The organism is Jiangella alkaliphila (assembly GCF_900105925.1).
GTDB classification, from domain to species: domain Bacteria; phylum Actinomycetota; class Actinomycetes; order Jiangellales; family Jiangellaceae; genus Jiangella; species Jiangella alkaliphila.
In genome coordinates this window covers 6536952-6591668 of sequence record NZ_LT629791.1, presented here as the reverse complement: position 1 = coordinate 6591668, position 54717 = coordinate 6536952, and the positions used below count along the sequence as shown (strand labels likewise).

59 protein-coding genes (2 of these 59 running past the window's edge) are annotated in these 54717 nt (G+C 72.3%); 28 read left to right on the top strand and 31 right to left on the bottom strand.

Features of this window, described 5'->3' with window-relative positions; translation table 11 throughout:
• From BLV05_RS30430 to BLV05_RS30405, 6 genes are all read right to left on the bottom strand, one after another.
• On the bottom strand, positions 1-1468 hold the 5' portion of the coding sequence (locus BLV05_RS30430) for an ABC transporter permease (protein ID WP_046768855.1). 350 nt of this gene lie to the left of the window's left edge; only the first 1468 of its 1818 coding nucleotides appear in the window; its start codon is at positions 1466-1468; its stop codon lies beyond the left edge, outside the window.
• 5 nt (positions 1469-1473) lie between these two features.
• Positions 1474-2145 carry an ABC transporter ATP-binding protein gene (locus BLV05_RS30425; protein ID WP_082155242.1) on the bottom strand — a complete coding sequence of 224 codons (672 nt, stop codon included), beginning with the start codon at positions 2143-2145 and terminating at the stop codon, positions 1474-1476.
• Between the two features lie 59 nt (positions 2146-2204).
• Positions 2205-2735: a PadR family transcriptional regulator gene (locus BLV05_RS30420; RefSeq protein ID WP_046768856.1), complete on the bottom strand. Its 531-nt coding sequence runs from the start codon at positions 2733-2735 to the stop codon at positions 2205-2207.
• Positions 2736-2879: 144 nt separating this feature from the next.
• On the bottom strand, positions 2880-4451 hold the full coding sequence (locus tag BLV05_RS30415) for a vWA domain-containing protein (RefSeq protein ID WP_082155236.1): 1572 nt from the start codon (positions 4449-4451) through the stop codon (positions 2880-2882).
• Between the two features lie 388 nt (positions 4452-4839).
• Entirely contained in the window at positions 4840-5124 is a 285-nt protein-coding gene (locus BLV05_RS30410; RefSeq protein ID WP_046768857.1) for a hypothetical protein, read from the bottom strand.
• Positions 5121-5348, bottom strand: a complete 228-nt coding sequence (locus BLV05_RS30405) for a ribbon-helix-helix protein, CopG family (protein WP_052762474.1) — start codon at positions 5346-5348, stop codon at positions 5121-5123. The genes BLV05_RS30410 and BLV05_RS30405 overlap by 4 nt, the downstream gene beginning before the upstream one ends.
• 206 nt (positions 5349-5554) lie before the next feature.
• Between BLV05_RS30405 and BLV05_RS30400 the strand changes: the two genes are divergently transcribed.
• Positions 5555-6166, top strand: a complete 612-nt coding sequence (locus BLV05_RS30400) for a hypothetical protein (protein WP_152690756.1) — start codon at positions 5555-5557, stop codon at positions 6164-6166.
• A gap of 122 nt (positions 6167-6288) precedes the next feature.
• Positions 6289-7128: a hypothetical protein gene (locus tag BLV05_RS30395; RefSeq protein ID WP_152690757.1), complete on the top strand. Its 840-nt coding sequence runs from the start codon at positions 6289-6291 to the stop codon at positions 7126-7128.
• A 140-nt stretch (positions 7129-7268) separates the two neighbouring features.
• Here BLV05_RS30395 and BLV05_RS30390 read toward each other — a convergent pair whose 3' ends face one another.
• Both BLV05_RS30390 and BLV05_RS30385 read right to left on the bottom strand, forming a co-directional pair.
• The gene (locus BLV05_RS30390; RefSeq protein WP_082155237.1) at positions 7269-8075 is read right to left on the bottom strand and encodes a DUF4097 family beta strand repeat-containing protein; all 807 of its coding nucleotides are present in this window, start codon (positions 8073-8075) and stop codon (positions 7269-7271) included.
• A gap of 128 nt (positions 8076-8203) precedes the next feature.
• Positions 8204-9385 (bottom strand): PQQ-dependent sugar dehydrogenase, encoded by a 1182-nt coding sequence (locus BLV05_RS30385; RefSeq protein WP_046768859.1) that lies wholly within the window; start codon positions 9383-9385, stop codon positions 8204-8206.
• 41 nt (positions 9386-9426) lie between these two features.
• Between BLV05_RS30385 and BLV05_RS30380 the strand changes: the two genes are divergently transcribed.
• Complete coding sequence (locus BLV05_RS30380) at positions 9427-10392, top strand: 2-hydroxyacid dehydrogenase (RefSeq protein ID WP_082155238.1); 966 nt, start codon at positions 9427-9429, stop codon at positions 10390-10392.
• Here the strand turns inward: BLV05_RS30380 and BLV05_RS30375 are convergent.
• The gene (locus tag BLV05_RS30375; RefSeq protein WP_046768860.1) at positions 10389-11312 is read right to left on the bottom strand and encodes a DMT family transporter; all 924 of its coding nucleotides are present in this window, start codon (positions 11310-11312) and stop codon (positions 10389-10391) included. The two genes, BLV05_RS30380 and BLV05_RS30375, sit on opposite strands and share 4 nt — an antisense overlap.
• 82 nt (positions 11313-11394) lie before the next feature.
• On the opposite strand from BLV05_RS30375, the gene BLV05_RS30370 reads away from it, so the two are divergent.
• Positions 11395-11988 (top strand): TetR/AcrR family transcriptional regulator, encoded by a 594-nt coding sequence (locus tag BLV05_RS30370; RefSeq protein ID WP_082155239.1) that lies wholly within the window; start codon positions 11395-11397, stop codon positions 11986-11988.
• Positions 11989-12035: 47 nt separating this feature from the next.
• Positions 12036-13127 (top strand): WD40/YVTN/BNR-like repeat-containing protein, encoded by a 1092-nt coding sequence (locus tag BLV05_RS30365; protein ID WP_046768907.1) that lies wholly within the window; start codon positions 12036-12038, stop codon positions 13125-13127.
• On the opposite strand, the gene BLV05_RS30360 is transcribed toward BLV05_RS30365, so the two are convergent.
• Positions 13124-14050 (bottom strand): VOC family protein, encoded by a 927-nt coding sequence (locus BLV05_RS30360; protein ID WP_083421443.1) that lies wholly within the window; start codon positions 14048-14050, stop codon positions 13124-13126. The two genes, BLV05_RS30365 and BLV05_RS30360, sit on opposite strands and share 4 nt — an antisense overlap.
• A 169-nt stretch (positions 14051-14219) precedes the next feature.
• Between BLV05_RS30360 and BLV05_RS30355 the strand changes: the two genes are divergently transcribed.
• Positions 14220-14597 carry a cupin domain-containing protein gene (locus tag BLV05_RS30355; protein WP_052762964.1) on the top strand — a complete coding sequence of 126 codons (378 nt, stop codon included), beginning with the start codon at positions 14220-14222 and terminating at the stop codon, positions 14595-14597.
• A gap of 48 nt (positions 14598-14645) precedes the next feature.
• Here the strand turns inward: BLV05_RS30355 and BLV05_RS30350 are convergent, their stop codons facing one another.
• The 5 genes from BLV05_RS30350 to BLV05_RS30330 form a co-directional block, all read right to left on the bottom strand.
• Entirely contained in the window at positions 14646-16265 is a 1620-nt protein-coding gene (locus BLV05_RS30350) for a flavin monoamine oxidase family protein (RefSeq protein ID WP_046771667.1), read from the bottom strand.
• 95 nt (positions 16266-16360) lie between these two features.
• Positions 16361-17395 (bottom strand): hypothetical protein, encoded by a 1035-nt coding sequence (locus BLV05_RS30345; protein WP_046771668.1) that lies wholly within the window; start codon positions 17393-17395, stop codon positions 16361-16363.
• A gap of 51 nt (positions 17396-17446) precedes the next feature.
• Complete coding sequence (locus BLV05_RS30340) at positions 17447-18157, bottom strand: SDR family oxidoreductase (RefSeq protein ID WP_046771727.1); 711 nt, start codon at positions 18155-18157, stop codon at positions 17447-17449.
• Positions 18154-18618 (bottom strand): nuclear transport factor 2 family protein, encoded by a 465-nt coding sequence (locus BLV05_RS30335; RefSeq protein WP_082155663.1) that lies wholly within the window; start codon positions 18616-18618, stop codon positions 18154-18156. Before BLV05_RS30335 ends, BLV05_RS30340 begins: the two co-directional genes overlap by 4 nt.
• Positions 18615-19505: a helix-turn-helix transcriptional regulator gene (locus BLV05_RS30330; RefSeq protein WP_052762965.1), complete on the bottom strand. Its 891-nt coding sequence runs from the start codon at positions 19503-19505 to the stop codon at positions 18615-18617. Before BLV05_RS30330 ends, BLV05_RS30335 begins: the two co-directional genes overlap by 4 nt.
• Positions 19506-19667: 162 nt before the next feature.
• On the opposite strand from BLV05_RS30330, the gene ilvD reads away from it, so the two are divergent.
• A complete protein-coding gene (gene ilvD / locus BLV05_RS30325) occupies positions 19668-21359 on the top strand; it encodes a dihydroxy-acid dehydratase (RefSeq protein ID WP_046771669.1) in 1692 nt (563 codons plus the stop codon).
• Here ilvD and BLV05_RS30320 read toward each other — a convergent pair.
• Complete coding sequence (locus tag BLV05_RS30320; RefSeq protein ID WP_172860728.1) at positions 21356-22030, bottom strand: TetR/AcrR family transcriptional regulator; 675 nt, start codon at positions 22028-22030, stop codon at positions 21356-21358. The genes ilvD and BLV05_RS30320 overlap by 4 nt on opposite strands.
• Before the next feature lie 84 nt (positions 22031-22114).
• Between BLV05_RS30320 and BLV05_RS30315 the strand changes: the two genes are divergently transcribed.
• From BLV05_RS30315 to BLV05_RS30305, 3 genes are read left to right on the top strand one after another with little or no spacing between them, the layout of a single operon-like run.
• Complete coding sequence (locus tag BLV05_RS30315) at positions 22115-22795, top strand: NAD(P)-dependent oxidoreductase (protein WP_046771670.1); 681 nt, start codon at positions 22115-22117, stop codon at positions 22793-22795.
• A 33-nt stretch (positions 22796-22828) separates the two neighbouring features.
• Positions 22829-23092 (top strand): type II toxin-antitoxin system Phd/YefM family antitoxin, encoded by a 264-nt coding sequence (locus BLV05_RS30310; protein ID WP_046771671.1) that lies wholly within the window; start codon positions 22829-22831, stop codon positions 23090-23092.
• A gap of 2 nt (positions 23093-23094) precedes the next feature.
• Entirely contained in the window at positions 23095-23493 is a 399-nt protein-coding gene (locus tag BLV05_RS30305; protein WP_046771672.1) for a PIN domain-containing protein, read from the top strand.
• A gap of 36 nt (positions 23494-23529) precedes the next feature.
• Here the strand turns inward: BLV05_RS30305 and BLV05_RS30300 are convergent, their stop codons facing one another.
• Genes BLV05_RS30300 through BLV05_RS30270 form a run of 7 tightly spaced genes read right to left on the bottom strand, consistent with a single transcriptional unit; the run spans position 23530 to position 30657 of the window.
• Complete coding sequence (locus BLV05_RS30300; RefSeq protein WP_197683413.1) at positions 23530-24408, bottom strand: NAD(P)-dependent oxidoreductase; 879 nt, start codon at positions 24406-24408, stop codon at positions 23530-23532.
• Positions 24405-25100, bottom strand: a complete 696-nt coding sequence (locus BLV05_RS30295; protein ID WP_046771673.1) for an SDR family NAD(P)-dependent oxidoreductase — start codon at positions 25098-25100, stop codon at positions 24405-24407. The genes BLV05_RS30300 and BLV05_RS30295 overlap by 4 nt, the downstream gene beginning before the upstream one ends.
• Complete coding sequence (locus tag BLV05_RS30290; RefSeq protein ID WP_046771674.1) at positions 25097-25999, bottom strand: cupin domain-containing protein; 903 nt, start codon at positions 25997-25999, stop codon at positions 25097-25099. Before BLV05_RS30290 ends, BLV05_RS30295 begins: the two co-directional genes overlap by 4 nt.
• Positions 25996-27357 (bottom strand): amidohydrolase family protein, encoded by a 1362-nt coding sequence (locus BLV05_RS30285; protein WP_046771675.1) that lies wholly within the window; start codon positions 27355-27357, stop codon positions 25996-25998. The genes BLV05_RS30290 and BLV05_RS30285 overlap by 4 nt, the downstream gene beginning before the upstream one ends.
• A 32-nt stretch (positions 27358-27389) precedes the next feature.
• Positions 27390-28370 (bottom strand): alpha-ketoacid dehydrogenase subunit beta, encoded by a 981-nt coding sequence (locus BLV05_RS30280; protein ID WP_046771676.1) that lies wholly within the window; start codon positions 28368-28370, stop codon positions 27390-27392.
• Positions 28358-29347 (bottom strand): thiamine pyrophosphate-dependent dehydrogenase E1 component subunit alpha, encoded by a 990-nt coding sequence (locus tag BLV05_RS30275; protein WP_046771677.1) that lies wholly within the window; start codon positions 29345-29347, stop codon positions 28358-28360. Before BLV05_RS30275 ends, BLV05_RS30280 begins: the two co-directional genes overlap by 13 nt.
• Positions 29344-30657, bottom strand: coding sequence for a M24 family metallopeptidase (locus BLV05_RS30270; RefSeq protein WP_046771678.1), 1314 nt, complete (start codon positions 30655-30657; stop codon positions 29344-29346). The genes BLV05_RS30275 and BLV05_RS30270 overlap by 4 nt, the downstream gene beginning before the upstream one ends.
• A 101-nt stretch (positions 30658-30758) precedes the next feature.
• Here BLV05_RS30270 and BLV05_RS30265 point away from each other — a divergent pair, with 101 nt between their 5' ends.
• Positions 30759-31415: a cupin domain-containing protein gene (locus tag BLV05_RS30265; RefSeq protein WP_152690996.1), complete on the top strand. Its 657-nt coding sequence runs from the start codon at positions 30759-30761 to the stop codon at positions 31413-31415.
• Positions 31416-31484: 69 nt separating this feature from the next.
• Positions 31485-32042, top strand: a complete 558-nt coding sequence (locus BLV05_RS30260) for a pyridoxamine 5'-phosphate oxidase family protein (protein ID WP_046771679.1) — start codon at positions 31485-31487, stop codon at positions 32040-32042.
• Between the two features lie 66 nt (positions 32043-32108).
• On the opposite strand, the gene BLV05_RS30255 is transcribed toward BLV05_RS30260, so the two are convergent.
• Together BLV05_RS30255 and BLV05_RS30250 are read right to left on the bottom strand one after the other, a co-directional pair.
• A complete protein-coding gene (locus BLV05_RS30255) occupies positions 32109-32582 on the bottom strand; it encodes an Asp23/Gls24 family envelope stress response protein (protein WP_046771680.1) in 474 nt (157 codons plus the stop codon).
• A complete protein-coding gene (locus BLV05_RS30250) occupies positions 32573-33136 on the bottom strand; it encodes an RNA polymerase sigma factor (protein WP_046771681.1) in 564 nt (187 codons plus the stop codon). The genes BLV05_RS30255 and BLV05_RS30250 overlap by 10 nt, the downstream gene beginning before the upstream one ends.
• A 111-nt stretch (positions 33137-33247) precedes the next feature.
• Between BLV05_RS30250 and BLV05_RS30245 the strand changes: the two genes are divergently transcribed.
• The 9 genes from BLV05_RS30245 to BLV05_RS30205 all read left to right on the top strand — a co-directional run bounded on the left by BLV05_RS30245 (position 33248) and on the right by BLV05_RS30205 (position 40269).
• Positions 33248-33781 carry an Asp23/Gls24 family envelope stress response protein gene (locus BLV05_RS30245; protein ID WP_046771682.1) on the top strand — a complete coding sequence of 178 codons (534 nt, stop codon included), beginning with the start codon at positions 33248-33250 and terminating at the stop codon, positions 33779-33781.
• A 5-nt stretch (positions 33782-33786) separates the two neighbouring features.
• Positions 33787-34107 (top strand): Asp23/Gls24 family envelope stress response protein, encoded by a 321-nt coding sequence (locus BLV05_RS30240; RefSeq protein WP_046771734.1) that lies wholly within the window; start codon positions 33787-33789, stop codon positions 34105-34107.
• Positions 34104-34283, top strand: a complete 180-nt coding sequence (locus tag BLV05_RS30235; RefSeq protein ID WP_046771683.1) for a hypothetical protein — start codon at positions 34104-34106, stop codon at positions 34281-34283. Before BLV05_RS30240 ends, BLV05_RS30235 begins: the two co-directional genes overlap by 4 nt.
• A gap of 1 nt (position 34284) precedes the next feature.
• On the top strand, positions 34285-35181 hold the full coding sequence (locus tag BLV05_RS30230; protein WP_052762966.1) for a DUF6286 domain-containing protein: 897 nt from the start codon (positions 34285-34287) through the stop codon (positions 35179-35181).
• Positions 35178-35753 carry a hypothetical protein gene (locus BLV05_RS30225; protein WP_046771684.1) on the top strand — a complete coding sequence of 192 codons (576 nt, stop codon included), beginning with the start codon at positions 35178-35180 and terminating at the stop codon, positions 35751-35753. Before BLV05_RS30230 ends, BLV05_RS30225 begins: the two co-directional genes overlap by 4 nt.
• A gap of 215 nt (positions 35754-35968) precedes the next feature.
• A complete protein-coding gene (locus BLV05_RS30220) occupies positions 35969-37741 on the top strand; it encodes an acetolactate synthase large subunit (protein WP_046771685.1) in 1773 nt (590 codons plus the stop codon).
• A 36-nt stretch (positions 37742-37777) separates the two neighbouring features.
• A complete protein-coding gene (ilvN, locus tag BLV05_RS30215; protein WP_046771686.1) occupies positions 37778-38302 on the top strand; it encodes an acetolactate synthase small subunit in 525 nt (174 codons plus the stop codon).
• A gap of 195 nt (positions 38303-38497) precedes the next feature.
• Entirely contained in the window at positions 38498-39526 is a 1029-nt protein-coding gene (ilvC, locus tag BLV05_RS30210; protein ID WP_046771687.1) for a ketol-acid reductoisomerase, read from the top strand.
• Positions 39527-39630: 104 nt separating this feature from the next.
• Positions 39631-40269, top strand: coding sequence for a LysE family translocator (locus BLV05_RS30205; RefSeq protein WP_046771688.1), 639 nt, complete (start codon positions 39631-39633; stop codon positions 40267-40269).
• Here the strand turns inward: BLV05_RS30205 and BLV05_RS30200 are convergent.
• From BLV05_RS30200 to BLV05_RS30190, 3 genes are read right to left on the bottom strand one after another with little or no spacing between them, the layout of a single operon-like run.
• Positions 40250-41029, bottom strand: coding sequence for a MerR family transcriptional regulator (locus BLV05_RS30200; protein WP_046771689.1), 780 nt, complete (start codon positions 41027-41029; stop codon positions 40250-40252). The two genes, BLV05_RS30205 and BLV05_RS30200, sit on opposite strands and share 20 nt — an antisense overlap.
• Before the next feature lie 14 nt (positions 41030-41043).
• Positions 41044-41805 carry an ABC transporter permease gene (locus tag BLV05_RS30195; RefSeq protein ID WP_046771690.1) on the bottom strand — a complete coding sequence of 254 codons (762 nt, stop codon included), beginning with the start codon at positions 41803-41805 and terminating at the stop codon, positions 41044-41046.
• Entirely contained in the window at positions 41802-42572 is a 771-nt protein-coding gene (locus BLV05_RS30190; protein ID WP_046771691.1) for an ABC transporter ATP-binding protein, read from the bottom strand. The genes BLV05_RS30195 and BLV05_RS30190 overlap by 4 nt, the downstream gene beginning before the upstream one ends.
• A gap of 77 nt (positions 42573-42649) precedes the next feature.
• On the opposite strand from BLV05_RS30190, the gene BLV05_RS30185 reads away from it, so the two are divergent.
• Together BLV05_RS30185 and BLV05_RS30180 are read left to right on the top strand one after the other, a co-directional pair.
• Positions 42650-43480, top strand: a complete 831-nt coding sequence (locus BLV05_RS30185; RefSeq protein ID WP_046771692.1) for a helix-turn-helix domain-containing protein — start codon at positions 42650-42652, stop codon at positions 43478-43480.
• Between the two features lie 47 nt (positions 43481-43527).
• Positions 43528-43941, top strand: coding sequence for a VOC family protein (locus BLV05_RS30180; RefSeq protein WP_046771693.1), 414 nt, complete (start codon positions 43528-43530; stop codon positions 43939-43941).
• A gap of 5 nt (positions 43942-43946) precedes the next feature.
• Here the strand turns inward: BLV05_RS30180 and BLV05_RS30175 are convergent, their stop codons facing one another.
• The 3 genes from BLV05_RS30175 to BLV05_RS30165 all read right to left on the bottom strand — a co-directional run bounded on the left by BLV05_RS30175 (position 43947) and on the right by BLV05_RS30165 (position 47434).
• Positions 43947-44465: a hypothetical protein gene (locus BLV05_RS30175; protein ID WP_152690997.1), complete on the bottom strand. Its 519-nt coding sequence runs from the start codon at positions 44463-44465 to the stop codon at positions 43947-43949.
• A gap of 24 nt (positions 44466-44489) precedes the next feature.
• Positions 44490-46361: an anthranilate synthase family protein gene (locus tag BLV05_RS30170; RefSeq protein WP_046771695.1), complete on the bottom strand. Its 1872-nt coding sequence runs from the start codon at positions 46359-46361 to the stop codon at positions 44490-44492.
• 176 nt (positions 46362-46537) lie between these two features.
• Entirely contained in the window at positions 46538-47434 is an 897-nt protein-coding gene (locus tag BLV05_RS30165) for a slipin family protein (protein ID WP_046771736.1), read from the bottom strand.
• Between the two features lie 363 nt (positions 47435-47797).
• Here BLV05_RS30165 and BLV05_RS30160 point away from each other — a divergent pair, with 363 nt between their 5' ends.
• The 5 genes from BLV05_RS30160 to BLV05_RS30140 all read left to right on the top strand — a co-directional run.
• On the top strand, positions 47798-48412 hold the full coding sequence (locus BLV05_RS30160; RefSeq protein ID WP_052762967.1) for a TetR/AcrR family transcriptional regulator: 615 nt from the start codon (positions 47798-47800) through the stop codon (positions 48410-48412).
• Positions 48413-48477: 65 nt separating this feature from the next.
• Positions 48478-50211 (top strand): ABC transporter ATP-binding protein, encoded by a 1734-nt coding sequence (locus BLV05_RS30155; protein ID WP_046771696.1) that lies wholly within the window; start codon positions 48478-48480, stop codon positions 50209-50211.
• Positions 50208-52208, top strand: coding sequence for an ABC transporter ATP-binding protein (locus BLV05_RS30150; RefSeq protein ID WP_046771697.1), 2001 nt, complete (start codon positions 50208-50210; stop codon positions 52206-52208). Before BLV05_RS30155 ends, BLV05_RS30150 begins: the two co-directional genes overlap by 4 nt.
• A gap of 17 nt (positions 52209-52225) precedes the next feature.
• Entirely contained in the window at positions 52226-53062 is an 837-nt protein-coding gene (ppk2, locus tag BLV05_RS30145; protein WP_046771698.1) for a polyphosphate kinase 2, read from the top strand.
• 228 nt (positions 53063-53290) lie between these two features.
• A protein-coding gene (locus tag BLV05_RS30140) for an outer membrane protein assembly factor BamB family protein (protein ID WP_152690998.1) crosses the window boundary here: on the top strand, positions 53291-54717 show its 5' portion. Its footprint extends 793 nt past the window's final position; only the first 1427 of its 2220 coding nucleotides appear in the window; it begins with the start codon at positions 53291-53293; its stop codon lies off the right edge, out of view.

Here is a 54717-nt window from a genome sequence, read left to right as displayed (position 1 = left end):
GCGTGACCGTGATGATCAGCAGGACCTCGCCCAGCCGCTGCGTCTCGGTGTCGGCGTCCAGGATCGGCTGCGCGCCGAGCTGCGCGTTCGCCGCCATCGCGGCGACCAGCCCGCTGACGGTGACGGTGATGCTGGCGATGCTCAGCGCGACCCGCCGCGGCCGCCGTCCGGCCACCCGCAGCGCGATGAGCAGGGCGACCGGCAGGCGGGAGGAGACCGCGATCAGCCAGCCGACGCGGCGGGGCGGCCGCGCGGCGTCGTTCAGGGCGGCGACGGTGCTGGTGCGGGCGGCGCGGATCGCGGGGACGAGCGTGGCGGTCACCGCGACACCCAGCGCGACCGCCGTCACGACGGCGACCGTTCCCGGCGTGAGCGCCGGCTCGCCGGCCGCGCCGACGAGGCCCGGGGCCCGCTCCGTGAACAACGGCGCCGTCAGCCGTCCGGCCAGCAATCCAGTCGCGGAGGCGACGAGCGCGACCGCGACATACGCGGCGAGCAGGACGGCCGCCACCAGGCCGGGCGTCGCGCCCGCCGCCTTCAGCAGCCCGACCCGTTGCGTCTGGTCGGCCATGCGCCCGCCGACGAGGACCGCGACGCTGGCGACCGCCAGGACACCCAGCAGCCAGCCGCCGGTCGTCAGCAGCCGCTGTGTGTTCCGCTCCAGATGCGTGACCTGCTCGAACGTGTGCTGCCACGACTCCAGGCGCGGCACCCCCGGCGCGTCCTGGTTGTGCGCGTCGGCGAACGCCTGTGCACCGTCCGGGTCCGCGAGCTTCAGGTTTGTGACGTAGGACAGCGGGCCCGACGCGAGCGCCTCAACGTCGGCAATGGTGAGCCAGACCGTGCCGGGGTCCTGCACGGCTCCGGCCGCGAACCGCATGCCCTCGGGCGCCTCGCCCAGCATGCAGTGGACCAGGCAGCTCGTCCACGGGTAGGGCACCAGGGCGGTGGTGACGGCGATGCCCGCGACCTCGAACGCACGACCGTCCAGGGTGACCGTGTCGCCCACCTGGAGGCCGATGGCCTCGGCGAACGCCGCCTCGACCACGACGCCGCCGTCGCGCACCCAGCCGCCCTCCGTCACCGCCGGCCGATCGACGGTGGCCGGCTCGGTGTCGCGGCCGATGGCCTGCACGTCCACCGTCCGCGCCTCGGTGTCCATAGTGGCGCCGGCGACCGGGTACGGACCGCTGTGGTCGACGACGCCGTCGGCCCCGGCGAGTGCCTCGAGGGTCGCGGGGTCGGCCGTGCCGGCCTCGGGGTCGGGCATGATCACGGCGGTCACGTCGGGCCCGGCGGTGGTCTCGCGGGTGCTCTGGAACGGGTCGCTGGCCACGCCGTGGATCGCCAGCCCGAGCGTCAGCGTCGTCGTGGCGGCGGCGATGGCGATCAGCAGCAGCGCCGCCTCCGCCGGACGCCGTCGCAGGTCGCGAGCGGCGAGGCGGATGATGAGAAGGAGCCGGCCCATCGCCGTCAGCTCTCGAATCCGGCGAGCGCGCCGAGCTGGCCCGTGGTGCCGCCGGTCAGCCGCGTCTCGTCGACGAACACGCCGTCGCGCATCGAGATGAGCCGGTCCGCCGTCGCGGCGATGCGCTCGTCGTGCGTGACGATGACCAGCGTCTGGCCCGCTTGATGCAGCTCCTCGAACAGCCGCAGCACGTCGAGGGTCGCGGCGCTGTCGAGGTTGCCGGTGGGCTCGTCGGCGAGGACGAGGACCGGCTCGTTGCCCAGCGCCCGGGCGACCGCGACCCGTTGCCGCTGGCCGCCGGAGAGCGTCGTCGGCAGGGCCCGGGCCTTCGCCGCGAGCCCGACCCGGTCGAGCAGCTCGGTGGCGCGGGCTCGGGCGGCGCGCGGGGAGCTGCCCGCGAGCAGGGCCGGCAGCTCGACGTTCTCGAGGACGGTCAGCTCGTCCATCAGGTGGAAGGCCTGGAACACGAAGCCGACGTCGGTGCGGCGCAGCCGGGCCAGCGCCCGTTCGCTGAGCTGGTCGACGCGGCGGCCGGCGAGGTGGATCTCGCCGCCGCTCGCGCGGTCCAGCCCGCCGACCAGGTGCAGCAGCGTCGACTTCCCGCAGCCGCTCGGTCCCATGACGGCGACGGTTTCGCCCCGCTCGACGTCCAGGTCGACGCCGTCGACGGCGCGCATCAGGCTCTCGCCCGCGCCGTAGGTCTTGGTCAGCCCGCGAGTGCTGAGGATGGTGCTGCTCACGAATCGCTCCTTCGGGTCGTCCAGCTGCGTTCGCAGGCCTCCAGCCAGCGCAGATCGGCCTGCAGCCGGAGCACGATGCCCTCCAGCAGCAAGGCCGCGTCGGACCCGTCCGGCTCGGCCATGGCGGCCCGCTGAGCCTCGCGCAGACGGCGCAGCAGTTCGCGCCGCTGCGTGTCGACGATGCTCAGCGGATCGGCCAGCCCGGCGGCCGCGGCGGCGACCAGCTTGAGGTGGAACTCGGCGAGATCGGGCTTGGGCCAGCTCACTTCGGTCAGCCACTCGGCGACGCGCTGCTGGCCCTTCGGGGTGAGTGCATAGGTCTTGCGGTCGGCGGAGTCCTTGTCCGTGGTCGCCGGCCGCTCGGTGTCGACGAGGCCGGCCTTCTCCAGCCGCGTCAGGACGACGTACACCTGGCCGGCGTTCATCGCCTCGCCGACCGGGCCGAGCGCCTGCCGGAGCCGGGCGCGCAGCTGGTAGCCGTGCGACGGCTCCTTGGCCAGCAGCGCCAGGACCACTTCCTGCTGCATCGGACCTCCCATATAACCGTTAGTCCCCGACTATAACCGTTATCCCTCGGCGGTCAAGGGGGTTGCGCAGGGCTTTGCAATGAGCACCGATACGCACCACCGCGGACGGTGGTGCGTATCGGTGCTCATTGCAAGCGGCCCGGGTCAGAACGGCCAGCCCGCCGAGCGGCCGTTCTCCAGCAGGCCGATCATCGTGAACGTGGCGTCGTTGAGACCGCCGAACTCGTGCCGGTTCGCCCGGCCCGCCGCCAGCACCGTCGGCCGGTATCCGCCGAGGTTGAACCCGTAGACGGGGACCTGCGCCGGGACGCCGGCCACCGGATCGCCGTAGCCCGCGACCGGGAACGTCTGCATGTCGGTCACGATCACCACGCGGTCGTGCCGGCGGTACGTCGCGCGCAGCGACTCGGCGATGCGCGTGCCGTGACCGGCCTCGCCGACCCGTTCGACCAGCCGCCCGACCTGCGTCAGCAGCGACGCGGCCGGCTCGACCCGGTGCCGGAACACGCGGTCGGCGAACCCGTACAGGTCGACGTCGTTGCCGCGCTTGGCCAGCGCGACTCCGAACACCGTCGCAGCCTCGATCGCCGAGATCGTCGACCGGGCCGAGACGCCCTGGCGCATCGACGCCGAGGTGTCGACGAGCACGAGCGTGCGGCCCGCGAGCGCCGGCACGTTCGCCGTCGCAGCCTCGATGGCCCGGTCCAGCGCGTAGGCCCACCGCAGCGACGGCGCGTTGCGGTACGCGGCGACGAACCGGAACGGGAACTGGCGCGAGCGGCGCACCTCGTCGGGGTCGGCCAGCTTGGCCGCCACCCGCTCGGCGACGGCGTCGCTCACCCCGGCCTGGTCGAAGTTGCGCAGGTTGCGCAGCAGCGCCATGTAGCCCATCGACGGGATGACCGCCTCCCACGCCGTCCGGTCCAGCGGCCCGCCGAGCCAGCCTGCCAGCGCCTCCCACGTCACGCCCGCGGTCGCGAGCGTGGCGGGGTCCAGGTGCTGACGTCGCTGGTCGAGCGGGATCGCCTGGAGCCCGGTGTGCGCACGGACGACGGGCAGCCGCTCGGTGCGCGCGGCGTCGGCCGGGCGGCCGTGGCGGCGGTCGAGCAGCCAGCGGAACAGCGCCGACTGCGCCTCGTCGCGCGGCCGGACGTGGCACAGCTCGATCACGTCGGCCATGCGCCAGGCCCGCGATGCTCCGTCGTACTTGAGCGCGGCCCGCTCGGTGTACAGCCGGCGCGCGGCGTCGGCGACGCCCCGCTTGATCGGCTGCGGCAGCGCCCGCCCGTATCGCGACGTGTAGTACGCGAGCACCTCGGCCGGCTCGTCCGCCCGCCGCAACGCTCCGTCGACGACCCGGCGTCCGAACGGCCCGCCGGCGCGCACGTACTCCACCGCCGCGACGACGGGCGCCGACCGCAGGTTCGCGGTGTCGCGCAGCCACGGGACGAGGCGGGCGACCCAGTCGGCGTCCTCCTGTGTCGCATCGTGCACGAGGGTGCGGAAGCGCTCGTCGCGCGTGCCGGCGTCCTCGTAGAAGGTGTCCTCGCCGGCGAGGTTCGTGACGGCGAGCAGGAACAGCTCGCTCTTCACGTCACGGACGTAGGCGGGTGCGCCCTCGTGCGTGCGGGTGCGCGTGTTTCGCAACGCCCGGATGGGGCTGGTGAGCAGGGCGGTGACACCGGTTGCCTTGCTGATGCGGTCGAACTTGCTCATGTGAATGCCCTCCCTCCGGGCGTGGTGTGTTGTGGGGTCGCTGCCGAGAACTCGAGTGAGCAGGGGTCGTTGGCCATGACGGCCGCTTCTACCTGAAAGAAGTAACCCGGCTCGTCGCATCGGCGAACGTGGGGCCAGGGCGAGAACAGGTGCGGCGAAGGCGATTGCCGCTCTGCCGGATTGAGCTACAGTCCGCAGACCGCCGGGATTCGAACCCGGAACATGCGATTCCGAAGTAGCCCTCGCCTGCGCATCGCCCTGGCGTTCAGGGGCAGCCGCATCGCCGGGCGCTGACGGCCCGGTTTCCACGTGAGATTCGCGATGCGCTGCATGACGACAATGCTGCCGGTGTCGCCGTCGGCCCCGCAACGGATTATTCGCGCGCCGATCAGTCGTCGTGCAGCAGGAAGGTCAGATGACGCCGGGCGTCGGCGAGCTGCCGTCCCGTCAGCGTCGCGACATGCTGGGTGAGCCAGTGCCGCGGATGCATGGCCAGCCGGTCCGCGAACACCGTCCCCGCGTCCGTGGTGACGGCGAACGGCTCGAACTGCTCCGGCGGCGGCCCGACGACGGCTGTGATGACCTGGTTCAGCTGGCTGGTGTTGTAGATCGCGTTGCTCAGCACGATCCGCAGCGACCCGTCCTCGAGCCGCCAGATCTCGCCCGGGTTCACGACGGGTTGCGCTGCCAGGCGAGCAGGTCACGCAGCTGCTGGTCGCTCTCGGTATGCCTGTGGTTGCCCGGTCGGCCGGCCCGCTCGAGGAGCCTTCGGTAGTGCTCGCGGCGCAGCGCCCGCTCGACGAACTCCGAGCGGTTCAGTCCCGCCAGCCGCGCATCAGCATCGATGTCGGCCAGGGTGGACGGATCGAGGGTGACGGTCATCTTCTCCTTGGCCATACGGCCATCTTATCCATCGTCATACGGTCCGCGCCAGGGTGGCTGTCACGTTTGGGCTCTGGAACCTACCTATAGATGACAGGACGGCTTGCGCGGAGTGCGGTGCGCTGCGTGCGGTGGTCGCCGTAAGATCATCGGCTCGGTCCAGGCTGAGGCCACGAGGAGTGCAGGGGATGTTCGGGAGACAACGTTTTGCGGTGCTATCGGTGGCCGTCGCGGCCGCCGTGGTGCTGCTCGCCGCCTGCGGCGGCGGTGATGGGTCGGAACCCGAGCCCGCGCCGAGCGGCGGGACGACCACGCAGCCCTCCATCACCGCGCCGCCCACGCTCACCCCCGAAGAGCAAGCTGAGGCCGACATCCAGGCCACCTTCGAAGACCTCATCGCCGATCGCGATGCGTTCTACTCCAACGCTGGCGACTACGTCTTGGCGGACGTGGCAACCAACTCGCCCGCCACCGAGTGGAATGTGACTGGTCAGGCTGAACTCGAGATGTCCAACTGGACGGTTCTCTGGCGCCAAGGCGGGCTTGAGCAGACTAGTTCGATATTGGTCGCGGCGCACGAGATTTCCTCAATCGAGGTTGCCGAAGCTGAGGGTCAGGCGGACCTGGCCGTCTCTGTTGCCTGCCTAGATATGACCTCGCTTGGATATGTGGCGGTCGACGCTGCCTCAGCGGATCTGACCTATGAGCCAGACCAGTACCAATCGTGGGAGATGACGTGGATCTTCTTCCCCACTGCATCGCCGGAGGCGGGCGTTGACGACGGCGGCTGGTATGTCCGGACAGTTGAGGTGAGTCGGAACGCTCCATGCTGAGCCTGTGTCTCGCGGCAGCCCTAGCGTCAATCGCCAACCATGGGTTGCTATCGACGCTGCCCGGCGCCGACGCTGCGAACGGCGACTGCCCGCCAGGCACAGTCTTTGACGGCTCCGGTTGCGTGAATGAGGAGCCGCCAGATGAAGAGGATGAAGGCGTTCTCACTGGCTGTACCCAGCAGAACCCGTTCGTTTACCCAGCACCGTGTTCTAAGGACGGGTATGCGTATGTCGCCGCGCTCGATTCCTACATACGTGCTCTTGAAGCCCATGAGAACGAGTTGCATCGACCGCCGGACGGACCGTTGAGCCATCTTGGGTATTGGACCGGCGATCCATCAGAGGGCTGGATCTATGAGTGGCGAAAGTTGGCCGGCGTCGCGGGCGGGATTCACTGGGGCGACTACGGCTACATGTGGCTGGCGGAGGCACCGGGTGAACAGCAGCCGGCTGTCGTGGACCCGGAGGCGGTTGCGCAGCAGGTTCTCGAAGGTATGACGTTCGAGCCGCTCGAATTGGGGCTCGCGCCGCGCCCGTTGGAACAGGCCCCCTCGAGCATCGGGCTGGTCGGCGCGCCGGTGTGGATGTGGGTGACGAACGCTGGGCCGACGACCTGGGGGCCAGCCGACGAGTCGGTCACGGTCGGCGGCGTCACGGTGACCGTGACGGCTGAGGTCGAGGACGTGACCTGGGAGATGGGCGACGGCAGCGCGGTCACGTGCGACACTCCCGGCGACGCCTACGAGGCAGGGCTCGGCGTTCGGCCGTCGCCGAGTTGTGGGCACACCTATGCCCAGACCAGCGCCGACGAGCCTGGCACCGCCTACGCCGTCACGGCGACCGCGAACTGGACCGCAAGCTGGACGGCGTCGACCGGCGCGAGCGGCACGCTGGAACCACCGCGACCGGCCACGACCGGGCACGTGCGGATCGGCGAGCGCCAGGTCATCGAGACCGGGTGACCGCGCGGATGGTTGAGGGAATCGTGCAGGCATGGCGACCCAAATCCTTCAACCATCGGACCGCCGGCTACCGAGTGATTGGCAGTTTGGTGGGGCCAGGGCACCACTGAACTGCCAACCACGGGGACGACGGCAGCTGATCAGCGCGAACCGACGACCTCGACGGAGCCGGCGCTGGAGAAGGCGCGGACCTCATGGCGCGCCCCCGGCCGAGAGTCGACGGTGACGCGCTCGCGGCCGACGGCGGAATCGGTCTCGACGTCGTAGGAGACGTCGTCGGGGAGGGACACCCGCACCGAGCCGGCGCTGGACTCCGCGTCCAGCGACCGTGGCGGCGACACCGCCTCGATCTCCACGTCGCCCGCGCTCGACGTCACCTTGGCGACGTCGGCGTCGAGACCGGTCACCCGGACGGAGCCGGCGTCGGAGTGGGCGGTCAGGGGGCCGGTCTGGTCGGACACCTCGATCGAGCCCGCGTCGGAATCCAGCGACGTCTCGCCGGACAGGCCCGACACCACGAGGGTCCCGGCGGACGCGTCGGCCGAGACCACGGCGGACGAGGGCACGGTGATCGTCACGTCCGACTCGCACCAGATGCCCGGGAACACCCCCGAGTCGCACCCGCCGGTCACCCGCAGCACGCCGCCGGCCACAGAGTGCTCGATCCCGCCGTCGCGGCTCCACCCCGACTTCACCGAGAAGTCCAGCCGTGTCTCACCCGACGGCGACCCGACGATCTCGACGCGGCCGGAGGAGACGTCGATCTCGACCCGGTCGACCCGCTCCGAAACGCTGACCGAGTCCTGTGAATGCGTGATCCACGACACCGCGGTCAGGCCGGCGAACGCCGCCGCCGCGATCGCGGCGAACGACAACCCCCGCCGCACCGGCCGACGATCAAGCTCCGCGCCCGGCCCAGCAACCGCCGGCTTCGTCTCGTTGGCCATGGTCCCAACGCTAGAACCGAATCGATCTCCGGAGGCTCCGACTCGGTGACGATCGTTCCCTGATTCCGGGACCGGGGACCACCCTGACCCCGAACGTCCGAAACGTCCGCCGACCAGGCCAAAGACCCCTAAGGCGTCAGCGTCAGCCGCAGAATCCGGTCGTCGCCGTCGCGGGGGTCGCCGCGGCTGTCGGTGTTGTTCGTCAGCACCCACAGCGTCCCGTCGGGGGCGAGGACGGCGTCGCGCAGGCGCCCGTAGTCCTCGACGAACGCCGCCGGCTCACCCGCCGTCGAGCCGTCGACCGGCACCTGCCACAGCCGCTCGCCCCGCAGGGCCGCGACGAAGATCGTGTCGCGCACGTACGCGATCCCGCTCGGCGACGACTCGGACGTAGGCCGCCACTCGGTGACGGGGTCGACGTAGTCGGGTGCGCCGCCGATCCCCTCGACGAAGGGCCACCCGTAATTCTGGCCGGGCGAGATCAGATTCAGCTCGTCCGCCGACCGGTCGCCGAACTCCGACGCCCACAGCCGGCCCTCGTCGTCGAAGGCGAGGCCCTCGACGTTGCGGTGACCATAGGACCAGATCGGCGACCCGTCGAACGGGTTGTCGTCGGGCACGTCGCCGCCGGGCGTGATGCGCAAGATCTTCCCGCCCAGGTTGTCCAGCTCCTGCGCGTCCTCAGGCACACCGCTCTCGCCGGTCGAGATGTACAGCATCCCGTCGGGCCCGAACGCCAGCCGCCCGCCGTCGTGCCGCGTCCCCGCGGGAATCCCGTCCAGCACCAGCGAGAACGAGCCCAGCGCGCCGTCTGCATACGTCGTCCGCTGCACCACGTTCTCCGAGCCCATCGTCGCGTACACGTACAGGTCGGAGGGCGCCGCCGGGTCGAACGCGAGCCCCAGCAGCCCGCCCTCGCCGGTCCCGTCGACCCCGGGCACGGACCCGACCGGCGTCACCGCGCCCGACGCGTCGACCAGCACGATCGTGCCCTCGTCGCGCAGCGTCACCAGCGCCGCACCGTCGCCGCCCGGCACGAACGCGATGCTCCACGGCGCGGCCAGCCCGGTCACGATCTCCTCGACCGCCGACGGCGTGACGGGGCCCGGCTGCGCGGCGGGGGTCGACGGCGTCTGCGTCCCCGGCGCGAGCGACGACGGCGACTCGGTGACCGGCTCTGACGGCGACTCGGTGACCGGCGCGGAGCCCGACGGCGAGGCCGAGCCGTCCCCGTCCGACCCCGACTCCGAGCAGGACGCACCCGCCAGGGCCAGCGCCGCGACGACCATGATCATCCGCCGGGTGGACATCGCCCCATCGTGTCACGCACGGCGCGGTAGGTTCGAGGACCATGGTGGACGTCCTCATCCCGTTCCCCGCCGCCTCGCTGGCGCTGCCGCCCGGGCTCGACGTGCACGTCTGGGCCGGTGAGCCGACGGTGACGACCGGGCCCGACATGCTGACCAGCGCCGACACCTCGGACATCCCGGGGCAGGACGTGCTCGACCGCGTCGAGTACTACGTCATGCCGTACGGCTTCCCCTCGGCCGCCGTCGAGCTCATCGAGCGGATGCCGAAGCTGCGCGCCGTCCAGACACTCACCGCCGGCTACGAGCACGTCATGCCGCATCTGCGCGACGGGCTGACGCTCTGCAACGCGCGCGGCGTGCACGACGCCAGCACCGCCGAGCTCGCGGTGACGCTGACGCTCGCGTCGCTGCGCGGTATCCCGGCGTTCGTCCGGGCCGCGCCGTCGGGGGAGTGGCTGCAGGGCTGGTACGACTCGCTGGCCGACCGGACGGTGCTGGTCGTCGGCTACGGCGCGATCGGCCGGGCCATCGAAGCGCGGCTGCTGCCGTTCGAGTGTGACGTGCTCAAGGTCGCCCGGACGGCGCGCGAGGGCGTGGCCGGCTTCGACTCGCTGCCGGAGCTGCTCGGCCGCGCCGACGTCGTCATCCTCATCCTGCCGCTGACCGACGAGACCCGCGGCATGGTCGACGCGGACTTCCTGGGCCGGATGCGCGACGGCGCGGTGCTGGTCAACGTCGCCCGCGGGCCGATCGTCGACACCGACGCGCTGGTCGCCGAGGTCGGCTCGGGCCGCATCCGCGCCGGGCTGGACGTCACCGACCCCGAGCCGCTGCCGCCCGGCCACCCGCTGTGGACGCTGCCCGGCGCGCTGATCTCGCCGCACGTCGGCGGCCTGTCGTCGGCGTTCCTGCCGCGGGCGAGGCGGCTGGTGCAGTCGCAGCTGACGCGGCTGGCGGCCGGCGAGCCGCTCGCCAACGTCGTCGTCGGCCCGGGAACGTCGGGCTAGCCCAGCTGGATCAGCGCGGCCCCGGCCACCAGCGTTGTCACGCCGGTCAGCCGGGTGACGGTGAGCGGGCGGCGGGGCAGCCGCAGCAGGCCGCGGTGGTCGGCGACGGCCGACGCGAGCTGCTGTCCGGCCACGGTCAGCGCGACGGTCGGCGCGGCGCCGATCTCGCCGACCGCGACCAGCGTCGTCGTCACGTAGCCCGCGCCGACCACGCCACCGGCCCAGCCCCACCACGGCATCCGGCGCAGTCCGGCCGGTCGGGGACGGGGCGCGCCGGCGGCCAGCACGACGGCGAGGACGACGACCATCGCGGCCAGCGCGACCCCGAAGCTGACGACGGCGGCACCGAACGGCGCGTCGAGGCCGGTCCGCAGCCGGGCGTTGACGGCGGCCTGCACCGGCAGCCCCGCGCCGGCGACCAGGCCGAGCGCGTACAGCATCGTCAGCCGCCGGACGTCCGGGCACGCACCCGCCTGCCGCCCCGTCCGGACGATCGCCGCGATGCCGTAGCCGACCGCGAGCGCACCCAGCGCGACCGGGACCGACGGCGTCCGCTGCTCCAAGCCGAGCAGGCCGAAGCCGTCCAGGACGACCGACCCGGCCAGCTGACCGGTGATGAACAGGCCCATGCTGGTCAGCGCGCCGAGCTGGGGGAACAGCACGATCCCGGCGCCGATGTACAGCGCGCTGCCGAGCCCGCCGAGCAGCTGCCAGGCCGGCACCGATCCGGCGGACGTCAGCGCGGGCAGCTCGCCCGCGGCTGCCGCAACGACGACCAGCAGCACGCCGGCGAGGGCCAGCTGCAGCGCCGCCGCGGCTGCCGGATTGCCGAGGGCGCCGTTGAGCTGGACGTTGGCGGCGGCCTGCGTGGTCAGCAGCGCTCCGACCAGGACGGTGAGGACGACGAGGGCGACTTCCATGATGGCTCCACTGGACTTAGGTGGACGTGGCGTCCGGTTATAACTGGACGCCGCGTCCACCTATTCCGGTAGGCTGGCCACCGTGCGTGCGCAGGGAGAACGCGCCGATGCGGCGAAGAACCGGGCCCGCGTGCTGACCGCCGCGGCCGAGCTCTTCCGCGAGCGCCCGGCCGAGACCGTCACCATGGAGGACATCGCCCGGGCCGCCGGCGTCGGCAAGGGCACGCTCTATCGTCGCTACCCCAGCCGCGAGGCCATCGCGATCGCCCTGCTCGACGAGCACGAGCGCGCGCTCCAGGAGCAGCTGATCTCCGGCCCGCCGCCGCTCGGGCCGGGCGCGCCGGCGGGCGCGGCGGGCGCCCCGGCCGCATCGCCGGCCGAGCGGCTGGCGGCGTTCTACCGGGCGATGGCCGACCTCCTCGAGCGGCACGGACATCTCGCCCTGGCCGGCGAGACCGGCGCGCGCCGGTTCCGGACCGGCGCCTACGGGTTCTGGCGCGCCCACGTGGGCGCCCTGCTCACGGCCGCCGGCCTGGCCGAAGAACGGGCCGCGCTGGTCGACGTCCTGCTCGCGCCGCTCGCGCCCGAGCTCTATCGCTACCAGCGGGAGGCCGGGCTGTCCCCGGCGCAGATCGCCGACGCGCTCGCCGTGCTGGCACGACGCGTTCTCGGCTGACCGCCGCCGGGCTCCGGCGTATGGTGAGGCGGCGGGAGGCGATCGCCATGAACGACGTCCTGCTCGCCGTCGGCACGAAGAAGGGTCTGTGGCTGCTGCGCAGCGCCGACCGCCGGACGTGGTCGGTCGACGGGCCGCATTTCCTGATGCGCTCGGTCGCGGCGTGCGCCATCGACACCCGCGGCGACCGGCCGCGGCTGCTGGTCGGCGCGAGCAGCTCGCACTGGGGGCCGGGCGTCTCGTGGTCCGACGACCTCGGCGCGACGTGGACCGAGGCGGCCGACGGCAGCGGCATCCGCTTCCCGGAGGACGCCGGCGCTTCGGTCGAGGCGGTCTGGCAGCTGCGCCCCGACACCGCGGCCCGGCCGGGCGTCGTCTGGGCCGGCTCGCAGCCGTCGGCGCTCTGGCGCTCCGACGACGGCGGCGAGACGTTCGCGCTGGTCGAGTCGTTGTGGAACCATCCGCACCGGCCGACGTGGGAGCCAGGCTTCGGCGGCCAGGCCGTGCACACCGTCCTGCCGCACCCGGTCGATGACCAGCGGGTGCTCGTAGCGATGTCGACCGGTGGCGTCTACGTGACCGACGACGGAGCCGCCAGCTGGACGCCGTCGAACACCGGCATCCGCACCGATTTCCTGCCCGGCGAGCCGCCTGAGTACGGGCAGTGCGTGCACAAGGTGTCGCGCGACGCGACCGACCCGGACCGGCTCTACGCGCAGAACCACGGCGGCGTCTACCGGTCCGGTGACGGCGGCGCGACATGGCAGCCGATCGACGGCGGGCTGCCGGCCGACTTCGGCTTCCCGATCGTCGCGCACCCGCGGCGCGGCTCCACCGCCTGGGTGGCGCCGCTGATCGCCGACGGCGAGCGCACCCCGCCGGAGCGGCAGCTGCAGGTCTGGCGGACCGACGACGGCGGCGGCAGCTGGTCGCGGTCGGCGGACGGGCTGCCTGGCGGCTTCTTCGGGGTCGTCCTGCGCGACGCGATGTGCGTGGACGACGCCGACGGCGCGGCCGGCGTGTACGTCGGCACCCGCGACGGCTCGGTCTACGCGAGCGCCGACGAGGGCGAGACGTGGACCGAGGTGATCCAGCACCTGCCCGACGTGCTCTGCGTCCGCGCCGCCGCCCTCACCTAGCCACCGAGGTCAGCGGTCTTCGGCAGGAACTTGCTGGCGCTGAATGTCGCGCCCTGCGGATCGCCGATGACGGTGACGCGGATGGTGTAGGTGTCGGTGGACCAGGGCGCGTCGAACGGCGGGACGATTACCCGTCCGCCGAGTTCGGCGGCCTTCGCGGCCGTGGCGTCGGCGTCGGCGGTCGCGAAGGTCACGCTCCAGTGTGGCGGCAGATCGGGCTGGTCGCCGGCGATCGGAATGATGCTCCCGACGACGTCTTCGAACCCCTCCGGGGCTCCTGCCTCCGCCATGTTCCGGCGCAACCCCGGATGGTGCTCGCGCTCGAGCCAGTCGCCGTATCCGGGCAGGGTCCACCCCTCGGCCCCGCCGCCGATACCGGCCGTCCGCCACCCGAAGACCGATCCGTAGAATGATCGCGCCCCTTCGACGTCACGGGTGTTGAGGTTGTTGAAGACCACTGCGCCTGGGTCGTTGACCAGCCGCGCGCCGTTGTGCTCCCGCGCCTCCCAGACGGAGAACGCCGCGCCCTCGGGATCGGTGAGGACGGCCGTCCGGCACGCGCTGCGCAGGTCGAAGGGCTCAGCCACGACGCCCCCGCCGGCATCGCGGACCTTGGCCGCGGCCTCGTCGGCGCTGTCGACCCAGAAGTAGGTGCTCCACATCGCCGTCGGCGGCGCTCCCTGGGGTATCGAACGGATGGCCGCGACGTCGCCGCTGCGCAGCTCGCCCGACGTGTCGAAGATCGACGAGCCTGGCGCCCTGCCCCGCGCGATGCAGTACCTGTCCTCCGACGTCGGCGGCAGCACGTCCTCGAAGTCCCATCCGAACAGCGCGCTGTAGAACTCGAGCGCCGCCTCAGGTTCGGGCTCACTCAGCTCCACCCAGCAGGGGACGCCGGGAATGTATCCGTCGCGCTGGGGCATCGGTGTACTCCCTTCGAGGCGTTGGCCGCTCGGTGTACCGTAACCGACGGGGCATTGCGGCTAGCTGTCGTCGAGCGCGATCCGGGCGACGACGGCGACCAGCCCCAGGGCGCTGAAGCGGGGCCGCGGAGCAGGACGAAGTCCGCTACCTGACCAACGGGAGGCCCCCATGACCAGCACGCATCCCCACAAGCGCCGTTTCCCCGGCGCCGCAGTGGGTACCGCCGACGACATGACGTTGCTGACGATGGGCGCCGGCCAGCTCGAAGAAGCACGGGTCTCGTCCGCCGGACGGGCGTCGCGAACCCTGCACAGCGGCGCGCGGCTGCGCCAGACCCTCATCGCGCTCACCGCCGGGACCCGCATGAACGAGCACCAGAGCCCCGGCGACGCGACGGTCCAGTGCCTGCAGGGCCACGTCACGCTGCACACGCGCGAGCGCACCATCGCCATCGCCGCGGGACAGTTGGTCGACGCACCGCCGGAACGTCACGACCTCGTCGCCGACGACGACGCGCTGATCATCCTCACCGTCGGCGTCTCCTGACCGGCCCGGGCGGCTGCGGACCGCACGAGCCAGGGTGGCGCCCGGAGGTCAGGACGCCGTCGCCGCCACGCGGGCGTGCAGGTCGGACACCACCTTCCGGGCCGACAGGAACGCGCCGTTCTGCCAAGCGGTGTAGTAGCTGAGGTGGTCGCCTGCGAAGTAGGTGTTGCCGTCGGCCTGCAGCAGGTGCTGGTAGGCCGCGCCCCGTCCGCCGGGCCAGCTCACCCAGGCGCCGAGGCTGTACGGCTCCTTCGGCCAGGCGACGGAGAAGGAGTTGTCGAACTCGCGGTGGTACACGTCGCCGTGGATCTTGGCGCCCTGCATCAGCGCCCGCGTCTCGCGCTCGGGCACCGGGAGGTTCGTGTACGAGCCGGAGTAGTACCCGACCAGCACCCCCTTGCGCGAGAAGTATCCGGTCGACGGGTAGTAGATGCCGGACACGTCGAGGTTGGTGTGGGTGACGCCACCGTAGATGTCGAAGTCCTCCTCCCAGAACCGGCGCTTGAACTGGATGCCCATCCGGCCGCTGTTCGCGCCGACGGGCACGGCGAGCGCGTCCTTCGTCCCCGTCGAGAAGTTCGTCGGGATGGCCTTGAGCACCATCGGCGGGATCGTCACGACACAGAAGTCGGCGTCGAGCACACGCGTGCGGCCGTTGGAGCGGTACGTCACGCGCACCCCGTCGGCCGTGTTGTCGATGCGGGTGACGGGCGCGTCGTAGGTGATGCGGCGGCGGCCGCCGATGGCCGAGGCGAGCGCGGCCGAGATGCGGTCCATGCCGCCGACCGGCTGCCACATCATCATCGCCTGGTCGAAGCCGAACTCGAACGCGAACCGGGTGCCGAGCTGCGACTGCAGGATCGCCGACACCGACGGCGGCGGCCCGGCGATGGTGCCCGGCTGGTCGCCGGCGCCGGGCGGCTCGCTGTAGCCGCGCCGGTTGTTGCCGGCGTACCGGCCGCCGCTCAGGCCGCCGAGGCTGTTCGCCAGCTCGACCAGCCGGTCGACATCGTCAGCGGACAGGACGGTGTCCAGGGCGCCCTGATCGGCGGCGGCCACGAGCAGTTCGGAGATGTACCCGTAGACGTCCGCCTTGGCCTGCCGGTGCGTGACGGTCGTGCTGGCCAGCGGGCCGTAGTTCACCGTCGGGGTGTTCTCGTGGAAGTAGAAGCCCTGCGCGTTCGCGTTCACCATCGGCTCGATCGCGACGCCCAGCTCGCGGCAGTAGTCGATGGTAAGGTGGTGGCTCGGGATCCGCGACGGGCCGGGGTTGTAGTAGTGCTCGTCGTCGAACGTGCAGGTCTGGGTGACGCCGTCGGTGTCGGTGAGCCGGTCGCCGCGGCGGATCGTCTTGGCCCGGCCGCCGGGACGGTCGCGCGCCTCCAGCACGTGGCAGTCGTACCCGGCCTTGCCCAGCTCGTAGGCGATGGTGAGCCCGGCGGTCCCCGCGCCCAGGATCGCCACCTTCGTCCCGTTCGCCGCGGCCGGCAGGTCGCCCGGGCGCAGCGGCACGAAGTCGCCGGCCTCCTCAGCCGCGTGCGCCGGCGAGGCGATCAGCCCCAGCGCCTCCATGGTCCCGTACAGCGCCGTCGCACCGCCGACCGCGCCGACCCGGGTGAGAAACCCGCGCCGGCTCACGCCGTCCGGCGTTCCTGCTGTCGTGTCCACTCTCTGCCTCCATGGGTGGTCGGGTACGAACCCTCGATCCACTTCTACGAGGCGATGTCCGAAATGGATTGCAATGTCGGATTGCAATCCGGCGGTCAGGCGGGGCGGGCGGCCCGGCCCCAGGCGTCGAGCAGTCGCGCCGACGACCCGCCGACCGGGCCGACGATGTCCTCGAGGTCGGCGGGCAGAGTGGCCGACTCGACGGCGGGCAGGGCCTCGGCGGCGGTGTCGATCAGCGACGAGCAGACGGCCAGCAGGTAGTCGGGCACGACGAGGCGCGGGTCGAGGCAGCCGACGACCGGGACGCCGGCGGCGGCGATGAGCGGGAACACCGTCCCCGGGATGCCGATCGCGACCTCCGCCCGCGCCGACGCCTGCAGCGACGGGACCGGGCTGACCTCGTACCGGCTCCACAGCGCCGGGTTCTCCCGCGGATGCAGCCCGACCAGGATGTGCTTGCCGGCCGCCTCGAGCGCCGCCGCCGCGTCGAGCAGCAGCTGGGTGCCGGGCGCTGCGCCGCCGGTCTGGTCGGGGTAGGTGACGCTGGTGAGGACGAGGACGGTGTCAGGCTCCGGCGCGGGGGTGGGCAGCGTGTCGGTCTGCGGCGACCCGACGACGCGGACCCGGCGGCGCGTGCCCAGGTGCCCGGCGAACGACCGGCCCTCCGCGGCCGAGGACGACGTGACCAGCCGCAGCCGCCGCTCGAACTCGTGCGCCCGCGGCGCCTCGGTCGCGTTGAGGTAGGCCAGCGAGGTCGCCGCCAGCGGCGTCGTCCGGCCAGAAACGGCGGCGCAGTCGGCCGGCCAGTCCGTCGCACCCGTCACGACCAGCAGGTCGGCCGGCGCGGCGTCGGCCGGGGTCACGACGGGGACGGTCTCGCCGGGCGCGATCTGCGACAGGTCCGGGACCAGCTGCCGGACGTCCCAGCCGCGGCGCGCGATCTCCGGCAGCAGCGGCCGCACGTGATACGTCCCCCACGGCTCGTTCGTGGCGACGAGGATCCGCGGCGGCCGGGCCACCCGCGGGGTCGCGGCGGACGCCGTCGGCGCCCCCGGGACGGCGGCGAGGCCCAGGCCGGCGATCGTGCCGGCGACGAACGTGCGGCGGGATGGACGAGGCGAAGCGGTCATGCCGCGCACCGTACCCACGCCGCCCGGCGCCGACGTGAACGCCCGGTGAAGTCACCAGGGGACGGGGCGGCCGTCGCGGAAGAAGCCGCCGGTCGGGCCGTCGTCGGGGAGGGTGGCGGCCCAGACGATGCCGGCGGCGCCCTCGGTGACGGGACGGCCGCCGGGGCCGCCCATGTCGGTGGCGACCCAGCCGGGGCAGATCGAGTTGACCAGGATCCGGTCGCGCCGCAGCTCGGCGGCGAGCATGCGGGTCACCGCGTTGAGCGCGGCCTTCGTCAGGCTGTACGCGGGCGTGCCGCCGCCCATGCTCGCCAGCGACCCGCCCTCACTGGACACGTTGACGACGCGTGGATGGGCGCTCGCCCGCAGCAGCGGCAGCAGCGTCATCGCCAGCCGCCAGGGCCCGTAGACGTTGGTCTCGGCGGCCTCGCGAACGACGTCGAGGTCGGCGGACGCGGCGCGCTGCCAGGTGTCGTAGGCGATCGCGGCGTTGTTGACCAGCACGTCCAGCCGCCCGAACTCGTCGCCGAGAAATCCGGCCAGCGCCTCGGCGTCGTCGGCGGACGTGACGTCCAGACGGAACGGCACGACGGTCCCCGGCAGACCGGCCAGCCCCGACGCCGCCTTCCGGGCCGCGGCCTCATCGCGCGCCGTCAGCACGACGGCCTGCCCGCGGGCGGCCAGCTGGCGGCACACCTCGAGGCCGATGCCGCGGTTGCCGCCGGTGACGACGGCGACCGGCGCGCGCCCGCCGTCGGTCAAGCCGCCACCCGTCCACCGGCGCCGGCCGCGCACCGGGCGGACGCCGCCTCGGTCAGCGCGCGGTCGCCGTCCTCGTAGGACGCGTGCAGCGTGATCGCAGTGATCCGCCCGCCGGCGTCGACCCCGATGTCGTAGCGGCCGGCGATCATCCACGTCGCCCGGTTGGAGCCGTCGACGAGGTGGTGGTAGGCGCGGACCGTCGTGGCGCAGCGGAAGCCGGCGCCGTCGGGCGACACGAGGACCGGGCCGGTCAGGTGCTGCGTCGTGTCGAACCCCGGCAGCAGCCCGCGCCACCGCGTCACCACCTCCGACGCCGCCACGGACTCCACCGAGCCACCCCAGAGCGAGGTGTAGTCGAGCCGGACCTCGCCGGCGAGCACGGCCAGCACGCCGTTCCAGTCCAGCGTGTCGACGGCGTGCAGCAGGGCGGTCACCGCGTCGGCGGCGCGAGAATCGGTCATGACGCCAAGCCTGTCAAACGCCCGTCGGCGCCTGGAGGGTCCGATCCTGCGGTCCTCGCCGGGCGCAGGTCGGACGGCAGGAAGCCGGTGTGCCGGCGGAACACCCGGCGGAAGTGGCTGACGTTGGAGAAGCCGACCGAATAGGCGATCTCCGGCACGCTCAACCGGGTGCTGAGCAACAGCGACTTGGCCCGCTCCATGCGCCGCGACGTGACGTACTCGTGCGGCGCGAGGCCGGTCGACGCCTTGAAGGCGCGGGCGAAGTGGAACGGGCTGAGCGTCGCGGCGGCGGCGAGGTCGTCGACGGTGAGCGGGTCGCCCAGGCGGTCCTCAACGACGCCGGCGACGCGGTCGAGCAGGACGCGGTCCAGCCGCCCGGCGCCCGCGCGGCCCCGGCCCCGCCCCGGCGGCGCGATGCCGGCGTAGTGGCCGACGACGTGCTCGGCCAGCCGGTGCGCGAGCGTGCCGGCCAGAAGACTGTCGACGTGTGCCACGCCGAGGTGGGCGCGCTTGAGGATCGACGCCGTCCCGAGCACGACGGGGTCGCGCACCCCGCGAAGCGGCTCGATCTCAGGCGTCCGCGACGCCCCCGCCGCGGCCCGCAGCAGCTCGTCGCCCGGGTAGATCTCGACCAGCTCGTCAGGCCGCGTGACCTCGCTCCAGTACACCCGCGACCACCCGTTCGCGAACACGTCGCCGGGCCGGATGTCGAACCGCTCGCGCCGCCCGCCGGACTCGGTGACGACGCCGTGGTGCTCGGCGAACGAGACGCCGATCTGCTGGGCGCCGCTGACGGAGACGCCGCCGGTGGGCGGGTGCCAGCAGTACACCGTCCGCAGCCCCGGCCAGCGCAGCTCCGACCGGCGCGCGCCCAGTCCTCGGTCCATGCCCCCAGTATCCGCCGGGCTCGGTTTGCAATGAGCACCTATACGCACCGGGCCGGGGTGGTGCGTATAGGTGCTCATTGCAAAGGGGACGCAGTGACAACCGAACGTCCGGATTTCGGACCTCGCGTCTTTCCTGCCGGACGACGGGACTAGCGTGTCGGCATGACCGTGACACCCTCGAAGCCCGACCTGAAGCCACACTCCCGGGCGGTCACCGACGGTCTCGAACGCGCCGCCGCCCGCGGGATGCTGCGCGCCGTCGGCATGACCGACGACGACTGGGAGAAGCCGCAGATCGGGGTCGCCTCGTCCTGGAACGAGATCACCCCCTGCAACCTGTCGCTCGACCGCCTCGCCAAGGCGTCGAAGGAAGGCGTACACGCCGGCGGCGGGTTCCCGATGGAGTTCGGCACCATCTCGGTGTCCGACGGCATTTCCATGGGCCACGAGGGCATGCACTACTCGCTGGTGTCGCGCGAGGTCATCGCCGACTCCGTCGAGACGGTGTTCGGTGCCGAGCGGCTGGACGGGGCCGTGCTGCTGGCCGGCTGCGACAAGTCCGCGCCGGCCATGCTGATGGCGGCCGCGCGGCTCGACGTCGCCGCGACGTTCCTGTACGCCGGGTCGATCCTGCCCGGCCGGGTCGGCGACCGCGACGTCACCATCATCGACGCGTTCGAGGCGGTCGGCGCGTGCGCCCGTGGGCTGATCACCCGCGAAGAGGTCGACATCATCGAGCGGGCCATCTGTCCGGGCGAGGGCGCCTGCGGTGGCATGTACACCGCGAACACCATGGCCAGCGCCGCGGAGGCGCTCGGTATGTCGCTGCCCGGCAGCGCCGCGCCGCCCGCCGTCGACCGCCGTCGCGACGGCTACGCCCGCAAGTCCGGCGAGGCCGTCGTCAACCTGCTGCGGCTGGGCATCACCACCCGCGACATCCTGACGAAGGAGGCGTTCGAGAACGCCATCGCCGTCGTCATGGCGGTCGGCGGCTCCACCAACGCCGTCCTGCACCTCATGGCCATCGCGCACGAGGCCGACGTGAAGCTCGAGCTCGACGACTTCAACCGCATCGGCGACCGCGTGCCGCACCTGGCCGACGTCAAGCCGTTCGGGCAGTACGTCATGACCGACGTCGACCGCGTCGGCGGCGTGCCGGTCATCATGAAGGCGCTGCTCGACGCCGGTCTCATGCACGGTGACGCGCTCACCGTCACGGGCAAGACGCTGGCCGAGAACCTGGAGAAGATCGCGCCGCCGGACGTCGACGGCAAGATCATCCACGCGATGAGCAACCCGATCCACCAGACCGGCGGCCTGACGATCCTGCGCGGGTCGCTGGCCCCCGAGGGCGCCGTCGTCAAGTCGGCCGGCTTCGACACCGCCGTCTTCGAGGGCACCGCCAAGGTGTTCGACGGCGAGCGCGGCGCCATGGACGCCGTCGAGAACGACACGCTGGAGAAGAACGACGTCATCGTCATCCGCTACGAGGGCCCCAAGGGCGGCCCGGGCATGCGCGAGATGCTCGCCGTCACCGGCGCCATCAAGGGCGCCGGCATGGGCAAGGACGTCCTGCTGGTCACCGACGGCCGATTCTCCGGCGGCACGACGGGGCCGTGCATCGGCCACGTCGCCCCCGAGGCGGTCGACGGCGGTCCCATCGCGTTCATCGAGAACGGCGACCGCGTCCGGCTCGACCTCGCGGCCCGCACGCTCGACCTGCTGGTCGACGACGACGAGCTGGCCCGCCGCCGCGCTGCCTGGACGCCGCCGGCGCCGAAGCACCAGCGCGGCGTGCTGGCGAAGTACGCCAAGCTGGTCGGCTCGGCCGCCAACGGCGCCGTCTGCGACTAGCCCTGGTCCTCGTCGGGTCGCAACGCGTCGAGGATCAGGGCGAGGCCGAAGTCGAACTCGGCGGCGTAGTCGTAGCCGGGCCGCAGCGCGTGCTCGGTGATCACCTCGGTGAGGTGCGGGTACGCGCCGCCGGGCAGATCGGCGAGGATGCTGCCCGCCACCGCGTCGACGTCGTCCCCGCCGCCGGCGAACGGCAGGCTCAGCTCCTGCAGCACGAACCCGTACAGGTAGCTGTCGATCAGCGAGACGGCGTGCGCGGCCAGTGGGACGGAGAACCCGCCGCCGCGCAGCGCGCCCAGGACGGCGTCGTGGTGGCGCAGCGTCGCCGGGCCGGGCCGGCCGCGCGAGTCCATCAGGCCGATGGCCCACGGGTGCCGCAGCAGCGCCGCCCGCGCTGACCCGGCGCGTTCGCGCATGGCCGGCCGCCAGTCCGCGCCCGGCGCCGGGAGGTCGATCTCGGCGAACACCGCGTCGACCATGCCGTCGAGGATGTCGTCGCGGCCCGCGACGTGGTTGTAGAGCGACATCGCCTCGACGCCCAGCTGCCCGGCGATGGCCCGCATGCTGGCGCCCGCCTGGCCCTTCTCGTCGGCCAGCGCCATGGCCGCCGCGACGACGCGCTCGCGGTTGAGTGGCGGCCGTGCCGTCCTGGTGGTGCCGCGGTCGGGCATCGGTGGGTCTCCTTGCCGGCTTGACGTACTTACAGTGTAAGCCTACCGTTACTTACAGTGTAAGTACGAGCGGCTGGAGCGGACATGAAGGTGTGCATCGTCGGGGCGTCGGGGAAGCTGGGGCAGTACCTGGTGCGGCAAGCGCTGGACCGCGGCTACGAGGTGGTCGGCGTCTGCCGCGAGAAGAGCGTGCCGAAGCTGGCCGAGGTCGCGGACCGCATCACCATCGTGCCGGGGCCGACGAACGACCGCGACGTGATCCGTCAGGCGGTCGCCGGGTGCGACGGCGTGCTGAGCGTGCTGGTGCCGTGGGGCGTCCAGCAGTACTCGTCCGGAACGGCGCAGGCGGTGCTCGACTTCGCCGAGCCGGACGCGCGGCTGGTCTTCTCCTGCGGCTGGCACATCACCCGCGACGGGCGGGACCGGTACTCCTGGCGGTTCCGGACGGCGCTGCGCATCGCCGACCGGCTGGGCCGCCTCGTCCGCGCCGTCGAGATCAGCGACCAGGAGGAGGCCTGCCGGCGGATCTTCGCCAGCGACCGCCGCTGGACCGTCGTCCGGGGTAGCGACCTGGAGGAGGGCGAGAGTCAGGGCCTGCCGGTCTGGAGCCGGCACGTCGGCGACCCGATCCTGGAGAGCAACCTGACCCGGCGCACCGACTTCGCGCTGTTCATGATCGAGGCGCTCACGGACGACTCGCTCGTCCAGGAGGCGCCGGCGATCAACGGACGCACGACGCCCAGCGCGCGGGCTGCTGGCATGTAGACGCACGTCTACATGAGTCGCTAGAATAGGTCCATGAAGACCGTCGGCACTCGCGAACTGAAGCAGAACCCGCACACGGTGATCGAGCGCGTGCGGAACACCGGCGACGAGTACGAGATCACCGCCTACGGCCGCCCCACCGGGGTGCGGATCGTTCCCGACCGTCCCGGGCCCCGTCGCTGGGTGAGTGGTGCCAGCCTCGCGGACGTCACGCCGATGAGCCCGCGGAACGCTGCCGCCTGGCGCAGCGACATCGAGCAGGCCATGGCCGACGAGGTCACCGACCCCTGGGAGTGAGCGTGATATTGCTCGACACGAACATTCTCATCGACCTGCATCTGTACGTTTTCGATCCAGCCGAGGAGTACGGCGCGAGCATCCTGTCCCGAGCCGAGCTGGAGTTCGGGATCCGTGCGGCCAAGAACCCGCGCGACGCCGCCGAGCGCACCCGGCGCCTCAATGAACTCGACCAGCGGTTCGACTGGGTCGGCTTCGACATCGAGTCGACCCGTTCCTACGGCATGATCGCGGCCGGCGCGCGTGCGACCGGCGCCAAGATCCGCAGCAAGGACGCCCTCATCGCGGCCCAGGCTCACCGGCACGGCGCCGCGGTCATGACGGCGAACACCGACGACTTCAGACCCATCGACCACGACGTCGAAGTCGTCGCGCCCACCCCGCGCACAGCCCGTTCTTGAATGTGCCCAGCGCGCTGCGGCCTCAGTAACGGAGGCTCAGGCCAGGCCGCGCAGGTAGCGCGCGAGCACGCTCATGTCCTCGTCGCCCAGGCCGGCGGCGACGGCGTCGGCGACGGCCCGGCGGTTGGCGGCGGCCTGCGGCATCGAGGCGCCGGACCGGGCGGCGAGGTCGAGGATGAGGTCGAGGTCCTTGCCGACGAGGTCGAGCGAGAACGCGACCGGCGTCTGCCCGGGCCGTTCGAACGCCGCGCGCTTGTACTGGACGAACGGCCCGCCGGCGACGCTGTTCGCGAACACCTCGTAGGCCGCTCGCCGGGCGACGCCGGACCGCTCGGCCAGCACCAGCGCCTCGGACACCGCCTGGTTGAGCGCGTGCACCAGCGCGTTGACGGCCAGCTTCATGGTCGCGCCGGCGCCGTGCTCGCCGACGTGGAAGATCTGGCGGGCCAGCAGGTCCAGCACCGGCCGGGCGCGGTCGAGGACCGCGACCCGGCCGCCGGCCATGACGGTCAGCTCGCCCCGCTCGACCACCGGCACGCTGCCGGAGACCGGGGTGTCCAGCATAGCGCCGCCGCCGGCCGCCACCAGCGCGGCCAGTTCGATCGACGTCCCCGGCGCGACGGTGCTGGTGTCGGCGACGACCGTGCCCGGCCCGGCGCCCGCGACGATGCCGTCCGGCCCGTCGTACGCGGCCCGGCAGGCGGCGTCGTCGGCCAGCGAGACCAGGACGACGGGGCCCGCGGCGGCCGCCCCCCGTGCGGTCGCCGCGACCCGTGCGCCCGTCGCCGCCGCCACCGCGGCCGCGCGCGCCGCCGTCCGGTTCCACAGCACGACCTCGACCCCGGCCGAGCGCAGCCGCGCCGTCATCGCCGCGCCCATGCGCCCGGCGCCGATCACCCCCACCGTGTCGGTCACGTCAGCAGCCAGCCGCCGTCGACGTTGAGGTTGACGCCGTTCATCGACGGGTTGCGCAGCAGGAAGTCCACCGAGTCGGCGACGTCGGCCATGGTCGCGAGGCGCCCGATCGGGGTGCGCGCGATGTAGCCGTCGAGCACCCCGGCCGGCTTGGCCTGCCAGAACGGGCTGTCGCCGACGATGCCCGGGTGGACGGCGTTGACCCGCAGCGGCGCCAGCTCGACCGCCAGCGTGTGCACCAGGCCCATCACGCCGCCGTTGATCGTCGACACCGTCGTCGACCCCGGATACGGCCGGTCCTTGGCCAGCCCGCCGAACAGCACGACGGCACCGTCGGGCGCCATGCGCGGCAGCAGCGCGTGCACCACCTCGGTGTACCCGACCAGCTTCAGCGTCACCAGGCGCAGCGCCCGCTCGACGGAGTAGTCGGCGGCGGTGTTCTGGTCGCGGTCGATGGCGGCGACGACGAGGTGATCGACGCGGTCCACGCCGGACAGCGCCGCGCCGATGGCGTCCGGGTCGGACAGCTCGACGGCGACGCCGCGGCAGCGCGCCCCGACCTCGGCGGCCACCGCGGCACAGCGCGAACCGTCGCGGCCGGTGATGACGACGTCGTCGCCGGTCGCGACCCGCCGCCGGGCCAGCTCCAGCCCGATGCCGGACGTGCCCCCGACGATCACGATGGTGCTCACGCCGAACCTCCCAGGACGTCGCGCAGATGGTTCCAGTCGCGCGCGAACCGGTACGAGTACCGCGGCGGCGGCGCCGGCGCCTGCGTCTCCAGCCAGCGCAGCGTGCCGTCGCCGGCGTTGCGGAACGCGTGCGGGCAGCCGACCCCGGCCCAGGCGACGTCGCCGGCCTCGAGCAGGTACGTCCGGCCGTCGAAGGACGCCTCGACCGTGCCCTCGAGGATGAGGTACGTCTCCTCGAACGGGTGGTCGTGCGGGGTGGTCGCGCCGTCGGGATCGTACTGCACCATGAACATCGTGGTCAGGACGGCGCCGAGGTCGCTGTCGACCATCTGCTTGACGTTGATGCCGCCGTAGACGAGCAGCGCGGTGCGCATGCTGGCCGAGACCGCGAGCAGGTCCTGCGACTGCTTCGCCGGGTCCATGTGCCCGGGCCGGATGGTGCCGAACCGGTACGTGCGCGGGTCACGCACGTCGACGGTGACCGCCGGCTGGGACTCGTCCAAGGCCGGCACCAGGAACGTGTCGCCGTCGAACGCGTCGCGCGGCTGCGGCCCCTGCATCTCCGCCCACCGCGCGGGACCGGAGCCGGAGCCCCGCCAGGCGTGCGGCACCGCCACCGGCAGCACCCCGTAGTCGCCCTCGGACACCTGGTACGAGCCGTCCGGCGTCGTGAGGACCGCCGACCCGGAGAGCACGTGGAAGCTCTCCTCGAACGAGTGGACGTGCGCCGGCACCGATCCGCCGGGGTCGAGCTCGCAGACGCCGAACCCGGTGTGGACGGCGCCGGCGTCCTCGCCGACGACCGTCCACCGCCGGTAGCCGGTGGCGCCCGCGGCCCAGCCCGCGGGTGCGCTGAACCCGGCCTGTCCCGCTCGCCGGACCAGGTGCCGCTCCGTCATACCGCGGCCGCCTCGCTGCGCTGCGCCGCCGCGGCGACCAGCCGGTCCCGGGCCGCCTCGACGAGGTCACGGGCCCGCGCGGCGTCGGCCAGCAGGCGGCCGTCGCGCTTGCGGACCACGCCGTCGACGATGACGGTCTCGACGTTGGAGACGTCGGCGGCCAGCACGACCGCGGCCACCGGGTCCATCACCGGGGCGACGTTGAGCGCCGTCGCGTCGATCAGCACGACGTCGGCGCGCTTGCCCGGCGTCAGTGAGCCGGTCCGGCCGTCCAGCCCGGCCACCCGCGCGCCGTTGATCGTCGCCATCTCCAGCATCTGCCGCGCCGTCGGCATGGTCTCCGGCACGACGGTGTCGGCCTCCCAGGAGGTCGCGTTGATGCGCGCCCGCTCGCCGCCGAACGCGCCACGCATCTGCGTGAACATGTCGCCCGGCACGGTCGTGACGACGTCGACGGACAGGCTGGGCGGCAGGCCGAACTGGTAGCTCTTCGCGACCGGCGGCCAGCCGTGGCCCATCTGCAGCTCGACTTGCGCGGCGATCGAGATGGTGCCGCCGGTGTCGGCGACCCGCCGCCACTCGTGGTCGCTGAAGTAGCAGCAGTGCACGTAGGTGGTGTCGGGTGCGAGCAGGCCGAGCCGGTCCAGCTGCTCGACCATGGCGAACCGGCCGGCGAGGCGGCCCATCGCGACGTGGACGGTGATCGGGATGCCGACCTCGCGCGCCAGCGCCCACTCGGCGCGGACCACGTCGTCCTGGCAGAACCCCGGCCCGCGGGTCGCCAGCCCCATGGTGAGCAGGCCGTCGTCGGAGGAGAAGTACCTGCTCCGAATGCGCCGGACGTCGTCGCCCGGGATCACCTCGGCGCTGTTGAACCAGTACGTCGCCAGCGACGTGTTGGCCGAGCCGTAGGCGTACTGGGCCCGCAGCCCCGCCTCCGTCAGCCCGGCGATCGCGGCGTCGGGGTGCTCGGCGGTGTTGTTGATGTGCGACCAGTCGACCAGCGTCGTGATGCCGGCGTTCAGGCACTCCAGCGCGCCGGCCAGGTTGCTCGCGTAGACGTCGTCGGGCCGGTAGAGCGGCGCGAACGTGTCGAGGACCTCGACGAAGTAGTCGTCCAGGGTGGCGTTCGGCGCGCAGGTGCGGATCGCCGTCTCCCAGGTGTGCCGGTGGCTGTCGACGAAACCGGGGATCACGATGCGCCCGGTGGCGTCGATGACCTCGGCATCGGCGTCGATGCGGGGCTGGACGGCGAGGATCGCGCCGTCCTCGATCAGCACGTCGGCGCCGGCGAGGTCGCCGATGTCCGGGTCCATGCTGATCACGTGGCCGTTGCGGAGCAGGAGTCGGGTGCTCATGGACCATCCCTTCATTGCGATGGCTGACGGTTTCAGTAGTGCGTGAGACTCCGGGCGGCGTCGACCACCTTGTCCACGGTGGGGATCACCTGGTCCTCCAGCGCGTCGGCGAACGGCAGCGGCACGTTGGCCCCCGCCACCCGCTTCACCGGCGCGTCCAGCAGTTCGAACCCCTCGTCGGCGACGACGGAGACGACGGTGCCGCCCCAGCCGCCCTGGTAGGGGTTCTCCTCGACGACGACCAGCCGCGACGTGCGCTCGACGGAGCGCAGCACGGCCGTGACGTCCAGCGGGATCAGCGTGCGCAGGTCCAGCACCTCGGCCGCGACGCCCTCGGCGGCCAGCCGGTCCGCGGCGGCGAGCGCCAGCGGCACCGTCGACGCGAGCGCCACCAGCGTGACGTCGCCGCCCTCGCGCAGCACGGCCGCCTCGCCGAACGGCACGACGTGGCCGTCGGGCGCCGGCGCCCCCTTGCCGGCCAGCAGCCCCTTGTGCTCGAAGAACACGACCGGGTCGTCGCTGCGGATCGCGCTGGCCATCAGCCCGACGACGTCGGCCGGCGTCGACGGCGCGGCGATCTTCAGGCCGGGGACGGCGAGCGCCCAGTTCTCCACCGCCTGCGAGTGCTGCGCGCCGAAGCCCAGCCCGCCGCCGTTCGCCGTCCGGACCACCAGCGGCACCGTCACCTGCCCGCCGGTCATGTAGCGGACCTTCGGGATCTCGTTGGCGAGGTAGTCCCAGCAGCAGGCCAGGAAGTCGCTGAACATGATCTCGGCGACCGGGCGCATGCCGGTCATCGCCGCGCCCATGGCTGCGCCGACGATGGCCTGCTCGGAGATCGGGGTGTCCCAGACCCGCTCCGGGCCGAACTCCTCGAACAGGCCGACGGTGGTCTTGAAGACGCCGCCGGCTGCGCCGATGTCCTCGCCCAGGCAGACGACGGACGGGTCGCGGCGCATCTCGCGGGCGATGCCCTCGGCGACGGACTCCCGGTAGGTGACTACGTCCGCCATGCGGAGCCCCCGTCCGCCCAGACGTCGGTGAACGCCTCGGCCAGGTCGGCCGGCGGTGCGGCCTCGGCGGCCGCGATCGCCGCGTCGACGACGGCTGCCGCGCGGTCCTCGGCCGCCGCGATCTCGTCGTCGCCGGTGCCGGTCGCGCGCAGCCGGGCGGCGGACACCGTCAGCGGGTCGCGTTCCAGCCAGCGCTCCAGCTCGCCGTCGGGCCGGTACTTCGCCGGGTCGGTGCGGCTGTGGCCGTAGTGCCGGTAGGTGTGCGCCTCCAGCACGGTGGGCCCGTCGCCCGCGCGGGCCCGCTTCGCCGCGCGGGCGACGGCGTCGCGCACCGTCACCACGTCATTGCCGTCGACGACCTCGGCGGGCAGGCCGTACGACGGCGCCCGCCCGGCCGCCGGGTGCTCCGTCGCCGTGACGGAGGCGATCGGCGTGTACTCCATGTAGAAGTTGTTCTCGCAGACGAACAGGACCGGCAGCCGCCACACCGCGGCGAGGTTCAGCGCCTCGTGGAACGCCCCGATGTTGGTGGCGCCGTCGCCGAAGAACGCGACCGCCACCTGGCCGGAGCCGCGCAGCCGGGCCGACCACGCGGCGCCGACGGCCATCGGCAGGTGCGCGCCGACGATCGCGTACGAGCCGAGCATGCCGGTCGCGGCCTTCGTCAGGTGCATGGAGCCGCCCTTGCCCTTGTTCAGCCCGGTCGAGCGCTGCATCAGCTCGGCCAGGCACTCCTCGGGCGTGGCGCCCCAGGCGATGGCGTGGTGGTGGCCGCGGTAGGTGGCGAACGCGTAGTCGCCGTCGCGCAGCGCCGCACGGGCCCCGACGGCGACCGCCTCGTGCCCGGCGGCCAGGTGCGTCGTCCCCTTGACCAGGCCGGACATGAACAGGTCGTGCGCGGCCTTCTCCGTCGCGCGGATCACCGCCATCGTCTCGTGCAGCTCCAGCAGACCGGTCGCCGTCGTCGTCTCCGTCATCCGGCCGCCCCGTTGGTGGTGTTGAGGTGCGACTGCGACTCGCGCAGCGTGCTCAGCTCGCCGCCGACGGTCCAGTACTTGCGGCCGGCGACCAGCAGTTCCTCGGCCGGGAACTTGGTGATGACCTCGCAGCCGTCGGCCGTCACCACGACCTCCTCCTCGATGCGGGCGGCGGACCAGCCGTCGGCGGCCGGCCAGTACGTCTCGAGCGCGAAGACCATCCCCTCCTCCAGCACCTCGGGGTGGTCCAGAGACACCAGCCGGGAGAAGATCGGCTTCTCCCAGATCGACAGCCCGACGCCGTGGCCGTACTGCAGCGCGAACGCCGCCTCCTCGTCGGGGAAGCCGAACTCGTCCGCCCGCGGCCACAGCGACACGATGTCGGCCGTCGTCGCACCGGGCTTGACCTCGGCGATCGCGTGGTCGATGAACTCGCGGCAGCGGGTGTAGGCGTCGCGCTGGGCGACGGACGCGCTGCCGACGGCGAACGTGCGGTAGTAGCAGGTCCGGTAGCCGTTGTAGCTGTGCAGGATGTCGAAGAACGCGGGGTCGCCGGGCCGGACGATGCGGTCGCTGTAGACGTGCGGGTGTGGCGAGCAGCGTTCGCCGGAGATCGCGTTGACGCCCTCGACGTACTCGCTGCCGAGGTCGTAGAGCACCTTGCTGACGACGCCGACGCACTCGTTCTCGCGTACGCCCGGGCGCAGGAACCCGTACAGCTCGTCGTAGGCGGCGTCGACCATCGACGCGGCGTGCGCCAGCAGCGCGATCTCGTCGGCCGTCTTGATGCGGCGGGCGTCGAGGAACACCTGCTGGCCGTCGACGACGTCGACCTGGTGGCTCGCGAGGGCGGCGAGGACCGGCATCTCGGCGAGGTCGACGCCCAGCGGCGCGTCCTGGAGGCCGTGCTCGGCCAGCACCCGGGCGATCTTGCCGGCGACGTCGTCCGCGATGCCGGCGCCCGGGTGGAACGCGCCGCGCAGCGTCGAGATGCCCGCGCGGGCCCGGTTCGCGCCGTCGAGCCACGGGTTGTACAGCTGGTGGTGCCGGGCGGCCGAGCCGAAGTCCCACACGATGGGCTCGCCGCCGCGGGGCAGCAGCGCGAACCGGATCAGCTTGTCGATCGCCCACGTCCCGATGTGCGTCGACGTCATGTACCGGATGTTGGCGAAGTCGAAGGCCAGCAGCGCGCCGAGCTCGGAGCGCTCCAGCGCGGCGCGCAGCCGGTCGAGCCGTTCGCGGCGCAGCCGGTCGAGGTCGATGCGGGTCTCCCAGTCGACCGCGTTGGGTCCGTAGGTGCGGATCGGCATCGGCGCGGCACCCCTCTCCGACTTTCGGAGTGTTCAATCACACTTATCATCTGAGTGAAGCGGAGCCGAGGCTGGACGTCAACCCGCTAAAATGCACAGTCATGGTGAACGCGTCGGTGGTGCCCCCGATCGGCGAGCGCATCCGCCAGGAACGGCTGCGCAAGGGCGTCAGCGCCCGCGCGCTGGCCCGCGAGATCGGGGTGTCGGCGAGCCTGATCTCGCAGATCGAGACCGAGAAGAGCCAGCCGTCGGTGAGCACGCTGTACGCCATCACGACGGCGCTGGGCATCTCGGTCGAGGACATCTTCGCGCAGGTGCCTGCAGAGCCGGCGGCGTCGGTCTCGGCGCCGGCGTCCGCACCGGCGTCCGCACCGGAGACGATCAGCGCGTTGCAGGCGCTCGGCGCGGCCCGCCGCCGCATCGGGCCCGTGGTCCGGGCCGCCGAGCGCGAGGTGCTGACGCTCGACTCCGGCGTCACCTGGGAGCTGCTCGGCCAGGTGCCCGACGTCCACACCGACTTCCTGCGCATCACGTACCAGCCGGGCGGCTCGTCGTCGTCGAGCGCCGGGCTGCTCATGCGGCACTCGGGCACGGAGTACGGGCACGTCCTGAGCGGTGAGCTGGTGCTGACGCTCGGGTTCGACGAACACCACCTGGCCGCCGGCGACTCCGTCTCGTTCGACTCCACGACGCCGCACTCGTACCGCAACGACGGCGCCGAGCCCGCGGTCGGCATCTGGTTCGTGCTCGAACAGTGACACTGCACGCCCGGCGCCACTGTGATCGGCGTCGCTGCGCCCGCCGGGCCGCGTGGGTAGGGTGCGGGCGTGGGCAAGGTGCATGAATCGATCAGCGGCCGGCTCCGCGAGTTCATCGAGGCGCAACAGGTGTTCTTCGTGGCCACGGCGCCGGCCGGGCCGGACGGTCACGTCAACGTGTCGCCGAAGGGCATCGGCGGCTCCTTCGTGGTGATCGACGAGCACACCGTCGCCTATCTCGACTACACCGCCAGCGGCGCCGAGACCATCGCGCACCTGCGCGAGAACGGCCGCATCACGCTGATGTTCTGCGCCTTCACCGGCCCGCCGAACGTCGTGCGGCTGCACGGCACCGGCCGGTTCGTCACGCTCTACTCCGAAGAATTCGCTGAGCTCGTCGAGCTGTTCCCGGAGCGCCGCGGCGCCCGCGCGGTCATCGTCGTCGACGTGCACCGGGTGTCCGACTCCTGCGGCTACGGCGTCCCGTTCATGGACTACGTGGGCGAGCGCGACCTGCTGCCGGCCCACATGGAGCGCAAGGGCACCGACGGGCGGGTCGAGTACCGCCGCAAGAAGAACCTGACCAGCCTCGACGGCCTCCCGGCGTTCGACTTCGATCCCGTGTGAGGTGACCACGGACGCCGTCGTGGACGACGAGCGACCGGTCTGGCTGGCCGCGACCGGCTGCCCCGATCACGGGGGGTCGACGTCGCCGATGTGGATCGAGATGCGGCTCAGCGGAAGGGCCGAGCCGAGGACGGACCGGATGGTCTCGTGCGAGGCATGCCGGACGGACTCGGCGAGCGGGTGGACGGGTTCCGGGTAGCGGACGGTGACGGTGATCCGCAGCGCCGTGAGGAGGTCGCCGTCGAGCTCCAGCCGGATGTGGGTCGCCTGTACGCCGTCGACCTCGTCGACCGCCGCCTGGAGGTAGGTCGTGATCACCTGGTCGCTGACGTGGAGGTCGCCGGCGTCGTCGCGGGCGCGCACCGGCCGGGACCGGCGGGTGGCGGCGAGGACGGACTGCAGGATCCGCGGCGACGCGGCCGTCCAGCCGTGGTCGGTGTAGGCGCGCAGGGCGGACGCGGCGCGGTCGACGACGGCGGAACCGGGGTCGGGACCGTCGCGACCATCGTGGCCGTTGCCGGAGCCGGAGGTCAGCGCCATGCGGCCAGCCTCTCCGCGAGCCGCCGCCGGGCGCGGTGCAGCAGCCCGCGGACGACGTCGCGTGAGGTGTGCATGATCTCGGCGATCTCCTCGTAGGTGAGTTCGTCGACCTCGCGGAGCAGCCAGGCCACCCGCTGCGGCTCCGGCAGACTCGCCAGAGCGTCGTCGAGGGCGGCGACCAGCTCGTTCTCGATGATGCCACGGGCGGGATCGCCGACGACGTCGACCAGGGTCTCGTGCTCGCCGGCCGCCAGCGGGACCGGACGCCGTTTGCGCCGCACGTTGTGCGCTTTGTTCAGCGTCAGCCGCAACAGCCAGCTGCGCAGCGCCGCGGCGCCTCGGAAATCGCCCAGGTGCCGCCACGCCGCGAGCAGCGCGTCCTGCACCGCCTCCTCGGCGTCACCGTCGTCGAGCAGCACCCGGCGGGCGAATCGGTACATGACCGGGCCGTGCCGCCGTGCGATGACACCGAAGGCCACCCGGTCGCCGAGCCCCGCGCGCCGGGCCAGGACCAGATCGTCCCACTGCTCCGGCGTCCCGGACCGATCGATCACAGTGACTCTGTGACCGGAATATCCGCAATCATGCGTGACGTCCGGGTGGGAGTGCGTGTCTAAGCAGTGTCAGCCGCGCAAGCGGGGTGCGAGCAAGGGGGAGGGCCCACGATGACTGTGGACGGGCCGAACACGTCGACGACGGGGAGCGGCGGCACATCGGCGCCGGCGCGGGAGCAGGGCCGCGAGCAAGGGCGCCAGGCCGGGCGGGAGCCGGCGCACGTCGCCGGTCGCGAGCCGGCACAGGGCCCGCTGGTGACGGAGATGGGCCGGACCACCATCGCCGACAGCGTGGTGTCGAAGATCGCCGGGATCTCCGCGCGCGAAGTGGCCGGTGTGCACGACCTCGGCGGCGGCGCCGCTCGGATGGTCGGGGCGATCCGCGAGCGGATCCCCGGCTCGCGCACGAACCTCCAGCAGGGCGTGTCGGTCGAGGTCGGCGAACGGCAGGCGGCGATCGACATCGACATCGTGGCCGAGTACGGCGTCTCCATCGTCGACCTGTCGACGGGGATCCGGCGCAACGTGATCGCCGCGGTGGAGCGCATGACCGGCCTCGAGGTCTCCGAGGTGAACGTCACCGTGAACGACGTCTACCTCGAGGGCGAGGACGACGACGAGCAGCGCGAGAGCCGGGTCGAGTGATCGCGATGGAACCTCCGGGAACGGAGGCGGATCCGGCCGAGGTCGTCGCGGCGGCCGTGCGGGCGGTGCCGGGGGTGGCCGGGCTCTACGGCGGCCTGTTCGGTGAGGTCGCGACGCACCTGGCCGGTCGGCGGGTGCCGGGCGTCCGGATCGACGACCGCGGCGAGGTCGAGGTCCACATCGTGATCCGCTGGGGCCACCCGGTGCCGTCCACCGCTGACGCCGTCCGGCGAGCCGTGTCGGCCCTGGTGCCCGGCGGGGTCCGGGTCGTGGTCGACGACGTCGCTGTGCCGGGCGAGCCCGCGGAACACGGAGGTGCAACGTGAACACGGTGACCATCGGGCTGTTCGCCGGTCTGCTGCTCGGCGTGGCCGCGGCGGCGGGCGGCTTCTGGGGGTTCGTCGTCGCCGTGCTGCTCGGACTGGTGGGTGCCGCCGTCGCCGGTCAGGCGTCCGGCGAGATCGACGTGACCGCCGTGCTGCGGGGACGGGACCGGGAGTGACATGAGCGCGGGGGAACATGCGGGCGACGATGTCGACGCCCGCGGCCGGTTGGTGATCCACGACCGCGTGGTCCGCAAGATCGCCGAGCGGGCGGCGGCGACTGTGGCCGGCCGCTCGGAACAGGCCACCGTGTGGGAGCGCCTCGGCGGCCAGCGGCTTCCGAACGCCGACGCGCGGGTGATCGGCCGCCACGTCCGCATCGACGTGGCGGTCGGTGCGCCGGGGGGCAGTGCGCTGCCCGATCTCGCCGCGGCCGTCCGGGACGCCGTCGCCCGCGAGGTCGGCGAGCTCACCGGGTTCACCGTCGACCGCGTGGACGTGCGCGTGGCGGCGGTCGCCCCGTACCGTCCGCCGCCCGGGACCGAGCCGCTGCCGGGCGCGGGCCGCCCGGCGGCGCCGGGAGCGGCCCGCAAGGCCGGGCTGCTGGTGGCACTGCTCTTCCTCGCCCTGGGCGTCGCCGGCATCTACGACGCGCTGGTCGACGGTGGTGTCGTCGACGCGCGGCGGCTGGTCGAGCCGCTGCTGGAGTGGTTGGACGGGCTGGAGCCGCAGGACTGGATGGTGCCCGCGGGCATCGTCGTCGGGCTGGCCGGGCTCGCTCTGATCCTGGCGGCGCTGTGGCCGCGGCCACGGCGGTCGCTTCCCGTCACCGCGCGCACCGGCGTCTTCGCCACCCGCGGGGCCGTCGAGGAGCTCACCGTCGACAGCGCCGCCGCGCACGGCGGGGTGCTCGACGCGAACGCGCGGGCACGCTCGCGGGCGGTCGCGGTCCGCGTGGTCACCGACGGCGAGCCGGAGACCCCCGCCGAGGTGCGGCGGAGCGTGACCGAACGGCTGTCCCGGCTCTCCGGCACGCCGAAGGTCCGCGTGGGCGCGCGGCGCAAGGAGGTCCGGTGAACCGGGCGGCGGCCGGAACCGAACGGGTCGCCGTCCTGCTCGTGGGCCTGGTGCTGCTGGCTCTCGGGGCCGCGGCGGCCGCCTGGGAGCGGGACTGGATCCCTGACGCCGTCGACCGCCTGGACCTCTCGGTGCTGCTCGACCGCACGGACGAGAGCTGGTGGCCGTGGGCGGTCGGGCTGCTGGGACTGGTCCTGGTGATTCTCGCGCTGCTGTGGCTGCGGGCGCACGCCCGCCGCCGCAGCCTCGCCCGGCTGAAGCTCCCGGGCACCGGCCGCGGCGGGGCGCTCGAGGCCGACTCCGGCGCGCTGGTCGATGCGGCCGCGGCGAGCCTGGCCGAGGCGCCGGGCGTGACGGCGCGCGGCGGGCGGGTCTGGCGCGACCAGCGCGAGATCGTCGTCGAGTTGCGGGCGGCGCTCGACCCCGGCGCGGACCTGAACGAGGTCGCGGATGCCGCCGATCGGGCCGCGGCCGTGCTCGGGACGTGCCTCGGACCGGAGACGTCGGCGCGCTGCCGGGTGGTCCTGGTCCGCGCCCGGCCCTGGGCTCGGGGGCGGACGCGAGTGCGGTGACCGACCAGCATCTGAACGCCGATTCCGTATGGTGAGACATCCCGGCAACCACCTTGACGCGCGCCCGCCGGGTGAGGGACGGTGCATTCGTGCGTTTCGGCATTCTCGTACTTCATTAGCGCGTAGGCGGTTTCTCGCCGACGCGCTACCCCTCGTCAGCCCACCCGGGCCGAGGGGTTTTTTGTTGCACGGGACAGACAGAGAAAGGTCCGGCCATGCCGCAGGGACAGCCCACCAGGGACACCGGGACGACGATGACGGGCGCCGCCAGCCTCATCCGCTCGCTCGAGGCGGTCGGCGTCGACACCGTATTCGGCATTCCCGGTGGCACGATCCTGCCTGCGTACGACCCGATGCTCGACTCCGAGCAGATCCGGCACATCCTCGTCCGGCACGAGCAGGGCGCCGGCCACGCGGCCGAGGGGTACGCGCTGGCGACGGGGAAGCCGGGGGTCTGCATGGCGACGTCGGGGCCGGGGGCGACGAACCTGGTCACGCCCATCGCCGACGCGCACATGGACTCGGTCCCGATGGTCGCGGTGACGGGGCAGGTCGTGTCGTCGGCCATCGGCACCGACGCGTTCCAGGAGGCCGACATCCGCGGCATCACGATGCCGATCACCAAGCACAGCTTCCTGATCACCGACCCGGCGGAGATCCCGCGGGCGATCGCCGAGGCGTTCCACATCGCGACGACGGGACGGCCCGGGCCGGTCCTCGTCGACATCGCCAAGGACGCCATGCAGAAGATGACGACGTTCCGCTGGCCGGTCGAGCTGGACCTGCCGGGCTACCGTCCGGTGACCCGCCCGCACGCCAAGCAGGTCCGCGAGGCGGCCCGGCTGATGGCGTCGGCCAAGCGCCCGGTCCTCTACGTCGGCGGCGGCGTGCTGCGCGCCCGAGCCTGGGCGGAACTGGCCCGGCTGGCCGAGCTGACCGGGTTCCCCGTCGTCACGACGCTGACGGCGCGCGGCGCGTTCCCCGACAGCCACCAGCAGCACCTCGGCATGCCCGGCATGCACGGCGGTGTCGCGGCGGTGACGGCGCTGCAGAAGGCCGACCTGCTGATCGCGCTGGGCGCCCGGTTCGACGACCGCGTCACCGGCAAGCTGTCGTCGTTCGCGCCGAACGCCGCGGTCATCCACGCCGACATCGACCCGGCCGAGATCTCCAAGAACCGCACCGCCGACGTCCCGATCGTGGGCGACTGCAAGGAGGTCATCGGTGACCTGATCCCGGCCATCGAGGCCGAGTTCGCCGCCGGCCACCGGGCCGACCTCACCGGCTGGTGGCGTCAGCTGGACCAGTGGCGCGACAACTTCCCGCTGGGCTACACGCCGTCCGAGGGCGGCGAGCTGATGCCGCAGTACGTCATCGAGCGGCTGGGCAAGCTGGTCGGCCCCGATGCCATCTACGTCGCCGGCGTCGGCCAGCACCAGATGTGGGCCTCGCAGTTCATCTCCTACGAGAACCCCAACACCTGGCTGAACTCCGGCGGCGCAGGGACCATGGGGTACGCCGTCCCGGCCGCCATGGGCGCCAAGGCCGGCCGGCCCGACGCCACCGTCTGGGCCATCGACGGCGACGGCTGCTTCCAGATGACCAACCAAGAGCTGGCCACCTGCGCCATCGAGGGCATCCCGATCAAGGTCGCGGTCATCAACAACGAGAGCCTCGGCATGGTCCGGCAGTGGCAGACGCTGTTCTACGACGGCCGCTACTCCAGCACCGACCTCGACAGCCGCCGCATCCCCGACTTCGCCAAGCTGGCCGAGGCCTACGGCTGCGTCGGGCTGCGCTGCGACACCGCCGAGGACGTCGACCGCACCATCGAGAAGGCCATGGCCGTCGACGACCGGCCGGTCGTGGTCGACTTCGGCGTGCACCGCGACGCGATGGTCTGGCCGATGGTCGCCGCCGGCACCAGCAACGACGAGATCCAGATCGCCCGGGGGATGGCCCCGGAATGGGATAGAAGCGATGACTAAGCCGGCGGCAAGCCCCGCATTTCGGAGGGAAGTCTGATGAGCAAGCACACGCTGTCGGTGCTGGTCGAGAACAAGCCCGGCGTGCTGGCGCGCATCGCCGCGCTGTTCTCCCGCCGCGGCTTCAACATCGACTCGCTCGCGGTCGGGCCGACGGAGCACCCCTCGGTCTCGCGCATGACCGTCGTCGTCGACGTCGAGGACTCGCCGCTCGAGCAGGTCACGAAGCAGCTCAACAAGCTGATCAACGTCCTCAAGATCGTCGAGCTCGACCCCGGCCAGTCGGTGCAGCGCGAGCTGGTGCTGGTGAAGGTGCGCACCGACAACGACACCCGGCCGCACGTGCTGCAGACGGTCGAGCTGTTCCGCGCCAAGGTCGTCGACGTCGCCACCGACGCGGTGACGATCGAGGCGACCGGCTCGTCTGACAAGCTGAGTGCGCTGCTGCGGGTGCTGGAACCGTACGGCATCCGCGAGCTCGTGCAGTCCGGCGTGGTGGCGGTCGGCCGCGGATCGCGGTCGATCACCGACCGCGCGCTGCGGCCCGTCGACCGCGTCGCATAGAACCTAGGGGGTGTCTGATGGATATTGGTGGATGCGGGCGGCGTCCAGTCGTCGGTCCAGCAAGGCGTCGAAGTAGCTCGATGCGCACCATCGGGTGATGACACAACGCCGCTGGTCGGCGTCTGGGCGTCGATCCGCGCCGCCGAAGATCCATCAGACACCCCCTAGAACACCCGGATAGAAGGAGAAGCCCTCGTGGCAGAGATGTACTACGACGACGACGCCGACCTCTCGGTCATCCAGGGGCGGGTCGTCGCCGTCATCGGCTATGGAAGCCAGGGCCACGCGCACGCGCTGAGCCTGCGCGACTCCGGCGTGGACGTCCGCGTCGGACTGCAGGAGGGCTCGAAGAGCCGCGCCAAGGCCGAGGCCGAAGGGCTGCGCGTCGTGACGCCGGCCGAGGCGGCCGCCGAGGCCGACCTCATCATGATCCTGGCGCCGGACCACGTGCAGCGGCACATCTACGCCAACGACATCGAGCCGAACCTGCAGGAGGGCGACGCGCTCTTCTTCGGTCACGGCTTCAACATCCGGTTCGGCTACGTCAAGCCGCCGGCCAACGTCGACGTCGCGATGGTCGCGCCGAAGGGCCCGGGTCACCTGGTGCGGCGCGAGTTCGCCGACGGCCGCGGCGTGCCGGTACTGGTCGCCGTCGAGCAGGACGCGTCGGGCTCGGCGTGGGCGCTCGCGCTCGCGTACGCCAAGGGCATCGGCGGCCTGCGCGCCGGCGGCATCCGCACGACGTTCGCCGAAGAGACCGAGACCGACCTGTTCGGTGAGCAGACGGTGCTCTGCGGCGGCGTGTCGCGGCTGGTCCAGAGCGGCTTCGAGGTCATGACCGAGGCCGGCTACCAGCCCGAGGTCGCCTACTTCGAGGTGCTGCACGAGCTCAAGCTGATCGTCGACCTCATGTACGAGGGCGGCATCGCCAAGCAGCGCTGGAGCGTCTCCGACACCGCCGAGTACGGCGACTACACCACCGGCCCGAAGGTCATCGACGCCTCGGTGAAGCAGCGCATGCAGGAAGCGCTGACGGCGATCCAGGACGGGTCGTGGGCGGCCGGCTTCATCGCCGACCAGGACGCCGGCGCGCCGGAGTTCAAGCGCCTGCGGGCTGAGGGCGAGGCGCACCCGATCGAGGCGACCGGCCGCGAGCTGCGCAAGCTGATGTCGTGGGTGAAGACCAGCGACGACGACTACACCGAGGGCACCGCCGCGCGCTGACGCGGCCCGCTCGACCCGGCCGGCGGGGAGCACCTGCGTGAGGGCTCCCCGCCGGCGCAATGACGCTCTGACGGTACTGACGACATCTCGGCGAGGAGACGGACATGATCTCGACCGCGCACCTGCTGGCGTTCGTCGTCAGTTCGTTCGTCCTCATCGCGATCCCCGGCCCGAGCGTGCTGTTCACCGTCGGCCGGGCGCTGGTGCTGGGACGGCGCGGCGGCATCGCGTCGGCGTCCGGCAACTCCGTGGGCGCGTTCCTGCAGGCGCTCACCGTCGCGTTCGGCCTGGGCGCGATCGTCGAGCGGTCCATCGTCGTGTTCACCATCATCAAGTTCGCCGGCGCCGCGTACCTCGTCTACCTGGGTGTGCAGGCGATCCGGCACCGGAAGTCGTTCGCCGATGCCGCGGCCGGGGCCGTCCGTCTCACCAGCGCCCGCCGGGCCGCGCGCGAAGGCTTCGTCGTCGGGCTGACCAACCCCAAGGTGATCGTGTTCTTCGCGGCCGTCCTCCCGCAGTTCGTCGACCCGGGCGGCGCGCACCCGAGCGTGCAGATGCTGCTGTTCGGCGCCGTGTTCACCGTGATGGCGTTCCTCATGGACAGCTGCTGGGCGGTCGGCGCCGGCACCGCGCGCGACTGGTTCGCTCGCTCGCCGGGGCGGCTGGGCCACTTCAGCGCCGTCGGCGGCGTCGCGATGATCGGGCTGGGCGCGCGGGTGGCGGTCACCGGCCGGCACGACTAGCGGCCGGCACTCGCTCGACCCGGGTCCAGCCCTTCCAGCCCCGCTCCTCCAGGAGCGTGAGCAGTCGCGCGGCGATCGGCGAGGACTCCACGAACGTCGTGTCCAGCAGGTCGACGAACCGGTCGTCGAAGCCGTCGTCGCCCACCTCGCCGGCGTCGACGGCGCGGGCCAGGATGCGCTCCAGGAGGTCGGCGATCTCGACGATCCGGGGATCGTCGACCGTCAAGTCGACCACCCCGGTGAGGAAGCTGTAGAGCTTCACCATGTCGGGGTCGTTCAGGTCCTCGTGCTTCTTGGCCATGACGGCGTCGATGTGGTCCGGCACCTGGGCGGCGACCATGATCCAGGCGTCGCGCTCCATCTCGATGTACCGCTCCTCGACACCGAGACCGCGCACCCTGTCGAGGTAGTCCACGACGCTCTGCGGGAGCGCCAGGTGGTCCCCGGCGGCGAGCCGGGCGAGCCGTTTGCGGGTGCCCTGCAGCCGCCGGATCTCGGCACGCAGGTCCTTGTCGATCTCCTGGACGCCGTCGGCGAACTCGTCCGGACCGGCGTCCAGGAGTTCTTGCACTCGCGCCAGCGGCACGCCGGCGGCGGCCAGGGTGTGGATGCGGATCAGCCGCACGACCGCGGCGGCGTCGTAGCTGCGGTAGCCGGAGCGGTCGCGCTCGGGCTCGGGCAGCAGCCCGATGCGGTGGTAGTGGCGCACCGCCCGCACCGTCACCCCCGCATACGCCGCGAGTTGGCTGATGGTGAGCATGGTCCCAGCCTGCCTCAGGCGACCTTCCGCCGGTAGGCGGCCATCGCGAAGCCGTACGCCACGACGAGGATGCCCACGCACCAGCCCAGCGCGATCCAGACGTCGTTGCCGACCGGTTGCTGGGCGAACAGGTCGCGGATCGTGTTGACGATCGACGTCACCGGCTGGTTCTCGGCGAACCACTCCACCGGGGCGGGCATGGTGTCGGTGGGCACGAACGCCGAGCTGAGGAACGGCAGGAAGATCAGCGGGTACGAGAACGCGCTCGCCCCCTCGATCGACGACGCCGAGAGGCCGGGGATGACCGCGATCCACGTCAGCGCCAGTGTGAACAGCAGCAGGATGCCGGCCACGCCGAGCCACGCCGTCACCCCGGCGCTCGAGCGGAAGCCCATCAGCAGGGCGACGCCCACGACGATCACCAGCGAGATGACGTTGGCGACCAGCGAGGTCAGGACGTGCGCCCACAGCACGCCCGACCGGGTGATCGGCATCGACTGGAACCGCTCGAAGATGCCGCCCTTCATGTCCGTGAACAGCCGGAACGCGGTGTAGGAGATGCCCGAGGCAACCGTGATGAGCAGGATGCCCGGCAGCATGTACGTCACGTACGAGTCCGTGCCCGTTTCGATCGCGCCGCCGAACACGTAGACGAACAGCAGCATCATCGCGATCGGCATGATCGCGGTGGTGATGATGGTGTCCAGGCTGCGGGTGACGTGGCGCAGGGTCCGTCCCGTGAGGACGGCTGTGTCGGCGAAGAAGTACGTGCTCATGCCTGCTCCTCGTGGTTCGTGCCGATGATCGCGAGGAAGATCTCTTCCAGGGTCGGCTGCTTCTCGACGTACTCGGCCTTGGCGGGTGGGAGGAGCTTCTTGAGCTCGTCGAGGGTGCCGTTCGCGATGATGCGGCCCTGGTGGAGGATCGCGATCCGGTCGGCCAGGCGTTCGGCCTCGTCCAGGTACTGCGTGGTGAGCAGGACGGTCGTGCCGCGCCCGGCCAGCTGCTCGACTGTCTGCCACACCTCGAGGCGGCCCTCGGGGTCGAGCCCGGTGGTCGGTTCGTCCAGGAAGATCACCGGCGGGTCCCCGATGAGGCTCATCGCGATGTCCAGCCGGCGGCGCATCCCACCGGAGTAGGTCGACACCTTCCGCGCCGCCGCCTCGGTCAGTCCGAAGCGGTCGAGCAGGTCGTCCGCCAGCGCGCCCGGGTCGTCGAGGTGCCGCAGCCGGGCGACGAGCACGAGGTTCTCCCGTCCGGTGAGGATCTCGTCGACGGCCGCGAACTGCCCGGTGAGGCTGAAGGACTCGCGCACCTTCGCCGGTTCCGTCGCGACGTCGAAGCCGTTGACGCCGGCCGTCCCTGCGTCGGCCTTGAGCAGCGTCGCGAGGATCCGCACGACCGTCGTCTTGCCCGCCCCGTTCGAGCCGAGCAGTGCGAAGATGCTGCCCCGCGCGACGTCGAAGTCCACGCCGCGCAGCACGTCGAGCTCTCCGTACGACTTCTCCAGACCTTGCACGTGAATGATCGGTTCGATCTCCATGAGAGAAAGGATGGAGGGTTGACCCCGCGTCAAGGTCAAGTCGACTGCTGCCGGACCCGCGGGGTACGGTCGGAGACATGCTGGTCCGCCGGCCACGCGCCGAGCTCGCGCCGTTCGTCGAGCACCTGTGGTACCTCGACGAGCCGCTGCCGCCCGGACGCGACCGCACCCTGCCCACCGGCGCGTCCCAGCTCGTCGTCAACCTCGCCGCCGACCGTCTGAACTGGTACGACGGCGACGACCTCAGCCGCCCGGGCGGGGTCGGCGGCGCTGGCGTCTGCGCCCCGCTGGCCCGGCCGATCGGCGTCGACACCGCAGACCAGGCCGCCACCGCGGGGGTCGTGTTCCGCCCCGGCGGCGTCGTCGCGTTCGGCGACGTCCCGGCGGCCGCGCTCACCGACCCGGTCACGCCACTGGCCGACCTCTGGGGCTCTGACGGCGCGAGCGTGCGCGAGCGGGTGCTCACCGCGTCGACGCCGGGGGAGCGGCTGGACGTTCTGGAGCGGGTGCTGCTCGCCCGCCTGGGTGCGGCGGCGGCCGGGCCGGAGCCCGACGGCGCGGTCGCCTACGCCGTCCGCGCCCTGGACCGCGGTGCCGCCGTGGGTGCTGTGACCGGCCGGATCGGCGCGTCCGCCTCGACCCTGCAGCGCCGCTTCCGCGCCGCCGTCGGGCTGTCGCCGAAGCAGTTCGGCCGGGTCCGGCGGTTGCAGCGGGTGCTCCGGACCGTGACCGTGCCCGGGGTCGTGCCCGGAGGTGGGGTCGACTGGGCCGAGGTCGCCGCCCGGCACGGCTACTTCGACCAGGCCCACCTCATCAACGACTTCCGCGCCCTCACCGGCCTCACCCCCGGCCGCTACGTCCCGCGGTCGGCGGCCGAGCACAACCACGTGCCGCTCCCGCCGGGCTGACCGTTTTCTCCAAGCGCGCGACGGCGGGGGCGGGCCACGATGGAGGCATGAACGAGATCACTGTGACCCCGAAGCTGGTCGTCGACGGCGCGGAGCGCGCGCTCGACTTCTACCGCCGCGCGCTCGGCGCCGAGCCCGGCGTCCGGCACGCCGGGCCGGGCGGCAAGGTCGTCTACGCGGAGTTCCGGGTCGGCGCCAGCACGCTGTCGATCAAGGACGCCGACGAGTACGACCCGGCCGCCGGCGCGCTGTTCACGCTGGAGGTCGCCGACGCCGACGCCGTCGGGGCCGCCCTGGAGCGGGCCGGCGCGACCGTCGTCTTCCCGACCGGCGACCAGCCGTACGGCATGCGCCAGGGCCGGTTGCGCGACCCGTTCGGCATCCAGTGGATCGTCTCGCAGCAGACCGAGGACCTCAGCGCCGACGAGGTGCAGCAGCGACTGGAGAGCAGCGCGGGCTGAGCCGCTCAGGCTCTTTCTGCGAACGTCGCCAGCCAGCGGTTCTCGCGGCGGTCGAGCGAGAACGTCACGCGCTCGCCAAGTGCGACGAACTCGGCGGTGGTGGCGGTGGCGTCGTGATGGCGCCGGTCGTAGGCGGAGCGGACGTAGCTCGGGTACTCGGGCGGGATGCGGCGGTCGAAGTCGGGCAGCTTCTCGATGACGTCGGCCCAGATGTCCGGGCCGCTGTAGGCGCCGAGCAGGCCGAGGATCACCTCGGCCTGCTCGCGGGCGACCAGTTCCTCGATGGCCGGCGTCAGTTGCGCCGTCAGACGGGCCGCGTGCTCGCGGTCGGACAGCGCCGCACCGCCCGCCGCCGGCCGCCAGCTGTCCAGCCGCTGCGAGCTGTAGAGACGCTCGCCCGCCACCACGCCATCGGACGGACGGCGGACCAGCAACTCGCCGCCGCCGGCATAGACGAGGGCGGCGTGCGGATAGCCGTCCCGCAACTGCCGCACCAGCTCTTCGGTCACGACAGGGACATCCATGTCCGGATCCTAGGCCAGATCGGCTCAGGCGCGGACCGCCCGTTCAGCGGGCGCCGGCGCGAGGACGCCCGTCACCAGCTCCGCCAGCAGGTCGATGCCCTCGGTGGACAGGATCGACTCCAGGTGGAACTGCACCGACGCGAACCCGGCGCCGCGCAGCGCGAACACCTCGCCGGTCTCCGGGTGGGCCGCTGCTTCAACACCGCGGGGCAGGCTCGCCAGCCGCGCCGCGTACGTGTTGTAGAACCCGACCCGGGTCTCGCGGCCGAACAACGGCACCTGCCGCTGGGTGCCCTGGTACGGCTGCGGCAACGGCCCGAGCGGCAGCCCGAGCAGCCCGGCCAGCACCTGGTGACTGAGGCAGACGGCGAGCAGCGGACGCTCCGCGGCCAGCCGCGCTCCGACGACCTCGTGCAGCCGGGCGATCCGCGGGTCGGCGACGCCGCGCGGGTCGCCGGGACCGGGTCCGGCCAGCAGCAGGTCGTACGCGTCGCCGTCGGCCGGGCCCACCTCGTCCCAGCGGCGCACGTCCGCCCGCATGCCGAGCCGGCGCAGCAGGTGCGCCAGCATCGCGGTCCACCGGTCCTCGGCGTCGACGATCAGCACCGGCCGCCCGGTCAGCGCCGGCCGCTCGTCCTGCCCCTGCGGCCGCAGCCAGAACGGCGCCAGCGTGCGGTTGCGGGACGTGAGCGCGGCGGCGATCTCCGGGTCGTCCGCGAACGACGACGGAGGCAGCGAGGACGACGGCGACGGTGCCGCCGCTCGCACTGCGAGCGCCGCCAGCACGCCGGCCGCCTTCGCGTGCGTCTCGGCGACCTCGTGACGGGCGACGGAATGCCGCACCAGGGTCGCGCCGACGGGCACCCGCACGGTCCCGTCCGGCTCGAGGTAGGCGGTGCGGATGAGGATCGGCGCGTCGACGGTCAGCCGGTCGCCGGCGCCCTCGATCAGCGCCGCGACCCCCGCGTAGTACCCCCGCCCACCCACCTCATACCGCGTGATGACCCGTGCGGCGTTCTCCAGCGGCGACCCGGTGACCGTCGGGGCGAACATCGTCTCGCGCAGCACGTCGCGCACGTCCAGCCGCGTGGTCCCCTCGAGCAGGTACTCGGTGTGGACGAGGTGCGCCATCTCGTTGAGGTACGGCCCGAGCACGCGTCCGCCGTCCTCGCACACGGCGCTCATCATCTTCAGCTCCTCGTCGACCACCATGAACAGTTCCTCGGTCTCCTTCGGGTCGGCGAGGAACCGCAGCAGGTCGCCGGAGGTCGCGCCGCCGGCCGGGACCCGGTAGGTGCCGCTGATCGGGTTCATCACGACGGTGCCGTCGTCGACGCTGACGTGCCGCTCCGGGGTCGCGCCGACCATCGTCACGTCGCCGGCGTGCACCGCGAACGTCCAGTACGCGTTCGGCTCGCCGGTGACCAGCCGGCCGAACAGCCGCAGCGCCGCGTGCGGCACCGACCCCGTCAGCCGGGCCAGGTAGTCGCGCCGGATGACGAAGTTGGCGCCGGCGCCGCGGCCGATCTCGTCGCGGATGACCCGGCCGACGATGTCCGCGTACTCGTCGTCGCTGACGTCGAACCCGCCGGGCGCGACGTCCACACCGCCGTCCAGCGCCGCCAGGACCTCCTCGCGGGTCAGCGAGACCCTCGACCGCACCCGCAGGCAGCGCAGCGGCGCGCCGTCGTCGTGGCACTCGAAGCCGCGCTCGGACAGCTGCCGGTACGGGACCAGCGCCAGCGTCGCCGCGCTGTCCGCGTCCGGCAGCGGGATGTCCGCCAGCCGGTCGACGTCGACGACGTCACCGAGCAGCAGGTCGACGTCGGTCCGGCCGGCGCGGGCGAGCAGCGCGAACGGCGGGGGAGCGGGGTCGGCGAGCAGATCGTCCAGCATGGTGTTCCTTCCCGATCGGGCCTCGGCCGGGGCGGAACGGTGCCGGAAACAACGACGACCGCCTCGGTGAGGCGGTCGCTTGCGTGGAGTACGCGAAGGGGGTGAGCCGCCTAGGAGGCGGGCCACCACGTGCCGAGCACGGTCGCGTACATGGCGCAGACCCTAGCAGCTGCCGATCAGGGGCGTGGGGGTTGCGGTGGCGCGGGCAGCTGGCGCACGCCGTTGACGTCGGACGTGGCCGGCTCCACCTCCGGCGTGGGCGGCGGCGTGGGCGGCGGCGCTGGCGGAGTGGCCGATGCGGCCGGCGCTGCCGGCTTCTCCGAAGCGTGCTCGAGGAAGCGCAGCAGCTCGACCGGGAACGGCAGCACGACGGTCGAGTTCTTCTCCGCGGCGACCTCGACGATGGTCTGCAGCAGCCGGAGCTGCAGCGCGGCCGGGGTCTCGGACATCGTGGACGCGGCCGCGGCGAGCTTGTGCGACGCCTGCAGCTCACCGTCGGCGGTGATGATGCGGGATCGCCGTTCCCGCTCCGCCTCGGCCTGTCGTGACATCGAGCGCTTCATCGTCTCCGGCAGCGCGACGTCCTTGATCTCGACGCGGTCGATCTCGATGCCCCAGCCGACCGCCGGGCTGTCGATCATCAGCTCGAGACCCTGGTTCAGCGTCTCGCGGTTGGACAGCAGGTCGTCGAGCTCGCTCTTGCCGATGATCGACCGCAGCGACGTCTGCGCGACCTGCGAGACGGCGAACTCGTAGTCCTGCACCTCGACGACGGCCTCGACGGGGTCGTGCACCCGGAAGTAGACGACGGCGTCGACGCGCACCGTCACGTTGTCGCGGGTGATGCCGTCCTGCGCGGGGATCGGCAGGGTGACGATCTGGACGTTGACCTTGCGCATCTGGTCGACGAACGGGGCGATCCAGACGAACCCCGGCTCGCGCGGCGGCCCGTGCACCTTCCCGAACCGGAACACGACGCCGCGCTCGAACTGACGGACGATGCGGGCGCTCGCGCCGTACCCGATGAGGCCCAGGATCAGCGCGACGATGATGAGGGCTAGTAGCGCACCCATGCTGACCTCCTCGTCAGCGACCTTCTCCTTCGAGCGTACGCCCACTTCCGCGGGGATGGTTGAAGGAAATGTGTCGCCTGGGCTGCCCGGATCCCTCAACCACTGGGAGCGGGCTAGTTCGAAGCGCCTTGCAATGAGCACCTATACGCACCGCCCCCGACCGGCCGGGGGCGGTGCGTATAGGTGCTCATTGCAAAGACGGCTGACGCCCCGGCGCGGACAGCCGCGCATTCCGGGAAAGGTGATGGGTGAGCACCTGCTGGTGCTCCGGCCCCAGCAAACGCTCACCATCGCCGTCCGCGCAGAGCGAACGCGTGGGAAACCAGTTGTGAGTGAGCCCTCACTCACTTAGCATCGTGACCCATGGCCACCGAGACCCGCCGGGTGCGCGCGACGCCCATGTCGCCGGAACAGCGACGTGCGGCGATCATCGACGCCACCCTGCCGCTGGTCCGCCAGCACGGGTTCGACGTCAGCACCCGGCAGATCGCCGAGGCGGCGGGCATCGCCGAGGGCACCATCTTCCGGGTCTTCGACGACAAGGACTCGCTGCTCAAGCAGGTGCTCGAGGCGGCGATCGACCCCGGCGACACCGAGCGGCGGCTGCGGGCCATCGGCACCGACCTGCCGCTGGAGCACCGGCTGCTGGTCGCGGCGGAGATCCTGCACGAGCGGCTCACCAGCGTCTTCCAGCTCATGGTGGCCATCGGCTTCAGCCGGCCGCCGGGCGACGACGGGCGCCAGGAGCCGCCGCGGCACGCCGGCATCATGGCCGTCATCGCCGCGTTGGTCGAGCCCGACCGCCGTCGGCTGCGGGTCCCGCCGGTCGAGGTGGCCCGGCGGCTGCGCATCCTCGCCTTCGCCGGCTTCCACCCGCTCATCAACGACCACGAGCCCATGACCCCGGCCGAGGTCGTCGACCTGCTGCTGCACGGCGTCGTCGCCGCGCCGGCGACCACGAACGACCCGTCGCCCTGACCCTTCGAGCTCGGGCACACGTCAGCACCACGTCAGATTCCGATACTCCAGTTCGGAGCCGTTCCATGCTCATCACCCTGCTGCGGACGTACCTGCGCCCGTACCGGCGGTGGCTCGCCGCCGTCGTCGTGCTGCAGTTCATCGGCACGCTGGCCTCGCTCTACCTGCCCAGTCTCAACGCCGACATCATCGACAACGGCATCGCCCGCGGCGACACCGGCTACATCATGCGTACCGGCGGGTGGATGCTGGCGGCGACGCTGCTGCAGATCGCCTGCACGGTCGGCGCGGTGTACTTCGGCGCGAAGACGGCGATGGCGTTCGGCCGCGACGTGCGGGCCGCCGTCTTCCACCGCGTCGGCGAGTTCTCCGCTCGCGAGGTGGGCCGGTTCGGCGCGCCGTCGCTGATCACCCGCAACACCAACGACGTCCAGCAGGTCCAGATGCTGGTGCTGATGTCGTGCACGCTGCTGGTCACCGCGCCGATCACGGCGACCGGCGGCCTCATCATGGCGCTGCGCGAGGACGTCGACCTGGCCTGGCTGCTGCTGGTCTGCGTCCCCGCGCTGGTCATCGGCATCGCGCTGATCGTGCGCCGCATGGTGCCCGGGTTCCGGCTCATGCAGGTGCGCATCGACGCCGTCAACCGGGTCATGCGCGAGCAGATCACCGGCATCCGGGTGGTGCGGGCGTTCGTCCGCGAGCGCTGGGAGCGCAGCCGGTTCGCCGTCGCCAACACCGCGCTCACCGAGACCGCGCTGTACGTCGGCCGGCTGATGGCGCTGATGTTCCCGTGGGTGATGTTCGTCCTCAACGTGTCCAGCGTTGCCGTGCTGTGGTTCGGCGCGTCGCGCATCGACGACGGCCAGCTGCAGATCGGCTCGCTGACGGCGTTCCTGACCTACCTCATCCAGATCCTGATGGCGGTCATGATGGCGACGTTCATGCTGGTCATGATTCCGCGGGCGACGGTCTGCGCGGAACGCATCGGCGAGGTGCTCGGCACCGACTCGTCGGTGGTGCCGCCGGCGGAGCCGGTGACGACCCTGCCGTCCCGGGTGTCGCTGGAGCTGCGCGGCGCGGGGTTCGCCTACCCGGGCGCTGAGTCGCCGGTGCTGCGCGACGTGTCGTTCACCGTCGAGCCCGGCACCACGACCGCGGTCGTCGGCAGCACCGGTTCGGGCAAGACGACCCTGGTCAGCCTGGTGCCGCGGCTCATCGACGTGACGGCGGGCCAGGTGCTGGCCGGCGGCGTCGACGTCCGCCGGCTCGACCCCGAGGCGCTGCGCGAGCGGATCGGCCTGGTGCCGCAGAAGGCGTACCTGTTCTCCGGCACCGTCGCCAGCAACCTGCGGTACGGCAAGCCCGACGCCACCGACGACGAGTTGTGGGACGCGTTGCGCGTTGCGCAGGCCGCCGACTTCGTCGAGGAGATGCCGGAGGGCCTGGACGCGCCGATCGCGCAGGGCGGCACCAACGTGTCCGGCGGGCAGCGGCAGCGGCTGGCGATCGCCCGCGCGCTGGTCCGCAAGCCTGGCATCTACCTGTTCGACGACTCGTTCTCCGCACTCGACCTCGCCACCGACGCCCGGCTGCGGGCGGCGCTGCGCCCGCACATCACCGACGCCGCGGTGGTCATCGTCGCGCAGCGCATCTCCACGATCATCGACGCCGACCAGATCGTGGTGCTCGATGACGGCGCCGTCGTCGGGCTCGGCACCCACGCCGAGCTGATGGAGACCAGCCCGACCTACACCGAGATCGTCGAGTCCCAGCTGACCGCGGAGGAGGCAGCATGAGCGCGTCCAGGCCCGCGACGACGACGGCGCCCGCGCGCCCCGCCGGCCCGGGTGGTCCCGGCGGCCGGCCCGGTGGCGGTCCGCCCGGCATGGCCGCGATGGCCGGACCGCCGCAGAAGGCGCTGAACTTCGGCCCGTCGGCGAAGCGGCTGCTCGCTCAGCTGCGGCCGGAGCGCGCGGCCGTCGCGCTGGTGTTCGTGCTGGCCGTGGTCAGCGTTGGGCTCAACGTCGTGGGCCCGCGGCTGCTCGGGCACGGCACCGACCTGATCTTCCAGGGCGTCATCGGCCGGCAGCTGCCCGCGGACGTGACGAAGGACCAGGCGGTCGAGAACCTGCGCGCCGACGGGCAGGACACCTTCGCCGACCTCGTTGCCGGCATGAACGTCGTGCCCGGCCAGGGCATCGACTTCGGTGCACTGCAGACGGTGCTGCTGGGGGTGCTGGCGCTGTACGTGGGCGCGTCGCTGTTCATGTGGGTGCAGGCGTACCTGCTCAACACGGTCGTGCAGCGGACGGTGTTCCGGCTGCGCTCCGACGTCGAGGACAAGATCCACCGGCTGCCGCTCAAGTACTTCGACGCCAACGCGCGCGGCGACGTGCTGAGCCGGGTCACCAACGACATCGACAACGTGTCGCAGAGCCTGCAGCAGACCATGAGCCAGCTGCTGAACTCCCTGCTCACCGTCATCGGCGTACTGGCGATGATGGTGTGGATCTCGCCGCTGCTGGCGTTGATCGCGCTGGTGACGATCCCGCTGTCGATGCTGGTGACGGCGGTCATCGCGAAGCGGTCGCAGAAGCAGTTCGTGGCGCAGTGGGCGCACACCGGCGCGCTGAACGGGCAGATCGAGGAGGCCTACACCGGGCACGCGCTGGTGAAGGTGTTCGGCCGGCAGCGCGAGGTCGAGCAGTCCTTCGGCGCCAAGAACGACGAGCTCTACCAGGCCAGCTTCGGCGCCCAGTTCGTGTCCGGGCTGATCATGCCGGCGATGTTCTTCCTCGGGAACCTCAACTACGTCGCGATCGCGGTCGTCGGCGGGCTGCGGGTGGCGTCGGGCTCGATGAGCCTCGGTGAGGTGCAGGCGTTCGTCCAGTACACCCGCCAGTTCACCCAGCCGCTGACCCAGCTGGCGTCGATGGCGAACCTGCTGCAGTCCGGCGTCGCGTCGGCGGAGCGGGTGTTCGAGCTGCTCGACGAGCCCGAGCAGGTGCCCGACGCGGCCACGCCGCAGACGCTGGACGACCAGCCGCGCGGGCGGGTCGAGTTCGAGCACGTGTCGTTCAGCTACGACCCCGAGCAGCCGCTGATCGAGGACCTCTCGCTGGTGGCCGAGCCGGGCCGGACGGTGGCGATCGTCGGCCCGACGGGTGCCGGCAAGACCACGCTGGTCAACCTGATCATGCGGTTCTACGAGCTGCGCGGCGGGCGCATCACCATCGACGGCCGCGACATCGCCGAGCTGAGCCGCGACGAGCTGCGCTCCAGCATCGGCATGGTGCTGCAGGACACCTGGCTGTTCGGCGGGACGATCCGCGAGAACCTCGCCTACGGCGACCCCACGGCGTCGGAGGAGCAGATCCGCGCCGCCGCCGAGGCGACCTACGTCGACCGGTTCGTCCACTCGCTGCCCGACGGCTACGACACCGTCATCGACGAGGAGGGCGACAACATCAGCGCCGGTGAGAAGCAGCTGCTCACCATCGCGCGGGCGTTCCTCGCCGACCCGGCGATCCTCATCCTCGACGAGGCGACGTCGTCGGTCGACACCCGCACCGAGGTGCTCGTCCAGCACGCCATGGCGGCGCTGCGCAGCGACCGGACCAGCTTCGTCATCGCGCACCGTCTGTCGACCATCCGCGACGCCGACCTCATCCTCGTCATGCGCGACGGCGCCATCGTCGAGCAGGGGACGCACACCGAGCTGCTGGAGCGCCGCGGCGCGTACTTCGACCTGTACAACAGCCAGTTCGCCGCACCGGACGTCGAGGAGGAATAGGTTCGTCGGAAGGAGGGATGACAGTGGCGAAGAAGAGCGGCAAGGGCGGCGACGACCAGCAGGTGGAGCGGGTGCCGAAGAAGCGCTACGAGAAGGAGCTGTTCCGCCTGCAGGCGCAGCTGGTGACGCTACAGGAATGGGTCCGTCAGGAGGGCGCCCGCGTCGTCGTGGTCTTCGAGGGGCGCGACGCGGCGGGGAAGGGCAGCACGATCAAGCGGGTCACGCAGTACCTGAATCCGCGCATCGCCCGCATCGCCGCCCTGCCGGCGCCGACCGAACGGCAGCGCACCCAGTGGTACTTCCAGCGCTACGTCGAGCACCTGCCAGCGGCCGGCGAGATCGTGCTGTTCGACCGGAGCTGGTACAACCGCGCCGGCGTCGAGCGGGTCATGGGCTTCTGCACCAAGGAGGAGTACATCCGCTTCCTCAGCCAGGCCCCGATCTTCGAGCGGATGCTGGTCGAGGACGGCGTCCTGCTGCGCAAGTACTGGTTCTCGGTGAGCGACGGTGAGCAGGAGAACCGGTTCCGGTCCCGGCTCGAGGACCCGATGCGCCGGTGGAAGCTGTCACCGATGGATCTGGAGTCGATCAGCCGCTGGGAGGACTACTCGCGCGCGAAGGACGACATGTTCGTGCACACCGACATCCCGGAGGCGCCGTGGTACGTGGTCGAGAGCGAGGACAAGCGCGCCGCGCGCATCAACATGATCGCCCATCTGCTCTCGACGATTCCGTACCACGAAGTGCAGCGCCGGCCGCTGGAGTTGCCCCCGCGCCCGGCCGCGCATGGCTACGAACGGCCGCCCCGGGAGCTGCAGACGTACGTCCCGGACCACGCGGGCGCGCTCAGGTGAGCAGCCCGCGGATCTCGTCGCCATAGCCGCGGGCGCAGGCGGCGATCAGCTCCTCCAGCGGGCCGCCGGCGGCGACGCCGGCGTACACCAGTCGCAGCCAGTCGGGCACGCACCGACACTACCGTCTTCACCGGCCAGCCCGGGGGAGTTCATCCGGTGGGCGCCGAGCGCTTGATCATCACCTCTAGCGTGACCGCCAGTCGACGGCGAGCCGGAGGGGTGCAGACCATGTCCGACACACCTGAGCACACCATCGATCGGCGGCGATTCCTCGGCGTGGCCGGCGTCGGCGCGGCGGGCGCGCTGGCGGCGACGTCCGGGCTCGGCGGGCTGGTCCGGCCGGCCCGCGCAGCGGCGACGGGGACGGCGACGCCTGCGGCGTCCACCGCCCCGAGCCTGCGGTTCGCGGTGGTCACCGACACGCACGCCAGCCCGGAGGAGCCGGTTCGGCTGCAGTTGCTGCCGCGGGTCTTCCAGTCCATCGACCGGGCGAACCCCGACTTCGTCATGAACTGCGGCGACATCACCGACTACGGCGGCGGCGCGGAGTTCGACGCGTACCTGTCGACCGTGCCGGAGACGCTGCGGCCGCGCATGCGGCACGTCCCCGGCAACCACGAAGTGCGCTGGGACGTCAACGCCGGGCAGCTGTACCAGGAGACGTTCGGCCCGGCGCCGTACACGTTCGATCTGGGCGGCGTGCGGCTGATCGGCCTGGACCCGACCCAGCTGCTGCAGGAGCCGGGGCACTTCGGGCCGGAGCGGCTGAGCTGGCTGGCGTCGGCGATCGGCGGGCCAGCGCCCGCCGTCCTGTTCCAGCACTTCCCGTACGGCGCCGACCACTACTACGTCAACGACCAGGACGCGTTCTTCGCGACGGTCGCCGGGTCGCCGGTCCGCGCGGTGTTCGCCGGCCACGTGCACGCCGAGGGCGTGTACCGGTTCAACGGGTTCACGCAGGTCACCGGCGCCGCGACCCGTAACGCCGCGCTCTACTACTGGGTCGAGCGGGTCGACGACGCCGGGCACCCGGTGCTGCGGGTGTGGGTGGTGACGGTCGCGATCGACGGCGTCGAGACGCGGCGCGAGCTGACCACGATCCCGCTGGACGGCGACGGGGCCGGGCGGCTGCTGGCGCCGGGCCGGGTCGTCATCGACCTCGCCGCGGGCGGCGCGCTGGACGTCCGCGTCGAGGTGCCGCGCGACGGCGCTCCGGCGCAGGTCCGCGCCCAGCTGTATCCGCAGCACGTGTTCGGCGGGCGCAACGCCGGGGCATGGGTGCCGCTGGCCGCGCCCGGCCGCAGCCGCTGGTGGTCCGCGACGGTCGACGCCGCGGCGCTGCCGCCCGGCGCGCATCGGCTGCAGCTGCGCGTCGTCGGGGCCGACGGCGCGACGCACGAGTCGACGGCGTCGTTCGAGCTGCCGCCGGCGGCCGGGACGCCGGGGCGGCGCTGGTCGCGGTCGCTGCCGGGGAGCGTGCAGGGCGCTCTGACGGTGACGCCGGACGGGCTGGTCGTGGCCGGGTCGACCGGTGGCGCCGTCGTGCTGGTGGACCCGCGGCGGGGCGGGCGGGCGCGCTGGACCGCGTCGACCGGCCCGGTGCTGCGCGCGTCCGCCGTCACCGACGACAGCGTGTTCGTGCCGTCGGCGGACCA

Coding starts and splice junctions, on each gene's coding strand:
- BLV05_RS30425 (WP_082155242.1), bottom strand. CDS start 2,145: ATGCGCGCCGTCGACGGCGTCGACCTGGACGTCGAGCGGGGCGAAACC.
- BLV05_RS30420 (WP_046768856.1), bottom strand. CDS start 2,735: ATGCAGCAGGAAGTGGTCCTGGCGCTGCTGGCCAAGGAGCCGTCGCAC.
- BLV05_RS30415 (WP_082155236.1), bottom strand. CDS start 4,451: ATGAGCAAGTTCGACCGCATCAGCAAGGCAACCGGTGTCACCGCCCTG.
- BLV05_RS30405 (WP_052762474.1), bottom strand. CDS start 5,348: ATGGCCAAGGAGAAGATGACCGTCACCCTCGATCCGTCCACCCTGGCC.
- BLV05_RS30390 (WP_082155237.1), bottom strand. CDS start 8,075: ATGGCCAACGAGACGAAGCCGGCGGTTGCTGGGCCGGGCGCGGAGCTT.
- BLV05_RS30385 (WP_046768859.1), bottom strand. CDS start 9,385: ATGTCCACCCGGCGGATGATCATGGTCGTCGCGGCGCTGGCCCTGGCG.
- BLV05_RS30380 (WP_082155238.1), top strand. CDS start 9,427: ATGGTGGACGTCCTCATCCCGTTCCCCGCCGCCTCGCTGGCGCTGCCG.
- BLV05_RS30375 (WP_046768860.1), bottom strand. CDS start 11,312: ATGGAAGTCGCCCTCGTCGTCCTCACCGTCCTGGTCGGAGCGCTGCTG.
- BLV05_RS30365 (WP_046768907.1), top strand. CDS start 12,036: ATGAACGACGTCCTGCTCGCCGTCGGCACGAAGAAGGGTCTGTGGCTG.
- BLV05_RS30360 (WP_083421443.1), bottom strand. CDS start 14,050: ATGCCCCAGCGCGACGGATACATTCCCGGCGTCCCCTGCTGGGTGGAG.
- BLV05_RS30355 (WP_052762964.1), top strand. CDS start 14,220: ATGACCAGCACGCATCCCCACAAGCGCCGTTTCCCCGGCGCCGCAGTG.
- BLV05_RS30345 (WP_046771668.1), bottom strand. CDS start 17,395: ATGACCGCTTCGCCTCGTCCATCCCGCCGCACGTTCGTCGCCGGCACG.
- BLV05_RS30335 (WP_082155663.1), bottom strand. CDS start 18,618: ATGACCGATTCTCGCGCCGCCGACGCGGTGACCGCCCTGCTGCACGCC.
- BLV05_RS30330 (WP_052762965.1), bottom strand. CDS start 19,505: ATGGACCGAGGACTGGGCGCGCGCCGGTCGGAGCTGCGCTGGCCGGGG.
- ilvD (WP_046771669.1), top strand. CDS start 19,668: ATGACCGTGACACCCTCGAAGCCCGACCTGAAGCCACACTCCCGGGCG.
- BLV05_RS30320 (WP_172860728.1), bottom strand. CDS start 22,030: ATGCCCGACCGCGGCACCACCAGGACGGCACGGCCGCCACTCAACCGC.
- BLV05_RS30315 (WP_046771670.1), top strand. CDS start 22,115: ATGAAGGTGTGCATCGTCGGGGCGTCGGGGAAGCTGGGGCAGTACCTG.
- BLV05_RS30310 (WP_046771671.1), top strand. CDS start 22,829: ATGAAGACCGTCGGCACTCGCGAACTGAAGCAGAACCCGCACACGGTG.
- BLV05_RS30290 (WP_046771674.1), bottom strand. CDS start 25,999: ATGACGGAGCGGCACCTGGTCCGGCGAGCGGGACAGGCCGGGTTCAGC.
- BLV05_RS30285 (WP_046771675.1), bottom strand. CDS start 27,357: ATGAGCACCCGACTCCTGCTCCGCAACGGCCACGTGATCAGCATGGAC.
- BLV05_RS30280 (WP_046771676.1), bottom strand. CDS start 28,370: ATGGCGGACGTAGTCACCTACCGGGAGTCCGTCGCCGAGGGCATCGCC.
- BLV05_RS30275 (WP_046771677.1), bottom strand. CDS start 29,347: ATGACGGAGACGACGACGGCGACCGGTCTGCTGGAGCTGCACGAGACG.
- BLV05_RS30270 (WP_046771678.1), bottom strand. CDS start 30,657: ATGCCGATCCGCACCTACGGACCCAACGCGGTCGACTGGGAGACCCGC.
- BLV05_RS30265 (WP_152690996.1), top strand. CDS start 30,759: ATGGTGAACGCGTCGGTGGTGCCCCCGATCGGCGAGCGCATCCGCCAG.
- BLV05_RS30255 (WP_046771680.1), bottom strand. CDS start 32,582: ATGGCGCTGACCTCCGGCTCCGGCAACGGCCACGATGGTCGCGACGGT.
- BLV05_RS30245 (WP_046771682.1), top strand. CDS start 33,248: ATGACTGTGGACGGGCCGAACACGTCGACGACGGGGAGCGGCGGCACA.
- BLV05_RS30240 (WP_046771734.1), top strand. CDS start 33,787: ATGGAACCTCCGGGAACGGAGGCGGATCCGGCCGAGGTCGTCGCGGCG.
- BLV05_RS30230 (WP_052762966.1), top strand. CDS start 34,285: ATGAGCGCGGGGGAACATGCGGGCGACGATGTCGACGCCCGCGGCCGG.
- BLV05_RS30220 (WP_046771685.1), top strand. CDS start 35,969: ATGCCGCAGGGACAGCCCACCAGGGACACCGGGACGACGATGACGGGC.
- ilvN (WP_046771686.1), top strand. CDS start 37,778: ATGAGCAAGCACACGCTGTCGGTGCTGGTCGAGAACAAGCCCGGCGTG.
- BLV05_RS30205 (WP_046771688.1), top strand. CDS start 39,631: ATGATCTCGACCGCGCACCTGCTGGCGTTCGTCGTCAGTTCGTTCGTC.
- BLV05_RS30200 (WP_046771689.1), bottom strand. CDS start 41,029: ATGCTCACCATCAGCCAACTCGCGGCGTATGCGGGGGTGACGGTGCGG.
- BLV05_RS30195 (WP_046771690.1), bottom strand. CDS start 41,805: ATGAGCACGTACTTCTTCGCCGACACAGCCGTCCTCACGGGACGGACC.
- BLV05_RS30190 (WP_046771691.1), bottom strand. CDS start 42,572: ATGGAGATCGAACCGATCATTCACGTGCAAGGTCTGGAGAAGTCGTAC.
- BLV05_RS30185 (WP_046771692.1), top strand. CDS start 42,650: ATGCTGGTCCGCCGGCCACGCGCCGAGCTCGCGCCGTTCGTCGAGCAC.
- BLV05_RS30180 (WP_046771693.1), top strand. CDS start 43,528: ATGAACGAGATCACTGTGACCCCGAAGCTGGTCGTCGACGGCGCGGAG.
- BLV05_RS30175 (WP_152690997.1), bottom strand. CDS start 44,465: ATGGATGTCCCTGTCGTGACCGAAGAGCTGGTGCGGCAGTTGCGGGAC.
- BLV05_RS30170 (WP_046771695.1), bottom strand. CDS start 46,361: ATGCTGGACGATCTGCTCGCCGACCCCGCTCCCCCGCCGTTCGCGCTG.
- BLV05_RS30165 (WP_046771736.1), bottom strand. CDS start 47,434: ATGGGTGCGCTACTAGCCCTCATCATCGTCGCGCTGATCCTGGGCCTC.
- BLV05_RS30160 (WP_052762967.1), top strand. CDS start 47,798: ATGGCCACCGAGACCCGCCGGGTGCGCGCGACGCCCATGTCGCCGGAA.
- BLV05_RS30155 (WP_046771696.1), top strand. CDS start 48,478: ATGCTCATCACCCTGCTGCGGACGTACCTGCGCCCGTACCGGCGGTGG.
- BLV05_RS30150 (WP_046771697.1), top strand. CDS start 50,208: ATGAGCGCGTCCAGGCCCGCGACGACGACGGCGCCCGCGCGCCCCGCC.
- ppk2 (WP_046771698.1), top strand. CDS start 52,226: ATGACAGTGGCGAAGAAGAGCGGCAAGGGCGGCGACGACCAGCAGGTG.